General features: G+C 60.8%; 51 protein-coding genes and 1 pseudogene (1 of these 52 running past the window's edge). 26 read left to right on the top strand and 26 right to left on the bottom strand.

Annotated elements, in window-relative coordinates; genetic code table 11:
* Window positions 1–482 carry the 5' portion of a class I SAM-dependent methyltransferase gene (locus WCL10_RS11895; protein ID WP_336895860.1) on the bottom strand. 271 nt of this gene lie to the left of the window's left edge, so only the first 482 of its 753 coding nucleotides appear in the window; the start codon lies at window positions 480–482; the stop codon falls past the left edge of the window.
* 59 nt (window positions 483–541) lie between these two features.
* Here WCL10_RS11895 and mutM point away from each other — a divergent pair, with 59 nt between their 5' ends.
* A complete protein-coding gene (gene mutM, locus WCL10_RS11900) occupies window positions 542–1,354 on the top strand; it encodes a bifunctional DNA-formamidopyrimidine glycosylase/DNA-(apurinic or apyrimidinic site) lyase (RefSeq protein WP_336895861.1) in 813 nt (270 codons plus the stop codon).
* A 69-nt stretch (window positions 1,355–1,423) separates the two neighbouring features.
* The gene (locus tag WCL10_RS11905; RefSeq protein ID WP_336895862.1) at window positions 1,424–2,395 is read left to right on the top strand and encodes a nitronate monooxygenase family protein; all 972 of its coding nucleotides are present in this window, start codon (window positions 1,424–1,426) and stop codon (window positions 2,393–2,395) included.
* Window positions 2,396–2,547: 152 nt separating this feature from the next.
* Here the strand turns inward: WCL10_RS11905 and WCL10_RS11910 are convergent, their stop codons facing one another.
* Window positions 2,548–3,678, bottom strand: a complete 1,131-nt coding sequence (locus WCL10_RS11910) for an acyl-CoA dehydrogenase family protein (RefSeq protein WP_336895863.1) — start codon at window positions 3,676–3,678, stop codon at window positions 2,548–2,550.
* Window positions 3,679–3,739: 61 nt separating this feature from the next.
* Window positions 3,740–4,933: an acyl-CoA dehydrogenase family protein gene (locus tag WCL10_RS11915; RefSeq protein ID WP_336895864.1), complete on the bottom strand. Its 1,194-nt coding sequence runs from the start codon at window positions 4,931–4,933 to the stop codon at window positions 3,740–3,742.
* A gap of 311 nt (window positions 4,934–5,244) precedes the next feature.
* Between WCL10_RS11915 and WCL10_RS11920 the strand changes: the two genes are divergently transcribed.
* The 4 genes from WCL10_RS11920 to WCL10_RS11935 all read left to right on the top strand — a co-directional run bounded on the left by WCL10_RS11920 (window position 5,245) and on the right by WCL10_RS11935 (window position 11,854).
* Window positions 5,245–7,797 carry a TonB-dependent receptor gene (locus WCL10_RS11920; protein ID WP_336895865.1) on the top strand — a complete coding sequence of 851 codons (2,553 nt, stop codon included), beginning with the start codon at window positions 5,245–5,247 and terminating at the stop codon, window positions 7,795–7,797.
* 128 nt (window positions 7,798–7,925) lie between these two features.
* Entirely contained in the window at window positions 7,926–9,440 is a 1,515-nt protein-coding gene (locus tag WCL10_RS11925; protein WP_336895866.1) for a tryptophan halogenase family protein, read from the top strand.
* 5 nt (window positions 9,441–9,445) lie between these two features.
* Window positions 9,446–10,822: a putative 2OG-Fe(II) oxygenase gene (locus WCL10_RS11930; protein WP_336895867.1), complete on the top strand. Its 1,377-nt coding sequence runs from the start codon at window positions 9,446–9,448 to the stop codon at window positions 10,820–10,822.
* A gap of 27 nt (window positions 10,823–10,849) precedes the next feature.
* A complete protein-coding gene (locus WCL10_RS11935; protein ID WP_336895868.1) occupies window positions 10,850–11,854 on the top strand; it encodes a substrate-binding domain-containing protein in 1,005 nt (334 codons plus the stop codon).
* On the opposite strand, the gene WCL10_RS11940 is transcribed toward WCL10_RS11935, so the two are convergent.
* The 8 genes from WCL10_RS11940 to WCL10_RS11975 form a co-directional block, all read right to left on the bottom strand.
* The gene (locus WCL10_RS11940) at window positions 11,838–12,713 is read right to left on the bottom strand and encodes an ROK family protein (RefSeq protein ID WP_336895869.1); all 876 of its coding nucleotides are present in this window, start codon (window positions 12,711–12,713) and stop codon (window positions 11,838–11,840) included. The genes WCL10_RS11935 and WCL10_RS11940 overlap by 17 nt on opposite strands.
* On the bottom strand, window positions 12,710–13,849 hold the full coding sequence (locus tag WCL10_RS11945; RefSeq protein WP_336895870.1) for a glycoside hydrolase family 68 protein: 1,140 nt from the start codon (window positions 13,847–13,849) through the stop codon (window positions 12,710–12,712). Before WCL10_RS11945 ends, WCL10_RS11940 begins: the two co-directional genes overlap by 4 nt.
* Window positions 13,850–13,919: 70 nt before the next feature.
* Window positions 13,920–15,056 carry a galactokinase gene (galK, locus tag WCL10_RS11950; RefSeq protein WP_336895871.1) on the bottom strand — a complete coding sequence of 379 codons (1,137 nt, stop codon included), beginning with the start codon at window positions 15,054–15,056 and terminating at the stop codon, window positions 13,920–13,922.
* The gene (locus WCL10_RS11955) at window positions 15,053–16,087 is read right to left on the bottom strand and encodes a UDP-glucose--hexose-1-phosphate uridylyltransferase (RefSeq protein WP_336895872.1); all 1,035 of its coding nucleotides are present in this window, start codon (window positions 16,085–16,087) and stop codon (window positions 15,053–15,055) included. Before WCL10_RS11955 ends, galK begins: the two co-directional genes overlap by 4 nt.
* Entirely contained in the window at window positions 16,084–18,150 is a 2,067-nt protein-coding gene (locus WCL10_RS11960) for an alpha-galactosidase (protein ID WP_336895873.1), read from the bottom strand. The genes WCL10_RS11955 and WCL10_RS11960 overlap by 4 nt, the downstream gene beginning before the upstream one ends.
* Entirely contained in the window at window positions 18,143–19,483 is a 1,341-nt protein-coding gene (locus WCL10_RS11965; protein WP_336895911.1) for an MFS transporter, read from the bottom strand. Before WCL10_RS11965 ends, WCL10_RS11960 begins: the two co-directional genes overlap by 8 nt.
* A gap of 159 nt (window positions 19,484–19,642) precedes the next feature.
* The gene (locus tag WCL10_RS11970) at window positions 19,643–20,266 is read right to left on the bottom strand and encodes a flavin reductase family protein (protein ID WP_336895874.1); all 624 of its coding nucleotides are present in this window, start codon (window positions 20,264–20,266) and stop codon (window positions 19,643–19,645) included.
* Window positions 20,266–21,210, bottom strand: coding sequence for a carbon-nitrogen hydrolase family protein (locus tag WCL10_RS11975; RefSeq protein ID WP_336895875.1), 945 nt, complete (start codon window positions 21,208–21,210; stop codon window positions 20,266–20,268). Before WCL10_RS11975 ends, WCL10_RS11970 begins: the two co-directional genes overlap by 1 nt.
* A gap of 105 nt (window positions 21,211–21,315) precedes the next feature.
* Between WCL10_RS11975 and WCL10_RS11980 the strand changes: the two genes are divergently transcribed.
* The 11 genes and pseudogenes from WCL10_RS11980 to WCL10_RS12030 all read left to right on the top strand — a co-directional run bounded on the left by WCL10_RS11980 (window position 21,316) and on the right by WCL10_RS12030 (window position 29,841).
* Window positions 21,316–22,059, top strand: coding sequence for an SDR family NAD(P)-dependent oxidoreductase (locus tag WCL10_RS11980; protein ID WP_336895876.1), 744 nt, complete (start codon window positions 21,316–21,318; stop codon window positions 22,057–22,059).
* 1 nt (window position 22,060) lies between these two features.
* Window positions 22,061–22,660 (top strand): 2-hydroxychromene-2-carboxylate isomerase, encoded by a 600-nt coding sequence (locus WCL10_RS11985; protein ID WP_336895877.1) that lies wholly within the window; start codon window positions 22,061–22,063, stop codon window positions 22,658–22,660.
* A 349-nt stretch (window positions 22,661–23,009) separates the two neighbouring features.
* Window positions 23,010–24,245 (top strand): hypothetical protein, encoded by a 1,236-nt coding sequence (locus WCL10_RS11990; protein ID WP_336895878.1) that lies wholly within the window; start codon window positions 23,010–23,012, stop codon window positions 24,243–24,245.
* On the top strand, window positions 24,202–24,786 hold the full coding sequence (locus WCL10_RS11995) for a hypothetical protein (RefSeq protein ID WP_336895879.1): 585 nt from the start codon (window positions 24,202–24,204) through the stop codon (window positions 24,784–24,786). The genes WCL10_RS11990 and WCL10_RS11995 overlap by 44 nt, the downstream gene beginning before the upstream one ends.
* A 17-nt stretch (window positions 24,787–24,803) precedes the next feature.
* Entirely contained in the window at window positions 24,804–25,322 is a 519-nt protein-coding gene (locus WCL10_RS12000; RefSeq protein ID WP_336895880.1) for a hypothetical protein, read from the top strand.
* Window positions 25,323–25,539: 217 nt separating this feature from the next.
* Window positions 25,540–26,121, top strand: a pseudogene (istB, locus tag WCL10_RS12005) (IS21-like element helper ATPase IstB); the annotation flags it as partial.
* 266 nt (window positions 26,122–26,387) lie between these two features.
* The gene (locus tag WCL10_RS12010) at window positions 26,388–26,525 is read left to right on the top strand and encodes a hypothetical protein (protein ID WP_336895881.1); all 138 of its coding nucleotides are present in this window, start codon (window positions 26,388–26,390) and stop codon (window positions 26,523–26,525) included.
* A 190-nt stretch (window positions 26,526–26,715) separates the two neighbouring features.
* Complete coding sequence (locus WCL10_RS12015; protein WP_336895882.1) at window positions 26,716–26,943, top strand: hypothetical protein; 228 nt, start codon at window positions 26,716–26,718, stop codon at window positions 26,941–26,943.
* Between the two features lie 239 nt (window positions 26,944–27,182).
* Window positions 27,183–27,374: a hypothetical protein gene (locus WCL10_RS12020; RefSeq protein WP_336895883.1), complete on the top strand. Its 192-nt coding sequence runs from the start codon at window positions 27,183–27,185 to the stop codon at window positions 27,372–27,374.
* Window positions 27,375–27,973: 599 nt separating this feature from the next.
* Complete coding sequence (locus WCL10_RS12025) at window positions 27,974–28,861, top strand: GNAT family N-acetyltransferase (protein WP_336895884.1); 888 nt, start codon at window positions 27,974–27,976, stop codon at window positions 28,859–28,861.
* 29 nt (window positions 28,862–28,890) lie between these two features.
* On the top strand, window positions 28,891–29,841 hold the full coding sequence (locus WCL10_RS12030) for a cyclase family protein (RefSeq protein WP_336895885.1): 951 nt from the start codon (window positions 28,891–28,893) through the stop codon (window positions 29,839–29,841).
* Between the two features lie 23 nt (window positions 29,842–29,864).
* Here the strand turns inward: WCL10_RS12030 and def are convergent, their stop codons facing one another.
* Window positions 29,865–30,380: a peptide deformylase gene (def, locus tag WCL10_RS12035; protein ID WP_336895886.1), complete on the bottom strand. Its 516-nt coding sequence runs from the start codon at window positions 30,378–30,380 to the stop codon at window positions 29,865–29,867.
* A gap of 262 nt (window positions 30,381–30,642) precedes the next feature.
* On the opposite strand from def, the gene WCL10_RS12040 reads away from it, so the two are divergent.
* The 5 genes from WCL10_RS12040 (at window position 30,643) to WCL10_RS12060 (ending at window position 35,314) form a co-directional block, all read left to right on the top strand.
* Entirely contained in the window at window positions 30,643–31,413 is a 771-nt protein-coding gene (locus WCL10_RS12040; protein ID WP_336895887.1) for a sulfite exporter TauE/SafE family protein, read from the top strand.
* 16 nt (window positions 31,414–31,429) lie between these two features.
* On the top strand, window positions 31,430–32,764 hold the full coding sequence (locus WCL10_RS12045) for an MFS transporter (RefSeq protein ID WP_336895888.1): 1,335 nt from the start codon (window positions 31,430–31,432) through the stop codon (window positions 32,762–32,764).
* Window positions 32,761–34,086, top strand: coding sequence for an APC family permease (locus WCL10_RS12050; RefSeq protein ID WP_336895889.1), 1,326 nt, complete (start codon window positions 32,761–32,763; stop codon window positions 34,084–34,086). Before WCL10_RS12045 ends, WCL10_RS12050 begins: the two co-directional genes overlap by 4 nt.
* Window positions 34,087–34,313: 227 nt before the next feature.
* Window positions 34,314–34,976: a GPP34 family phosphoprotein gene (locus tag WCL10_RS12055; protein WP_336895890.1), complete on the top strand. Its 663-nt coding sequence runs from the start codon at window positions 34,314–34,316 to the stop codon at window positions 34,974–34,976.
* A gap of 14 nt (window positions 34,977–34,990) precedes the next feature.
* Complete coding sequence (locus tag WCL10_RS12060; RefSeq protein ID WP_336895891.1) at window positions 34,991–35,314, top strand: STAS domain-containing protein; 324 nt, start codon at window positions 34,991–34,993, stop codon at window positions 35,312–35,314.
* A gap of 23 nt (window positions 35,315–35,337) precedes the next feature.
* Here WCL10_RS12060 and WCL10_RS12065 read toward each other — a convergent pair whose 3' ends face one another.
* Window positions 35,338–35,766 carry an ATP-binding protein gene (locus WCL10_RS12065; protein WP_336895892.1) on the bottom strand — a complete coding sequence of 143 codons (429 nt, stop codon included), beginning with the start codon at window positions 35,764–35,766 and terminating at the stop codon, window positions 35,338–35,340.
* 13 nt (window positions 35,767–35,779) lie between these two features.
* The gene (locus WCL10_RS12070) at window positions 35,780–36,115 is read right to left on the bottom strand and encodes an STAS domain-containing protein (protein ID WP_336895893.1); all 336 of its coding nucleotides are present in this window, start codon (window positions 36,113–36,115) and stop codon (window positions 35,780–35,782) included.
* Window positions 36,116–36,365: 250 nt separating this feature from the next.
* On the opposite strand from WCL10_RS12070, the gene WCL10_RS12075 reads away from it, so the two are divergent.
* Genes WCL10_RS12075 through WCL10_RS12085 form a run of 3 tightly spaced genes read left to right on the top strand, consistent with a single transcriptional unit; the run spans window position 36,366 to window position 39,862 of the window.
* Complete coding sequence (locus tag WCL10_RS12075; protein ID WP_336895894.1) at window positions 36,366–37,616, top strand: SpoIIE family protein phosphatase; 1,251 nt, start codon at window positions 36,366–36,368, stop codon at window positions 37,614–37,616.
* A gap of 3 nt (window positions 37,617–37,619) precedes the next feature.
* Entirely contained in the window at window positions 37,620–39,500 is a 1,881-nt protein-coding gene (locus WCL10_RS12080) for an ATP-binding protein (RefSeq protein WP_336895895.1), read from the top strand.
* On the top strand, window positions 39,497–39,862 hold the full coding sequence (locus WCL10_RS12085) for a response regulator (RefSeq protein WP_336895896.1): 366 nt from the start codon (window positions 39,497–39,499) through the stop codon (window positions 39,860–39,862). The genes WCL10_RS12080 and WCL10_RS12085 overlap by 4 nt, the downstream gene beginning before the upstream one ends.
* Window positions 39,863–39,882: 20 nt before the next feature.
* On the opposite strand, the gene WCL10_RS12090 is transcribed toward WCL10_RS12085, so the two are convergent.
* The 12 genes from WCL10_RS12090 to WCL10_RS12145 are packed head-to-tail and all read right to left on the bottom strand — an operon-like array spanning window position 39,883 to window position 50,132.
* Complete coding sequence (locus tag WCL10_RS12090) at window positions 39,883–40,467, bottom strand: VOC family protein (RefSeq protein ID WP_336895897.1); 585 nt, start codon at window positions 40,465–40,467, stop codon at window positions 39,883–39,885.
* Window positions 40,467–40,643: a hypothetical protein gene (locus WCL10_RS12095; RefSeq protein ID WP_336895898.1), complete on the bottom strand. Its 177-nt coding sequence runs from the start codon at window positions 40,641–40,643 to the stop codon at window positions 40,467–40,469. Before WCL10_RS12095 ends, WCL10_RS12090 begins: the two co-directional genes overlap by 1 nt.
* A gap of 44 nt (window positions 40,644–40,687) precedes the next feature.
* Window positions 40,688–41,068 (bottom strand): ATP-binding protein, encoded by a 381-nt coding sequence (locus tag WCL10_RS12100; RefSeq protein WP_336895899.1) that lies wholly within the window; start codon window positions 41,066–41,068, stop codon window positions 40,688–40,690.
* A 41-nt stretch (window positions 41,069–41,109) separates the two neighbouring features.
* Window positions 41,110–41,460, bottom strand: coding sequence for an STAS domain-containing protein (locus tag WCL10_RS12105; protein ID WP_336895900.1), 351 nt, complete (start codon window positions 41,458–41,460; stop codon window positions 41,110–41,112).
* Between the two features lie 49 nt (window positions 41,461–41,509).
* Window positions 41,510–42,775: a response regulator gene (locus WCL10_RS12110; RefSeq protein ID WP_336895901.1), complete on the bottom strand. Its 1,266-nt coding sequence runs from the start codon at window positions 42,773–42,775 to the stop codon at window positions 41,510–41,512.
* Between the two features lie 32 nt (window positions 42,776–42,807).
* Entirely contained in the window at window positions 42,808–43,182 is a 375-nt protein-coding gene (locus tag WCL10_RS12115; RefSeq protein WP_336895902.1) for a response regulator, read from the bottom strand.
* Window positions 43,182–43,670 (bottom strand): chemotaxis protein CheX, encoded by a 489-nt coding sequence (locus tag WCL10_RS12120; RefSeq protein WP_336895903.1) that lies wholly within the window; start codon window positions 43,668–43,670, stop codon window positions 43,182–43,184. The genes WCL10_RS12115 and WCL10_RS12120 overlap by 1 nt, the downstream gene beginning before the upstream one ends.
* Window positions 43,667–44,716, bottom strand: coding sequence for a chemotaxis response regulator protein-glutamate methylesterase (locus WCL10_RS12125; protein ID WP_336895904.1), 1,050 nt, complete (start codon window positions 44,714–44,716; stop codon window positions 43,667–43,669). The genes WCL10_RS12120 and WCL10_RS12125 overlap by 4 nt, the downstream gene beginning before the upstream one ends.
* A gap of 20 nt (window positions 44,717–44,736) precedes the next feature.
* On the bottom strand, window positions 44,737–45,606 hold the full coding sequence (locus WCL10_RS12130) for a protein-glutamate O-methyltransferase (RefSeq protein WP_336895905.1): 870 nt from the start codon (window positions 45,604–45,606) through the stop codon (window positions 44,737–44,739).
* 18 nt (window positions 45,607–45,624) lie between these two features.
* The gene (locus WCL10_RS12135; RefSeq protein ID WP_336895906.1) at window positions 45,625–47,241 is read right to left on the bottom strand and encodes a methyl-accepting chemotaxis protein; all 1,617 of its coding nucleotides are present in this window, start codon (window positions 47,239–47,241) and stop codon (window positions 45,625–45,627) included.
* 18 nt (window positions 47,242–47,259) lie between these two features.
* Window positions 47,260–47,793, bottom strand: a complete 534-nt coding sequence (locus WCL10_RS12140; RefSeq protein ID WP_336895907.1) for a chemotaxis protein CheW — start codon at window positions 47,791–47,793, stop codon at window positions 47,260–47,262.
* A 38-nt stretch (window positions 47,794–47,831) separates the two neighbouring features.
* Window positions 47,832–50,132, bottom strand: a complete 2,301-nt coding sequence (locus WCL10_RS12145; protein WP_336895908.1) for a chemotaxis protein CheA — start codon at window positions 50,130–50,132, stop codon at window positions 47,832–47,834.
* Between the two features lie 395 nt (window positions 50,133–50,527).
* On the opposite strand from WCL10_RS12145, the gene WCL10_RS12150 reads away from it, so the two are divergent.
* Window positions 50,528–52,165, top strand: coding sequence for a hypothetical protein (locus WCL10_RS12150; RefSeq protein ID WP_336895909.1), 1,638 nt, complete (start codon window positions 50,528–50,530; stop codon window positions 52,163–52,165).
* Window positions 52,166–52,560 lie beyond the last annotated feature (395 nt).

The raw sequence follows: 52,560 nt of genomic DNA on the forward strand, positions 1-52,560 counted from the left end.
GGCTTCAGCACGCGGTGCGCCTCGGCCAGCGCCAGATCGATCCGTGTCACGTTGCGGATGCCGAAGGCGATCGTGTAGGCGTTGAATTCCTTGTCGCCGAAGGTCAGCTCCTCGGCGTTCTGGCGCGACCACGTCAGGCCCGCGATGCCGCGCTGCTCCGCGCGCTCGATACCCACGTCGAGCATGTCCTGGTTGATGTCCGAGACGGTGATCAATGCGCCGTGCCGCGCCATGCGGAAGGCGATGTCGCCCGTGCCGCCCGCCATGTCGAGGATGGTCTCGCCCTCGCGCGGCTTTACCCGGCGCACGAAGCGGTCTTTCCACAGCCGGTGCATGCCCGCCGACATGGCATCGTTCATCCGGTCGTAGTTCTTCGCGACGGAGGAAAACACTGCGCCCACGCGCTGGGTCTTTTCTTCCGGGGTCACCTCCTCATAGCCGAAGGAGACGGTTTCGGGCTCGGCAGCGGTTGCGTCAGTCATACCCTGCGCCTTTACGTGGGAATTGCCGCAACCGCAAAGCCTGTTAGGGGCAAAGCACGATGCCCGAATTGCCCGAAGTCGAAACCACCGTCCGCGGCCTTGCCCATGTCCTCGATGGACAGGTCATCGCGCGTATCGAGACCCGCCGCGCGGACCTGCGCCGCCCGTTTCCGGAGGGTCTCGTGCAGGTGCTCACCGGCGCGCGCATCACCGGCCTTGGCCGCCGCGCGAAGTACGGCCTCATCCACGTGGATCGCGGGCAGACAATGGTGTTCCACCTCGGCATGAGCGGGCGCTGGCGAATCGACCCTGAGGAAATCGGCAAGCACGATCATCTGGTGATCGAGACGGGGGCAGGGAGCACTCTCGCCCTCAACGATGCGCGCCGCTTCGGCTCGGTCGATCTGGTCGATACCGCCGCGCTGGAACAATGGCCCCAGTTCGCTGCGATGGGTCCCGAACCGCTCGGCCCCGGCCTCACACCGGCGCACCTCGCCAAGGCTTTCGACGGCCGGTTCGCTGCCGTAAAGCTGCTCCTGCTCGACCAGCAAATCGTCGCCGGTCTCGGCAATATCTACGTCTGCGAGGCACTCCACCGCGCGAAGATCCATCCGGAGCGCGAGGCGGGCAAGGTCAGCCGCGCCGCATTGGGCCGGCTGGTGCCCGAAATCCGCGCCGTGCTGGAGGAGGCGATTCGCGCCGGCGGCTCCACTTTGCGCGATTACGTGCGCCCCGATGGCGAGCTAGGCTATTTTGCCAAGGACTGGCGCGTGTATGGCCGCGAAGGCGAGCCCTGTGGTTGTGGCAAACCGGTCGAGCGGCTGGTGCAGGGCGGGCGCTCCACCTTCTTTTGCGGCTCCTGCCAGAAATAGCAGGCCACCGGGCTCTTGCGCAGAACCATTGTGCTGTCCAATCTCCCGGGCAAAAGGGAGAGACCACAGATGAAGACCCGTATCACCGAACTGTTCGGCATCGAGCACCCGATCATCCAGGGCGGCATGCACTATGTCGGCTTTGCCGAAATGGCCGCCGCGGTTTCCAACGCGGGCGGGCTCGGCATCATCACCGGCCTTACGCAGAAGTCTGCCGCCGATCTCGCCAACGAAATCGCGCGCTGCAAGGACATGACCGACAAGCCGTTCGGCGTGAACCTCACGTTCCTGCCCACCGTCAACGCGCCTGATTATCCAGGCTACATCCGGGCGATCATCGAAGGCGGGGTCAAGATCGTCGAGACTGCAGGCAACAACCCCGCGCCGTTCCTGCCCTATTTCAAGGACGCCGGGATCAAGGTGATCCACAAGTGCACCTCGGTGCGCCACAGCGTGAAGGCGCAGAACGTCGGCTGCGATGCGATCTCGGTCGATGGCTTCGAGTGCGGCGGCCATCCGGGCGAGGACGATATCCCGAATTTCATCCTGCTCCCCCGCGCGGCGGAAGAGCTCACCATCCCCTTCGTCGCCTCGGGCGGCATGGCCGATGGCCGCAGCCTCGTCGCCGCGCTCGCCTTGGGCGCGGAAGGCATCAACATGGGCACGCGCTTCATCGCCACCCAGGAAGCGCCAGTGCATGAAAAGGTGAAGCAGGCGCTGCTCGCCGCCTCCGAACTCGACACCCGCCTCGTCATGCGCCCGCTGCGCAACACCGAACGCGTGCTGACCAACGCCGCCGTCGAACGCCTGCTCGAAAAGGAACGCCGTTTGGGGGCCGACATCAAGTTCGAGGACATCATCGAGGAAGTCGCGGGCGTCTACCCGCGCATCATGATGGACGGCGATATGGAAGCCGGCGCGTGGAGCTGCGGCATGGTTGCCGGCCTCATCCACGATATCCCGACCTGCAAGGAGCTCGTCGACCGGATCATGGCGCAGGCCGAAGGCATCATCCGTGAACGGCTGGCGGGTATGGTGTAGCGTCCGCTTCCAGACAATCCGCCGAATCCTGACACCACTTCGTCATTGCGAGCGTAGCGAAGCAATCCAGAGCGTCATGCACGACCGCTCTGGATTGCTTCGTCGCTACGCTCCTCGCAATGACGAGGTTGGGGGAGGGACGTCCGGCAGCCTCAGGCCGCCAGCGTCAGATCCTCGAACCGGCCAAGGTGGAAATCCGCAGAGCCGAACTGGTTCTCGATCATCGTCCCACGCTTGAAATAGTGGCCGATGGCGAGTTCCACGGTGATCCCGATGCCGCCATGCGTCTGGATCGCGTTCTGCCCGACAAAGTTGATCGACCGCGAAACCTTGGCCTTGGCAAGACTTACCGCCGCCTTGCGCTCGGCTGCGGGCAGGTCGAGTTTCAGCGTGCCCATCAGCGCCATCGAAGCGATCTGCTCCACCTCGATGAAAATGTCGGCCATGCGGTGCTGCAGCACCTGGAACTTGCCGATCGGCTGGCCAAACTGCTTACGCTGCTTGATGTAGTCGAGCGTGCCTTCATGCAGCTGGCGGCTGATGCCGATGGCCTCGCCGCACACTGCCATGGTCGCTTCGTCGACCAGCTGCTCGATCAGGCCGAGGCCGCCGGGGATCAGCGCATCGGCGGGGATCGCCACGTTCTCGAAGTAGATCTCGCTCGCCTGGAAGCCGTCAACGGTCGGGTAGTCGCGCCGCACAACGCCCGGCAGGCCTGCCTCGATCAGGAACAACTCGACGCCCTCGCGCTCGCGCTGGCTGCCGCCGGTGCGCGCCGTGACGAGGAGGTGCGTGGCCCATGGCGCGGCATAGACCACGGCCTTGTGGCCCGAGAGGACATAGCCAGCCCCATCCGCCTTCGCAGTGGTGCGCAGGTTGGCAAGGTCGTAGCGGCCCTGCGGCTCGGCATAGGCGAAGGCGATCACGGCATTGCCGGCGATGATCTCGGGGATAACCGCATCGGCCTTGGCCCTGCCAGCCGCCTTGAGCGCGCCGCCGCCGATCACAACGGTCTGCAAGTAAGGCTCTATCGCGATGACCTTGCCCAGCTCTTCCATCATGATCATGTTCTCGAGCGCACCGCCGCCAAGGCCGCCGTGCTCTTCGGCGAAGGGTGCGCCCAGAATGCCGAGCTCGGTTGCCAGCGCTTTCCAGATGCCCGGATCGCGGCCTTCAGGGCGCAAAAGCATCTTCTTGCGCGTCTCGAAATCGTAAGTGTCGGCAAGGAAGCGCGCGAGCGTGTCACGCAGCATGTCCTGCGTTTCGGTATAGCTGAAATCCATTGTCCTCAAATCCCGCAAGAAACGGGCCGCCGCATGCATCGCGCGGCGGCCTCAGGAAAAATCAGAGCCCCAGCACCATCTTGGCGATGATGTTGCGCTGGATCTCGTTGGACCCGCCGTAGATCGTCGTCTTGCGGGTGTTGAAGTAGGTCGGCGCGGCGCGGTGTGCGTAGTCCGGCCCGATCGGGTGTGCGTTGTCGCCCTCTCCGAACCCGCGGAAATAGGGCGCGCCATAATGGCCCACCGCTTCCAGGGTCAGTTCGGTCAGGCGCTGCTGGATTTCCGAACCCTTGATCTTGAGCAGGCTCGATTCCGGTCCCGGACCCTTGCCGGCGCTTTCGCCCGCAAGGCTGCGCAGTTCGGTAAATTCGAGCGCGGTAAGGTCCATTTCCAGCTCGGCGATCTTGCGCTTGAAGAAGGCGTTGGCGATCAGCGGCTGGTCGCCGTCCAGCTCGGTGCGGGCGATGGTTTTCACCTTCTCGATCCCGCGCTTCGAAGCCGCGACCCCGGCAATCCCGGTGCGTTCGTGGGCGAGGAGGAACTTGGCGCAAGTCCAGCCCTTGTTCTCCTCGTAAATGCGGTTCTCCACCGGCACGCGAACGTCTTCGAGCCACACCTCGTTGACTTCGTGTTCGCCGCCCAGCGTGATGATCGGGCGCACGGTGATGCCGGGCGACTTCATGTCGATCAGCAGGAACGAAATGCCTTCCTGCTGCTTGGCATCGGGATCGGTGCGGACGAGGAAGAAGCCCCAGTCGGCATGCTGTGCCATCGTCGTCCAGGTCTTCTGGCCGTTGACGACGTAGTGGTCACCATCCCGCACAGCCTTGGTGCGCAGCGAGGCAAGGTCGGAGCCCGAACCTGGCTCCGAATACCCCTGGCACCACCACACATCACCCGAAAGGATGCCGGGGAGGTACTTCGCTTTCTGCTCGGGAGTGCCGAAGGTGTAGATCACCGGGCCGACCATCGAGAGGCCGAACGGCATCAGGCGGATGCAGTCCGCGCGTGCGGTCTCTTCAGACCAGATGTACTTCTGCGTCGCGGTCCAGCCGGTGCCGCCATACTCGACCGGCCATGCCGGGGCGATCCAGCCCTTCTTCGCCAACACCTTGTGCCAGGAGAGGAAATCTTCCTTCGAAAGCTCGTCGCCTTCGTCCTGCTTGCCGCGCAATTCGGCCGGATAGTTCTCGGCGATGAAGGTGCGCACTTCCTGCTGGAAGGCCAGATCCTCGGGGCTGAAATCAAGATGCATGGTGCTCTCCCTTTTCAAATCACGGCCTTTTCGGCGTCGATGCGGCGGGACTCGGGCCTCGCGAGCGAAACCGGTCTCCTGTCCCCCTCCATCCTGCCACTTTACGTAAACGTCAAGGGTCCGTTGGTCCAGGGTGGGCACGGGGTGGTGGCGCAAGGATGAAACCCCCAAGTGACGATTCCGATTCAATCGCTTGAATTCATGCTTGCGCTTCGCCGGACCTTTTGCCAGAGACGCCCTACGCGGCCGTCTCGAGCTTTCGATTCGCGGCGTTCGTACGCACAAAAGTGCTCGCAATCGGGGAGGAACCTGTGAAGCTCACTGCAATTCAATCGTGTGCATCCGTCATTGCGCTGGCCATCGCCGGCCTCTCGACGCCGGTGTTCGCGCAAGCCGCCGCGCCTGCGGCCGCCGATGCCGCCACTGCCGACAAGGCCGAGGGCGACACGCTCAGCGAAATCGTCGTTACCGCCTCGACCGGTACCAAGAGCAAGCTCGACAGCTCGGTCTCGATCTCCTCGGTTGATTCGGCGATCATCGCCAACTTCCGCCCGATGTCGGAAGGCGATCTGCTGCGCCTGCTGCCGGGGCTTCAGCCCAACGTTTCGGGCCCGGGCGGCAACGGCAACTTCGCCGTGCGCGGCCTGCCCGTCGCCACCGGCGGCGCCACTTTCGTCCAGCTGCAGGAAGATGGCCTGCCCACCGTGCTGTTCGGTGACATCCAGTTCGGCAACAACGACTACTGGACCAAGTCGAGCCCGATGGACGCGCGCGTCGATGCCATCCGTGGCGGCACCGCTGCCACGCTGGCCAGCCAGGCCCCCGGCGCCGTGATCAACTACATCAGCAAGACCGATCGCAGCGAAGGCGGCTACATCCAGGTCGAGCGCAACCTCACCTACGATTACACCCGCGCCAGCTTCCGCTTCTCGGGCGCGATCGACGACAAGACCCACTTCAACATCGGCGGTTACTATGGTGCCGGCGATGGCCCGTGGCACTCGGGCTACAACCTCAGCAAGTCGTACCTGATCAAGGGCAACATCACGCGTGAGTTCGACGAGAACCGCGGCTTCTTCCGCCTCTACTTCAAGGCGCAGGACACGCAGGAGCCCAACACCCAGGGCGGTATCGCCTGCGGCAGCCTGAGCGGCGGCAAGGTCTCCAACCTTCAGGCCTGCCCGGGCTTCGATCCGCGCCGTGCGTCGAACTTCTCGGGCTTCAACCCGGTCGTCAACTACGTCGATTTCGACAGCCGCGGCCTCGCCAGCACCCCGCTGAACGGCATCACCACCAACGCCCAGTCGCTCCAGGCGCAGCTGCACTACAAGTTCGACAACGGCATCACCGTCGACAACAACGCGCGCTACACCAACATGAGCGGCGGCTTCTCGTCGAACTTCCTCAGCGTCTCGCCGCTCTCGGGCCTGATCGGCTCGACCAAGAACGGCGGCACCGTTGCCCGCGCGGTCTATTCGGCGGGTCCGGATCGCGGCAAGGACGTGAAGGAAGCGTTCTACAACAACAACGTCTCGGTCTACACGCGGATCCGCGACGTCGGCAGCTTCGTGAACGATGCAAAGCTCAACTGGCAGGGTGATCTCGGCGCGGTGAAGGCCAACCTCACCGCCGGCTGGTTCTACATGAACCAGAAGATCGCGATGGATTGGCACCCCAACCAGTTCAACGGTTCGCTGACCCCGGCCGCTTCGCCGATCGACCTGCTCGATGCGGCCGGCAATCTGCTCAGCGCCAATGGCTTCACCGGTTACAACAACAACTGGGGTGGTTGCTGCGCCCGCACCTACGACTACACCTTCACCGACAACGCGCCTTACGCCGACTTCATCTTCGACGTGGGCAAGTTCGAGCTCGACGCCTCGGTCCGCCACGACATCAACAAGGGAACGGGCTCGGGCATCAACGCCAATCCGCTGACGGGTGATGCGGTAACGCACTTCATCTCCACCAACGCGGTGAATCCGGTCACGGGCGCGTCGCAGGCGGTCTCGCTGCCTTACTACCTGCCCGATGGCGCGCGTGAGACCATCAACTACACCAAGCAGACCACCTCGTGGTCGGTGGGTGCCAGCTTCAAGCCGATGGACAATCTCAACCTGTTCGTCCGTGCTTCGAAGGGCGTACGCGCCAACGCGGATCGCCTGACCTTCAGCGGCTACTTCAACGCCAATGGCACGCTCAACGCCAAGGGCAACACGGCGGTTTCGAACAACGTCTACCAGTACGAAATCGGCCTGAAGAACCGCGGCAGCATCGGCGGCGCGCGCTACACGGTCGAGCTGACCGGCTATCACAGCCACTTCAACATCACGACCTTCGAGCTCAGTCAGACGATCTGCCCGATTGTCACCGGCAGCCCGACGACGTTCACCTGCATCATCTCCGACAAGTACAAGACGACGGGTGCGGAGTTCTACGGCACGCTCAGCGCGGGCGGTTTCAGCCTCCTCGCCAACATGACCTACAACAAGTCGAAGAAGCAGCCCTCGGCGCCGGGTTCGGTGTTCAAGCGGTCGAACAACATCCCCGACCTCTCGTACACCTTCGCCGCCAACTACGACTTCAACGCCATGGTCTCGCTCGGCGCTAACATCACCGGCGTGACCTCCACGCTCGATGGTGCGGGCAACGAATGGCCGGGTGGCAGCGTGGTCGGTGCGAACGTCAAGTTCCGCCCGATCGACAATCTCGAGATCGGCCTCAATGCCTACAACCTGTTCGACAAGCTGACCCCGCTCGGGCCGGCCGGAACGGACTACAACGCGGGTGGCGGCAAGTTCATCGGCGGCATCTCGCCGGTGCTCGGCCGCAACGTGAACGCTTCGGTTCGCTTCAGCTTCTGACGGGCTGGCGTCCGCACCTGCGGGCGAGGTAACTCAAAAGGGGTGGGTGCGGCCAGGCGGCTGTGCACCCACCCTTTTTTGCGTAAGGAATGCCGGAACAACACGGCGGTGGGGAAAGGGCTTTCGAAGTGAACGAGGGTGATCGGCGGATTCGCTCCGTGCTCGTCGTTGGTGGCGGTTCGGCCGGCTGGATGTCGGCGGCGATGCTCGCCACGATGCTCCAGCGCGATTGCACGATCACGCTCGTCGAATCCGACGAGATCGGCATTGTCGGCGTGGGCGAGGCGACGATCCCGCCGATCCGCCTGTTCAACGAAACGCTCGGTATCAGCGAGGCTGATTTCATCCGCGAGACGCGCGGCACCTTCAAGCTCGGCATCGAATTCGTCGACTGGGGCAGCCTCGGCAGCCGCTACTTCCACCCCTTCGGCCCCCATGGGCGCAATTTCGACATGGTGCCGCTCCACCAATACTGGCTGCGCATGCGCGAAGAGCCCGGCGCCTTCCCACTCGAAGACCTCTCGATGGCCTGGCACATCGCGCGCGCGGGCCGCATGGCGCGCCCGGTCCCGGATCCGCGCTCGCTGCTATCCACTTTCGACTATGCCTACCATTTCGACGCATCGCTCTATGCCGCCTACTTGCGCCGCCATGCCGAGGCGCGCGGGGTCACGCGGGTCGAGGGCAAGATCAGCGATGTTTCGCTGAACGGAGAGACGGGCTTCGTCGAAAGCGTCACACTGGAAGGTGGTCGCAAGCTCGAGGCCGACCTTTTCATCGATTGCTCGGGACTGCGCGCGCTGCTGATCGAAGGCGCGCTGCAGACGGGCTTTGAAGACTGGAGCCACTGGCTGCCCTGCGACCGCGCGGTTGCCATGCCTTGCGCCAGTGCCGGGCCGCCCACGCCCTATACCCGCTCCACCGCGCGCGAGGCCGGCTGGCAGTGGCGCATCCCGCTGCAGCACCGCATCGGCAATGGCTATGTCTACTCCAGCCAGTTCCTCGAGGATGACAAGGCCGCCAGCCTGCTAGCCTCGCGCCTCGATGGCGAGGCGCTCGGCGATCCACGCTTCGTGCGCTTCCGCACCGGCCGCCGCAAGCAGCACTGGAACCGCAATGTCATCGCGGTCGGTCTTTCCAGCGGCTTCCTCGAACCGCTCGAGTCAACTTCGATCCACCTCATCCAGGCCAATATCTCCAAGCTGATCGGCCTGTTCCCGGACCGCGATTTCGATCCTGCAACAATCGCCGAATTCAATCGCATCGCTCATGCCGAAACCGACCGCATCCGCGACTTCATCATCCTCCACTACAAGCTAACGCAGCGGCAGGATCACCCGCTCTGGCGCTACGTGTCCGCGATGGACGTGCCCGAAACCCTCGCACTGAAACTCGATCATTTCCGCCGCCACGGCCGCCTGATCGCGCGCGAGATGGACTTGTTCGCTCCCGCCTCCTGGGTCGCGGTGCATATCGGGCAGCACAACTATCCCGAAGGGCTCGATCCGCTCCTCGCCCACCGCAGCACCGACGCGCGCGAGTATCTCGGCCGCCTGCGCGCGGCGATGGCTGCCGAGGCCGGTAAGCTCCCGCCACACGACGCCTATATCGCCGGCCTCACCGGCGCGGCTGCGCCGGCCTGAGGCGCATGTCCGATCCGGTCGAGGCCGAGGTCTGGCGCGAGCGGGCGAGGGGCCTTCGCGCTGTGCAGGATATGGCGGGCGCCGACCGCGCGATTGCCGAAGCCGCACGTCTTGCGCCCGGCGATCCGTTGACCGCCTTCCTGCGGGCGCAATCGGCCTACGAGCTTGGTCACCCCGCCGCAGCGCTGTTTGCCAAGGCGGTGCAGCTCTGGCCGGAAAATCCCGATGTCCTGAGGAACCACGCGCTTGCGCTCGCGTCGGAGGGAGACCCGGTCAGCGCCGAGCAGGTCCTGCTGAAGGCCCTTGCCGCCAGGCCCGACTGGCTCGAGGGCCAGCGCGTCCTCGCAAGCCTGCGCTACAGTCACGGCGATGCGGACACCTATGACAAGGGATTGGCCGATGCGGTGAAGGCCATGCCTCGCCATCAGGGGCTCTGGCTCGGCTGGTTCACGCTGCGTGCGCAACAGCGCGATTGGCGAGCGGCGGGGCGTATTCTGGACGAAGCCGCCGCGCACATGGGCGAAACCCGCGCTATTGCCTCGGCGCGCGCTTTCCTCGCCAGCGAATCCGGCGATCTCGCCGAGGCGCGTACGCGCCTTGCCGCGCTCGCCGGGGTGGAGGACGAGTTCCTTGAACTCTGCCGCATCCGCACAGCGCTGCGCGGCGGCGATGCGGCGGCGGCACGCGACCTTGCCCTGCCGCTGACGCGAACCCGTCTCGCCGGGCAGGTCTGGCCCTATCTCTCCACTGCCTGGCGCCTGCTCGGCGATCCGCGCGCCGCCTGGCTCGATGGCGATCCGGTGCTCCACGGCGTGGTCGACGTGGGTTTTTCACCCGCCGAGCTGGCCGAACTGGCCGCGCTGCTGCGCCGTCTTCACACTGCCGCGCTGCCCTATGCCGAACAGTCGGTGCGTGGCGGCACGCAGACCGACCGTTCGATCCTGCTCCGCGAAGAGCCGCTCCTCGCCGAGGCGCGCTTGCGGCTCATGGAAGGCGTGCGGAGCGTGATCGCTTCGCTTCCGCCCCTTGATCCCGCGCATCCGGTTCTGGGCCGCCCGCGCCATGACCTCAGGATCTCGGGCAGCTGGTCGGTGCGGCTGGGGGCAGGAGGCTTCAATGTCACGCACAGCCATCCCGTCGGCTGGCTCTCGGCCACGTTCTATGCCGCGCTGCCTGATGATCCGGGCCCCGCTCCGGCGGGCGCGCTCCACCTCGGCGCGCCGCCGGCCGAGTTGGGGCTCGATCTCGCGCCTTATGCCGTGATCCCGCCGCGCGCCGGGCATATGGTGGTCTTCCCGTCGATCCTGTGGCATGGCACGGTCCCCATCGCGGCGGGCGAGCGGCTCAACATCGCGTTCGACGTGGTTCCCGCTGCGGGCTGAGGCGATCTGGCACGAGCGCATGACGGCATGAAACAGCCCAAGACACTCAAGGAACTGGCCGAACTGGCCGGCGTCACCAGCGGCACAGTTTCGCGCGCGCTTTCGGGCTCAAGCCTTGTCACCCCGGCCACGCGAGACATGATCGTGGCGCTGGCGCGCGAGCACGGCTTCACGCCCAATGCAACCGCGCGCAATCTGCGCATGCGCAAGACCAATACCATTGGCGTCGTGATTCCGCTCGGCCACGAAGTGCGGCAGAACATTTCCGATCCGTTCTTCATCACGATGCTCGGCCTCCTTGCCGACAAGCTTACCGGGCGCGGCTACAGTCTCCTCCTGTCGCGCATCGTGCCCACCGACGAGGACTGGTTGCTCAAGCTCGCGCGGTCGGGCCAGTCGGACGGGATCATCGTGATCGGTCAGTCCGACCAGTCCGCCGTACTTGATCGGGTGGCGGAGCTTTACCGCCCGCTGGTCGTCTGGGGCTCGCATATCGCAGGCCAGGCGCATTGCTCGGTGGGCTCGGACAATTTTCGCGGCGGCGCCCTTGCCGCGCAGCATCTGATCGAGCGCGGTTGCCGCAACATCGTGTTCTTTGGCGATCCGCGCGCGATCGAAATCGGCCAGCGGCTGGAGGGCTGCCGCTCGGTGGTCGCGAAGACCGGTGGCAGCGTGCAGTTCAACGTGGTGCCGACGCACCTCGTCGCCGAAGCGGCCTTGGGCGAGATCGGCAAATACCTGCGCTCGAAAACGCACCGGCCGGACGGCGTGGTCGCGGCCTCCGACGTGATCGCCGTCACCGCGATGCGCGTGCTGGCAGAGCAAGGCCTCGCGGTCCCCGGTGAGGTCAAGGTAATCGGCTACGATGGCCTGCCGCTTGGCGAGCATACCATGCCCCCGCTCACCACGATTGCGCAGGATCTGGAGCAAGGCGCGGAAAACCTGGTCAACATCGTGGTCCAGCGCATCGCGGGGGAGGAGATCCACTCGGTCATCCTCCAGCCGCGCCTGCTGGTCAGGGAATCGACATAAGCGCCAGAGCCAGGGCGCCGAGTAGCCCGGCGTTGTCGCCAAGGCCCGGCGGCACAATCAGTTCGTCGATCTTGCCCACAGTATAGCCGCCATTGGCCGCCAGCGCTTCCGCACGGACCTGTTCAAGCAGCCCCTCGGTTGCCGTGACCCCGCCGCCCAGCACGATCCGGGCGGGCTCCATGATCGTCTGGAACGTCGCCAGAGCGCGGCCGATGTACCAGGCGATGATCCGCTTTCCGGGATGCCCCTCAGGCAGCTCCGAAAGCGATTTGCCCCAGCGCGCGATCACCGCCGGCCCGCAGGCAAGGCCTTCGAGGCAATCGCCATGGAACGGGCAGATGCCGGCGAAATCCAGATCCTCCGGATGGCGCGGCATGCGGATATGGCCCATTTCCGGATGCGAAAGCCCCTGCAGCAATTGGCCATGGCTGCAAAACCCGCCGCCGATCCCGGTGCCGATGGTGAGATATAGCACCGATCCCAGACCCGCGCCCGCACCCCAGCGTGCTTCGGAAAGCGCCGCGCCGTTCACGTCGGTATCGAGGGCCACCGGCACACCGAAATGCTCGGCAAAGGGGGCAATCAAGCTCGCGCCGCTCCAGTGCGGCTTTGGCGTTGCCCGCACGCAGCCAAAGCCGGGCGAGGCGGGATCAAGGTCGAGCGGCCCGAACGAGGCGATGCCGATCGCGGCATAGTCACACCCTTGCGCCGCGAACCAGTCCACCGCCGCGCCGAGCGTCTCTTCTGGCGTCGTCGTCGGGATGCGTTCGCGCGCGAAAATGGTGCGCGTCGCATCGGCCACGCCAAGCACGAACTTGGTGCCGCCCGCCTCGATCAGGCCGAAGCGCGCGCCCGTCACGCCGCAACTCCTGCCCGCGTGCCATCGAGCACCAACTGGAATGGCTCCGCTGGCACGCCGCCGAAATGCGCGCGCCGCCACGCCGCATCGCCGAAATCGTTGCCCCTGAGCGAGTTCGGATAATCGACAAAGCCGTGGACAGTGAGCTCGCGCGTCACCCACCAGCTGTAAGTCTGCACCGGCGCCTCGGGCGGATTGCCCGCCACAAGCCCGCTGCCGTTGAGCGGCAACCATGGCCCGGCCATGCTTTCGGCCACCATGCCGTAAAGCCCGTTGGGCCCGTTGGGCGCGTCCGGCGCAAAGACCTTCCGCTGGGTCGACCAGAACAAGTAATAGCGCCCGCCATGGAACACGATATGCGGCCGCTCCTGCTCGTTGTTGAGCCCGTCGGCGCTCAGCAGCGGCGGCAGCACGGCCCAGGCATCGCCCTCGCGGCGCAGCAGTCCGATGCAGCCGTTCCAGTCGCTCGCCGCATCCTTCAGGGAGCCGGTAAACAGCAGATACTCCGCGCCGTCGGCCGGATCGCGGAAATGTGCCGGATCGCGGAAGCCCTTGATGAACCCCGGCACGCCTTCCGCTGCCGTCACCAGTATGTAGTGCGGGATCGGCCCGCCCGCGATCTCGCGCGGCTCGCTCCAGCCGGTGATGGCAAAGCTATCCGCTCCCCCGGCCAGTGTGCCTGTCGTTTCGAACATGCGCTGGATGAAGGTCCGTGGCTCCTCGCCGCGGAGCCCCGATGCCGTCCAGTAGAGCGTCACCGCGCCGCTTGCCGGATCATAGAGCGCCGATCCAGCCCATTCCCGGCTTCCCGGATTGAGATCGTCGGGCAGAGCGTTGCCGTGATCGCGCCATTTCCCGCGCTGCTCCGCCATCAGGCGAATGCGGACAATGTCGTGCCGTGCCTCGGGATCCTCACCAGCGGGCGCGGAGAGCACGAACCACAGCGTCCAGCCTTCCAGCTCGACTGTGCTGCCGTCCGCCATTTGCAGCGGCCAGAGGTCCCACAAGTCCGTGCCAGGCAGCGGGTGGTGCAGGGACTTGCCATCGACCAGCGGAATCTGGTGGCAGGGCTCGATCTGCAGCGCGCGAAGATGCTCGCCGGTCCATAGCGTTGTCGGAGAAGGCAGTACGGGCATGGGAATTCGGTCCTGAAACAAGCAGTCTATGGCAGCCTTGGCCGCGCGGACGATGAAGCGAACGGCGGGATCAACTCATGACGAGGCCGGCCCCGTCGCAGGCGGTTTCACGCAGCACCAGCGGCGGCGAGCCATCGGGTTTGCGGTAAGTGAGGCCTGCGAGCACCGCGTCGGCGCTGTCCGCCGGGCACAGCGCCACGACCGCTCCGCCAAATCCGCCGCCGGTCATGCGGGCGCCGCCTTCGAGGCCGATCAGCGCCTGCAGTTCGGTCACCAGCGCGTCGATTGCGGGCACGGTGATCCGGAAATCGTCGCGCATCGAAGCATGCGAGGCGGCCATCAGCGCGCCCATCGCCACCAGATCGCCCGCCGCCAGCGCTTCTGCAGCGGCCAGCACCCGCGCGTTTTCAGTCACCACATGACGCGCCCGCGCCAGAGTCACGGCATCGAGCCTCGCGCCTTCCAGCATGGCCATATCCGCATCGCGCAAGGCAGAAACGCCCACAGCTGCCGCCGCTGCCTCGCACTGTGCGCGCCGATCATTGTAGGCGCCCTCAACCAGCCCGCGCGCCACGCCCGAATGGACGATCAGTATCTCGACGCCCTTCGGCAGCGCCACCGGGCGCACCGCGCGTGAGCGGCAGTCGATCATCAGCGCATGGTCCCGAACGCCGCAGGCCGAAGCGAGCTGGTCCATGATCCCGCAGCGCACGCCGACATGATCGCACTCGCCCGCCTGCGCCATGAGCGCGATGTCCGCAGGCGCAATCGCCAGACCCGAAAGTGCCGCCAGCGCGGTGCCGATGCCGACCATGAGCGAGGCCGAGGAAGACAGCCCCGCGCCCTGCGGCACTGTCCCGCTGACGGCCAGATCCGCGCCGGTCAGGGCATGGCCGCGCGCGCTCATCGCGGCGGTCATGGCGCGGATGTAGTCGGCCCAGCCGTGGGCGGGATCGGCCGCATAGGTCGCATCAAGCGGCCATTGCGCCGTGGCCCCGCCGAAATCGCAGGCCATCACGCGGATCACGCCATCTCCGCGCGGCGCGGCGACGACACGCGATTCCACGCTGATGGCGGCGGGCAGCACGAAGCCATCGTTGTAGTCGGTGTGCTCGCCGATCAGGTTCACCCGCCCCGGCGCGCGGACGACGAGGGCAGGGGACATGCCGAAGCCATCCGCAAACTGTCGGGCCAGCGGCGCTGTCATGCGCGGCTCCGGTAATGTGGCCCGCCGCAGGCGCGCAGCCGCTCTGCGGCCTGTTCGGCGGTCAGGTCGCGCTGCGCCTCGGCCAGAATCTCGAACCCCGCCATGAACTTGCGCACCGAGGCGGAGCGCAGCAGCGGCGGATAGAAATGCGCATGGAGCCGCCAGTGCGCGCTCGCATCTTGGCCGAATGGCGCGGCGTGCCAGCCCATCGAATAGGGGAAGGAGCACTGGAACAGGTTGTCATAACGCGTGGTGAGATCGCCAAGGATCAACGCCAGATCAGCCCGCTCGGCGTCCGAAAGATCGGGCAGGCGCGCCACATCCCCGCGCGGCAGCAACAGCGTCTCGAACGGCCAGACTGCCCACCATGGCACGATCGCCAGCCAATGCTCGCTCGCGCAGACCACGCGCGGGCCGTCCGCCTCGGCCTCGACCAGTTCGGCCAGCATCGGCCTGCCCTTCTCGGCAAGCCAGGCGGCTTGGGTGCGGTCCTCGGTCGCAATCAGCTGCGGCAGATGGCTCGTCGCCCAGACCTGCCCGTGCGGATGCGGGTTGGAGCAACCCATCATCGCGCCCTTGTTCTCGAAAATCGAAACCACGCTGTAGCGCTGGCCAAGCTCCGCCGCCTCGGCGCACCAGCAATCGATCACCGCGCGCCGTTCCTCCAGCGAAAGCTCGGGCAGAGTGCGGCCATGGTCGGGCGAGAAGCAGATCACCCGTGCCTCGCCGGTCGCTTGCTCGGCCCGAAACAGCCCTGCACCGGATTCCGGCGCCGGCGTGTCGGGCAGAAGCGCGGCAAAGTCGTTCCGGAACACATAAGGCCAGGTGTAGTCCGGGTTGCGCTCCCCGCTTACCCGCGTGTTCCCCGCGCAAAGATAGCAATCCGGATCATGCGCGGGCGGGCGCGTCACGTCGGGCACTTCTTCGGCCCCCTGCCACGGCCGCTTGGCGCGGTGCGGCGAAACCAGCAGCCAGGTGTCGCTCAGCGGATCATGGCGGCGATGCGGGTGCTCGGCGGGATCGAAGCTCATGACCGCACCTCGAGCACCAGCACCGCCTCACCGGGCAATGGCGGCAGGGCAAAGCCCACGCGCGAAAGCCATCCGCCGTCCATGGTCATGGGTTCGCCCTTGTCCGAGGAAATCGTATATCGCCGCCCGGGCAGCGCCATCGGCAGCCTGAGGTTGGGCTGGTGGCGCATCGTGGTCGGCAAGGTGCGCGTCACCAGCACGACCATGTCCTCGGCCGAGCCATGCGCCTGCCACACCACGCCGTCGCCCACTTCGCCCATCCAGACGCGGCCCGCATGGAGCCGCTCGCGCAGCGCCTTGTAGCGGGCGATTCCGGCCATCAGCTCGCGGCGCTCGGTCTCACCCAGCTTGCGCGCATCAAGCTCCACGCCAAAGTGCCCCGGCAGCGCCACGCCGCAGCGAAACGCCATCGATTGCGAGCGCCCTGTCGAATGCGCCGGGCTCGCGCCGACGTGGCTGCCCATCACTTCGGGCGGCATGAACTGCAAGAACCCCCGCTGCATCCCTGCGCGCGAGACCGCATCGATGCAGTCGCTCGTCCAGAAACGGTGCGTGCGCTTTATGATCCCCGCATCGATCCGCCCGCCGCCGCCAGCGCAGGCCTCGATCTCCACCGCAGGAAACGCGGCGCGCAGCCGGTCCATCAAGGCATAAGTCGCCAGCACTTGCGCGCGGTAGTGCGGGTGGTTCCCCGCATGGACCAGATCGCGGTTGTGATCCCACTTGAGGTAGCCGATCGGCAATTCGCGCAGCAGCGCCGCGATCGCATCGAACAAGTAGGTGCTGACTTCCGGCTTCGCGAGATCGAGCACCAGCTGGTTGCGCGCCTCGAGCAGCGGCCGCCCGTCCAGATGCAGCGCCCAGTCGGGATGGCGGCGATAGAGCTCGCTGCTGCGGTTGACCATTTCGGGCTCGACCCACAGGCCGAATTCCATGCCGAGGTCGGTCACCCGCTGTGCCAATGGACCCAGCCCGCGCGGATACTTGCGCTTGTCGACAGTCCAGTCGCCGAGCGAGGAGGTGTCGTCGTCGCGCTTGCCGAACCAGCCGTCATCCAGCACGAAACGCTCGATCCCGATGTCCGCCGCCGCCTTGGCAAGGTCCATCAACGCCGCCTCGTCGTGCGCGAAATAGAAGCCTTCCCAGGTGTTGATATGCACCGGCCGCTTCGCCGCCCGGTCTGCGCCGCCCGGCCAAGTCATCCGCGCGCGAATGCCGCGGTGGAAGGCGTGTGCCACTCCGTTCGGCCCTTCGGCGGAAGCTGTCGCCAGCACTTCGGGGCTCTGGAGCACGGCGCCTGGCGCCAGGATCGCTTCGCCCGGCGCCAGCCATTCGCCCAGCTGCCACTGCCGCCGCCCGTCGTCGATCCACTCGATCGTTTGCGCATGGTTGCCCGACCAGGCGATCTGCGCGCCATAGGCACTGCCATCGCCGCAAGTCACCACCGCGCCGGGGAAGCAATCGTGCGAGGTCAGCCCGCGCCGGTTCTCGCGCCGCCACAGGCTGCGGGTGAGGGGATCGCGCACGGGCACGAATTCGGAATTGTGGCGCCCGGCCAGCGAATGAACTTCCGCCGCGTCCTCGGGGAGCGGCAGCGCGGCGGCGGCCAGCCACTGCACATGAAGCGGCGCATCGCCCTCGTTGGAAATCGCAGTGCGCACCGTCATCACATCGGTTGCGGGATCGAGCGAATAGCTTGTGGTCACCGCGATCCGCGCCACCGCATCGTGCAGCACGAAGCGCACCGTCTGCGCATCGGGCCGCTCGACCTTGCACTCGCCCGCCTGGAACGACCAGTCGCGCCCGCTCCGGTCCGCAAGCAGCGCGCTCTGCCCGAACCAGCCCATCCCGAAGCCGGGAAACACTGTCAGCGGCTGGTCGAAGTGCAGCGAGAAACTGGGCTCGGGCCGCTCGCTGCGCAGCATTGCCGAAGGGCGCGCGCCATCGGGCAGGCGCGGACCCCAGTACCGCCACAGCGGCGCCTCGCCGGGTGGGAGCTCCCACACCGCGCTGCACCCGGGGCTTTCGAGCGCGATGAGTTGGGGCGCGGCGACGTCAGGCATGGGCCAGTCCGCCCGCGCGGCGCGGATCGCGCACTCGCAGCATGGTAAGTGCGGCCATGAGCATGAGCGCCCCGGCAAAGCTCAGCGCGTTGCGGGGATCGGCGGCCAGCAGGTGGTTGTAGATCCATCCAAAGGTCAGGCCGTTGAGCAGCATGGGGATCACGATCATCATGTTGAAGATGCCCATGTAAACCCCGGTCCGCTCGGGCGGGATGGAGCCCGCGAGAATGATGTAGGGGTTGCCCATGATGCTTGCCCAGGCGAGGCCCAAAGTCACCGCGATCAGCAGCAGCGGGGTGTGGCTGCCAAGGTCGGGCATCGCCAGCGCCGAAAACACCGCGCCCGGTGCGGATGGCGTGCTCGCCACTTGCGCCAGCGCCACCATGCCGATCCCGCCCGCCGCGAGGCAGGCCATATGCACACGCGAAGCGCCGAGCGCGCGCGAGATCGGCACCATCGCGAGAGCCGCGGCAAAGCCGATCAGATTGTAGAATGCGCCCAATTGCTGCGTCGTCAGTACCGCCGCGCGAAACGCCTCGCTGCTCTTGTCGGCGGTGTCATAGATCGACCGCCCGATCGAAAGCGCACTGTAGGACCAGTAGATCGAGAAGCCGTACCACTGGAACAGGCTCATCCAAGCCATCGATCGCATGGCCTGCGGCATGTCCAGAATGGCTTGCCAGATCTCGCCCAGCGTCGCGCCTATTGAGCGGGGTGCGGCGGCAATGCGGGCGCGCTCCTCCTCGCTCAGCGGCAGTTCCGGCACGCGCCAGATCGACCACAGGATCGTGGTGATCGAAAGCACCGCGCCCGCCATGAACGAGATGTGCGTGATCGTCGGGATATTGTGCGCGTCAACCGCATTGCGGTCGATGCCAACCCAGTAGACCAGGATCGACGGCGACAGGAACGCCAAGCATTGCGCAAGGCCGGTGAACGCGCTCTGGCTGAGGTAGCCGATCTCGTGCTGGCTCTCGTCCAGCCGGTCGCTCACATAGGCGCGGTAGGGCTCCATCGTGATGTTGTTGCCCGCATCGAGCAGCCAAAGAAGGCTCGCCGCCATCAGGATGCTCGCGGAAAACGGCATGAACAGGAGGCCGAGGCTGCACATGATCGCACCGATCAGGAAATACGGCGTGCGCCGGCCGAGGCGCGAATTGGTGCGGTCGGACAACGCGCCAACGAGCGGCTGGATGAGCAGGCCGGTGACGGGCCCTGCAAGCTGGAGGATCGGCAGGTTCGCCTCGTCCGCGCCGAGCCACGAATAGATCGGCACCATGTTGCCCTGCTGCAGGCCGAAGCTGAACTGCAGCCCGAGGAACCCCAGGTTCATCTCGATCACCCGGACGAGCGGCAGGATCGGCTTGTGCTTGGCCGCTGTCCGCTCGATTCCTTGGGGCTTGGTCACGTCCAACGGTTCTCTCCCGCACGACTCTCGTTGGAGCCTTTGTGACCGTCTACCCCAGCGAGCAGAATGATTCAATCGAGTGAATCAAATTGTTCCGGGCTGATAGACCGGCCTCTCCAATGCCCGGTCGGTCTGGATCCGGGTATAGCCACCCGCCCCGTGGACCCGGCCCATCAATTGCATAGCCACCGGATCGGGACGCAGGCTTGTCGCATCGACGAAGCGGTCGTCGATGGTCATCGCCACAACTTCGCCCAGGATCACCGTGCTGCCCGGCGGCGCGTCGATCGCCTGGTAGAGCCGGCATTCGAGGCTGACCGGCGCGCCGGCGATGCGCGGCGGCGTCACCAATTGGCTCGGAAGCATTTCGAGCCCGGCCAGTGCCGCCTCATCCACTTCCGGCGGCGCGTCGACGCATGTCACGTTCATAGCCTCGAGCATCGGCTCGCTCACCAGATTGACGACGAATTCCTTCGTTTCCAGAATGTTGGTGGCAGTGTCTTTCAGCCCGCCGCCGGGCCCACGCATCGCGCCCAGCACGACGAGCGGCGGCGCGGCGGCGATCATGTTGAAGAAGCTGTAGGGTGCGACATTGCCCACGCCGTCCGCCGACCGCGTCGAAACCCAGGCAATCGGGCGCGGCACGATTGTCCCGGCCAAAAGCTTGTAACGCTCGGCCGCACGCAGGTCCGCCATCAGGAGCTGCATCAGCCTTCGTCCTCGATCCACGCGACGGGAGGTTTGGCCCGGCGGTCCACGGTCAGGCGGAACACGTCGGGCCGCGAATAATGCCCCACTGCGTCGAAATCATAGCGCCCGCGCGCGATCTCGGCGGGGTCGATCTCGGCATAGAGGATCGTCTCGCCGCTGTAGTCTGGCCCCGCCAGCACTTCACCCAGCGGGCCCACGATCAGGCTGCCGCCGCGCATCAGCACGGTGTCCGCGTCCTCGGCCAGCATGCATTCCTGACCCTCGGGCAGATCGCACCGCCGCAGGAACTGGCAGGCGGAGAGCACATGGCAGCGCCCCTCCAGCGCGATATGCCGCATTGTCGAAACCCAGCCGTCGCGGTCATCGGCGGTCGGTGCGCAGTAGAGCGTGACGCCCTGACCATACATCGCCATGCGCAGCATCGGCATATAGTTTTCCCAGCAGATCACAGCGCCCACCGTGCCCAGATCGGTCTCGACCGCCGGCAGGGTCGAGCCGTCGCCGAAGCCCCAGATCAGCCGCTCGGCAGCGGTGGGCATGAGCTTGCGGTGATGCGCCATGGTGCCTGCCGCGCCGTCGATGATGAGAGCCGTGCAGTAAAGCGTCGAACCCAGCCGTTCGATCACTCCGATCACCACGACCATCCCGGTGGCCCCTGCCGCCTCGCGCACTGCCCCGATCTCCGGCCCATCCAGCGCCACCGATGCCGCAAAATAGCGCGCATAAGCCTCGCGCCCCTCGGGCAGGCGCAGTCCCACCGGCGCACCAAAGCGCGCGCCCTTGGGGTAGCCTCCGATAAATGCTTCGGGGAACACCGCGAGCCGCGCGCCCGCCGCGGCGGCTTCGGCAATAAGTCTTGCCGCCTTGGCCGCCGATGCCGCGCTGCCTGCCGGGTCCGGTGCCGCCTGCACAACCGCGGCGCGAAAGGGAGAAATGCTCATGAGGTGCGAGACTAGCAGCGCCTTCTCGCTCCGGCGATTGCTATCTGCACTCCGCGCACGCTACGTAACGCGCACAAGGACACCGCCGCAGGGCAGGGGAGAGGCATGGACGAACCATCAGCGCAAGGCGTGTGCCTAGTGATCGGCGCGGGCGACGGGCTCGGCGGCGCCATCGCGCGGGCCTTCGCACGCGACGGCCTCATCGTCTGCGTTACCCGCCGGGCCCGTCACCTCGATCAGCTTGAAGCGCTGTGCGCCGCAATCCGTGCCGAGGGCGGCGCAGCCCATGCCTTCGGCGTCGATGCCCGGTCCGAAGAGGAAACGGCCGCGCTGTTCGACCGGGTCGAGCGCGAGATCGGCCCGATCGAGGTGGCGGTGTTCAACATCGGCGCCAACGTGCGCTTCGGCATCCGCGAGACGACCGCACGCGTCTTCCACAAGGTGTGGGAAATGGCGTGCTTCGGGGGCTTCCTAGCGGGGCGCGAGGCCGCGCGGGTCATGGCCCCGCGCCGACGCGGCACGATCCTGTTCACCGGCGCCACCGGTTCGCTGCGTGGCGGCGCCGGCTTTGCCGCCTTCGCCGCCGCCAAGCACGGCCTGCGCGCACTCGCCCAGTCGATGGCGCGCGAACTGGGACCCGAAGGCATCCACGTCGCGCACCTGGTCTGCGACGGAGCGATCGACGGCACCTTCCTGCGCTCGCGCGTGGAGGACGTCGCCCCGCTGCTGGAGGACGATGCGGTGCTCAAACCCGAAGATGCGGCGCAGGCTTACGTCTGGCTGCACAAGCAACCCCGCTCGTCATGGACGCACGAGCTTGACCTTCGCCCCTGGCAGGAGCGCTTCTGACATGCCCAAGTCGATCGAGTTCATTTTCGATTTCGTCAGCCCCAACGGCTATCTCGCCTGGGGGCCGCTGAAAGAGATCGCCGCGCGCAAGGGTGCTGCAATCACGCTCACGCCCGTGCTGCTTGGCGGCATGCACAAGCTTACCGGCAATGCCCCGCCCTTTGTCCGCGATGCCGACGTGAAGGGCAAGAATGCCTATGCCATGCTCGAAATGCAGCGCTTCATCGCCAGCCACGGGCTGACGCGGTTCCGCATGAACCCGCATTTCCCGTTCCGCACGGTCGAACTCCAGCGCCTCCTGCTCGCTGCGATCGACCTTGGTTGCGGCGAGGCCTTTGCCGAGGCCTTTCTCCGCGCACTCTGGGAAGAGGGCCTCGATCCCTCCGATGCCGCCGCAGTGGATGCGGTCATCGCCGCAAACGGCTTCCCGGCTGACGCGCTTGCCGAGGGGAGCCAGTCAGCCCCGGTGCGCGAACGCCTTGCGGCCAATACCCAACAGGCGGTCGATCGCGGCACCTTCGGCATCCCCACCTTCTTCGTGGGCGAGGACATGTTTTTCGGCAAGGAACGCCTCGGCCAGATCGAGGCGCTGCTGGGCTGAGGGCCGGGTCTGGATGTTTGGTCCCGAACTTGCACTGCCACCCATAAATGCGCCGCGTCATGATCCGGTGCCGTCCAAGCTTTTACTATGGTGCTATGGGGATTTTAGGAGTCGGCCCTGAGACTCCTCTGATTTGGAAAATCGTCCAATGCCAGAATTGACGATGGCGTGACGAAGTCTTGCTTCATGTCGAAAGATGGCGCCGAGGGACAATGCTTGACTCGTTCCGGCGCTGTCATCAGGCTGAGAAAAATTGGGTCGCTAAACATCAGAACATATCAATCACGCTTCGAACTGGTGGGAGATATCTGCGGTGTATAGAAAGCCAATTTTTGATGCCGTTCGCACCATGCTCGGGCGTGGTTTCACTCCGGCGGAAGTGCAGGCGCTGGATGAAGCCTGTGATCTGGCCGAAGCTGCGGTAAAGCCTGTCGAGGTCAAGCCGGCAAAGCCTGCGGCGGTGGCGGCATCAAGTCCCGCGTCGCCCGTTCCGACCCCGGCGCCCGCCGCCCATGCAGCGCCGGAGCTCGGCTCGCTCTCGGAAGAATACGAAAGCGGCGGCCGCGGGCCGGGGACGGTCTCGGGCGGGGTCAACGATCCGGGCGGTGTGTCCTATGGCACGTACCAGCTTTCGAGCACGGCGGGCACTTGTGCGGCCTTCGTCAAGACCGAAGGCCAGCCCTGGGCGGCAGAGTTTGCTGTCGGAAAGCCCGGCAGCGCGGCGTTCTCGACTGCCTGGAAGGCAATTGCGGCGAAGGACCCCGTTACCTTCGGCAAGGCGCAGCATGCCTTCATCGAGCGGACCCACTACCGCCCGGTGGTGACTGCGGTGGAGGACCGCAAGGCGATCAATCTCGATGCGCGCAGCGAGGCGGTGCGCAACATGGTCTGGTCGTGCGCCGTGCAGCATCACGGCGCGCCCAATATCCTGATCAAGGCGGTCGATACGGTCGATCAGTCGACCGATCGCGATGCGGCCGATTACGATCGCAAGTTGATCGAGGCCGGTTATGACGCGCGCACGGCCTATGTGCTCGAGGTCGCCAAGAACCCGAAGCTTTCGCAGGGCGAACGCAACCAGCTGATATCGATCACGAAGAACCGGTTCGTGAAGGAGCGGGCCAAGGCATTGGCTATGCTGGACGAGGCGGCACCCGCAGCACCCGCTGCGCCTGCTGCGCCGGAAGTGGCAACGCCCGAGATCGTCGTGACCGCGCCCGCCACCACCATCGATGGCAACGTCGTCGCCGCGGCAAACGGTGTCGATGTCAAGAACGCGGGGGTCAAGATTTCCAAGCTTCATCCGAAGATGGAAGCGGCGATCATTGCCGTGGCGGGTGCGGCCAAGGCGCTGAATCTGCCCAAGCCGGTCATCACCTCGGGCAACGATTCCGGCCATATGGAAGGGTCGCTGCACTACAAGGGCCGGGCACTCGATTTTCGCGGCAACAATATCACCACCTCGGTTGGCGAGAAGTATCGCGTCGAAGTGGCGGCCCGCCTTGGTAGCGAATACGATGTGCTGTTTGAGGTGTTCATGAATGCTGCGAACAATCATCTGCACGTGGAATATGATCCGAAGTAAGCGCCCGGCCGCTTTGGCCGCGCTGCTGCTGACTCTGGCCGGTTGCAACGGACCTGCGCCATCGCCGCAGCCCGGCGCAGCCGCGTCGGTGTCTTCGGATCAGGCCTCCGGGCAAAAGGCGGCTGAAGAAAGCGCGGCTCGGGCAGAGATATCATCAGCACCATCGTCCAGCCTGGCCGATGCGGGGCAGGACCGCCAGATCGATATCGAGCCTGGTCCGCACACCGAATCGCGCATTGTCGCGAGCGAGGATATCAAGGTCGCGAGCGAGGATGCTTGCGCCCTAACCGTGCAGTATGCGGGCGATATCGAACAGCCGGTGACCTGGCGGAACGCACGCTGTGAAGATCTGACGATGCGGTTTGTGGACCTGAATGAACTCACCGCAATCAGGCAGGGTGGCAAACTGAATGCCAGCATGCGCGAAACGATTGCCGGATTGCCGGGCCGTAAGGTCCTCTACATCGAAAGCGCAAAAGCCTCCGCCATCTTCGCGCCGAACGAGGCGGGGCTGATTGTGAGGCAAGATCTGGCGGACTGACAGGGGAGGGAACGGATATGGGGTGGCTGAAAAACCTGATTGATTCGATCAAGGGCAAAGGGGCTACGGACTATCTGTTCATCCCCGCGCTGGCCTCGCCCGGGGCGGCCGCCACTCCGATCGTGCCGGACGAATGCTATATTGAACTGGTCGTCGATTCGCTGCGGATCGACAAGGAACGGGCTTTCGCCACGACGTTCCACGGGGTTGTCTATACTTTTACCTCACTTGCGAAATTCGGAGTCGAGACCGCCTCGTTTGCAGCCGTGACCAAGCCCGACAAGCTTGCCGAGCTCGACAAGGAATCGGTCGGGAAGGTGCTGGTCCTTTCCAAGCGAATGATGGGGCCGGTGCCCTGGCGCGGTGGGCGGCTGGAACTCCAGCTCGGCCTGTTTTCGATCAAATCGGGCAACCTGCTCACGCCGGTGCTCAACTTCGTCACCAAGGTTTCCGATGCTGCAGGGATCGGGATCGGCGGCGTGGTCAAGCCGTTCGTTCCGCTGATCGCCGAAGGCATGGACATGATTGCGGCGTGAAGGGAACCGCGAAATGGCCTGAAAAGCACGCTAATCAGAGATTTGGTGACGGACAATTTTGTAAGACACCCCCAATCATACCCCCAAATGCGCTTGCTAGGGGTAGTAGAGGGCGGCTTGATCGCAGCCGGGTTAGCGAATCACACGGTGACGGAACCCAAGCAGCAAGTCGATCTCGGGCACCTCGACCGGCCAGTGCTAATATGAAAAGACCCCACACCGTCATGCTGCCTTGATCCGCTATCGGATGAGCGCCGCCAAGCTGCCGGTCGTGAAGGACCTCGACACGTTCGTGTTCGATAATACCCCGATCAACGAAGGGCTCGTGCGCTCGCTTTACGCAGCCTCGTTTCTACCGGGGCGCCGCAACGTCGTGCTGGTCGGAGGCACGGGCACAGGCAAGACCCATCTCGCCAGCGCGGTCGCCGCCAGCGTCATCCGTGCCGGTGCACGCGGCCGCTACTTCAATACCGTCGATCTGGTGACGCAGCTTGAGGAGGAGACGTGCATCGGCAAGGCTGGTGCGCTCACGGCCCACCTGCGCCGCCACGAGCTCGTGGTGCTCGACGAGCTTCGCTACCGACGGTTCGCCCGATCAGGCGACCAGTTGCTGTTCCACCTGATCAGCAAGCTCTACGAGCAAACCTCAGTAATCATCGCCACCAACCGGACGTTCGGCTAGTGGCCCAGCGTGTTCGGTGGCTCCAAGATGACGACGGCGCTGCTCGATCGTATCACCCATCACTGCGACATCGTTGAAACCGGCAACGACAGCTGGTTCTTCAAAAATCGCAGCTGACGCCAGATAGAGGATCGTTCGCGCTGCTTGCGCCGCCGGTCGGGCTGCGCCCTCCCAACGCCGCAAGCAGCGCGAAAGGTGCGCCCCGCATCGACGCTTGCCAGCGCCCTAAGGGGGTCCCGGTTCGACGCCTAGGTGTTGGGTCCCGGGGTTTGATGGTACGGATCTGATGTGAAGCGGTTGCCGATCCAGTCCCTCATTTTCAGCGGACACGGGGACTGGAAGGTACGTTCTACGAGGCGGAATTTGCGGGGGATGATTTCGTCTTGGACAAGCTGTCGGTCGGCATGGCCTACTTTGACGGCGCATACATGATCGATCTGGTAGAGTATGAAGGCGAGGCGCTGGAGATCGAGTTGCCAGAGGTGGTCGAGGATCGGGTCGTGGTCAAAGCGGCGGTCTGATTGCTGCCGAACTTGAACCAATTTTTCCACTCCGGTCGCACGGCAGCCTTTATGATGATCGAAGGTGGGTTGAGCAACGTGAGGCCGCGTGAGAGTTCGACTATCTAAAAGGCAAGATGGATTGGGGTAAATGGGATTCTCGATTATCGTAAAAGTTTGTCAAAATCCCGGTTTGCGTTAGAGGGTGATAATGGAAATAGGAACTAGAGGCGAAAAAATTGCGTTCTATGAAGGTAGTATAGATGAATTTAATCGCCAGATTAATGAATCTCTTATTGCACTAGAAGTTCTAATTGAGGATGCAGAAGCATTACTTGGTCGAGGATCTGCAGATTTTGAGGCTATTAAAGGTAGATTGATTGGGGTTTGCAGAATTAAAGCCTTGGACATCCTGCAATTTATTGCAGTGATAGTATAAACAATAAATAAATTTTTTATGTAATTGGAAATATGTACCCATCCTTTTAAGTAAGATATCATGCTGACCGAGATCGAGGTGCCCGTTGCGGATGGCGCTTAGATCGAAGCCAAATGCGGGGATCTTATCACTGCCAATCTGGTCCCATTTAAACCGCTCCTTGCCTTCCTGCTGCAATCTTATCGGTTACAATCACGGGCGATCAAAGCCTGGAAACCGAACCAGATCAGAGAAAAACTGTGGACACTCAAACCATAGGCAACATACTGCCTCACATCGATGAGGTGCAAAAAATTTATGAAGAAATGTCTACGCTGAAGGGTAAGATTTTTCGCGTCATAGTTCGGGTTGAGGGAGAGTTTGGCTCAAGTTCACTTGAGGCAAAAACAGTAAGAAGCCTGCTATTGGGCGATAAAGTCACTGAAGATTGATGAAATTCGGTGTACTACGACTGCGTGAAAATACCCCTCTCTGAATTGGGTTTGCTGCCTTTCCGGCGTTCAATTGGCCAAAGCCGTAGCCTTCGTCAGATTTACGCGCGCTCAGTAAACGATAGGGAAAATCCCTATAGCAACGTTCGCGGCAACCGGTTGAACCCACCAAAGAAAGAGGTCGTTCAGGGTTGGTCGATCTATGCCGTTCTTCTAGCGAATGCGGCCGCTCTGGTTGCGACGAAAACAGACGTAGAATGACCGCGATTTCTCACCTCGACTACGCGCCTTTAAAAAGTTTTTGACATAAGTAAATGTAAATAGAAGCAGATTTTTCTTATGCGATGTAATATAAATGAGATCGCTATCAATTGTTATGAATTTAATATTCAGAGATTTGCAAAAAAGCCTCAGAAGATACATAAATAATTTTTGACAGCACATTTTTCTGTTGTCACGATATTTAATAGTAAATTGATAATTATTAACTTTAAGCCAATTTTGCCATTGACGCCGTTTTGACACTGTTTTTTCTTTGGTGCATTCAATCAGGCTTTTAGTGCAACCGTTTGTGTAGCCCTTGCTTGAGCCAGTGTGTCATGGAATTCGAAACGGCGGACATTCTGAACTCCACTGAAATCGGCCCGATGACCTATGCGGAAGCACTGCAGATCTTCGCGTTGGCACGTGCAGAAGACTGGAATCCGGGCACATTCGACCTCGCCTGCGCCTGGGCATCTGATCCCGAGGCTTTCATCGCGCTGCGCCATCAGGAGGCGATGATCGCAGGTGGCAGCATTTTCCGCCACAGCGCAGACTTCGGCTTCATGGGTCTATTCATAGTCGAACCGCGCTACCGTGGCCTTGGCCTCGGCCGCCGGCTCTGGCACGACCGGCTTGCCCGCCTTCGCGCCCGGCTAGCCCCCGATGCGGTGATCGCAATGGACGGCGTGTTCGAGATGGAGCGCTTCTACGCCGCCGGCGGGTTCGTGCCGGCCTACGCCACAACCCGCTATGAGGGCATGGCGAGGCCAGTCCCGGCGACCGCAGTAGACTTCGCGCTTCAGATCGATTGGGCCCCCCGTCACGACGCAATCCTCGCGCTCGACCGCAAGACAGTGCCCTATGATCGCACAGGCTTGCTCAGCTGTTGGCTGGCCCTGCCGGAAACAATCCAGGCAATGGCCATCCGCGATGGCGAACTTGTCGGCTTCGGCCTCGCCCGACCTGCCTCCGCAGGTTTCAAGATCGGTCCGCTGATTGCCGGGGAACCGCAGGTCGCGCGGGCACTGCTTGCGGATATGGTTGCCCGGATAGAAGGCCATCAGATCCAGATCGATGTGCCCGCACCCAACAATGAGGGTGCGGCGCTGGCGCTGTCTTACGGCCTTGCCCCGGTGTTCGGCTGCCGCCGCATGTATTTTGGCCGCAAACCGGCGGAGGGTTTGTCGTCGGTCTATGCTGGCATGTCGCTCGAGTTCGGCTGAGCGGGCGATCAACCATCACAGGGTGCTGCATGAAATCGATCGTTCCCCTGTCGCTCGTCCTGCTCGGCGCGGCCCTTGCGCTTGTCCTTAAGCCGCTGATCTGGCTTCATCCGCCAGTAGCGCCAGGGCTCTGGCCGGTCTACGATGCGGCTTTCCGCGCGGCAAAGTATGTTGATCTCACCCACACGATCACGCCGCAGATTCCGGTGTGGGAAGGCTTTGGTCCGCCCACCTTCAGCCCTGCCGTAGCCGGGCGCGACATTCCCGGCTTCGTCAGGAAGGGCGAGCGCTTCACCTATGAGAAGCATGGCTTCGAAGCGATACGCTATGCGCTCAGCACCGACCAGCTCGGCACGCAGCTCGATCCGCCCGCGCACTGGGCGCCCGAATATCCCGCGATCGACGAACTGCCGGCGACCTATGCCATCCGACCACTGGTGGTGATCGACATCTCCGCACAGGTCAAAACAGACTACGGCTATGCGCTGCAGGTGTCCGACATTGCCCGGTTCGAGCAGCGCTATGGCCGCATTCCGTCAGGATCGGTAGTGTTTGTCCGCAGCGACTGGTCGAAGGACTGGCCCGATCCCGCGCTGGCGACGCGCAAGCCCTTTCCCGGAGTCAGCCTCGCAGCGCTGAAGTTCCTGCATCTCGAACGCAAGATCCTGTTCCACGGGCATGAGCCGCTCGATACCGACGCGACCCCGACTCTTGAGGGCGAATCCTGGCTGATGCACCACGGGTATGCTCAGGCCGAAGGCGTCGCCAATCTGGACAAGCTGCCCCCGGTTGGCGCTCTCGTCGCGATCGGCTTCCCCAAGCTGGGGGGCGGCACCGGCGGCTATGCCCGCTACATCGCGATCTGCCCGCCCGACTGGAAGTATGGCGTCTCCTCCAGCCAGATTGCCGAAGCGCCGCTGCCGCGTTCGGACAAGCCGCTGGTGTTCGATGCCACGCAGGGGATGCGGGTGCGCAAGTAGATCGGCGCTTGAAGCAGCGCCGGTCAGCCGGCCGAAAGTTCCTCCCGGAACCCGAAATGCGTGAGGTCGCGAATGCGGGTAGGATAAAGCACGCCGGACAGATGATCGCATTCGTGCTGGACTACCCGTGCGTGAAACCCTTCTGCTACCCGCTCGAACGGCGTCCCATCGGCGGTGCAGCCGCGATAGCGGATGGCACGAAAGCGCGGGACTTCGCCGCGCAGCCCGGGGACCGACAGGCACCCTTCCCAGCCATCCTCGAGCCGCTCGTCGAGCACCTCAATCACCGGGTTGATCAGCACTGTTTCCGGAACAGGCTGCGCATCGGGATAGCGCGGGTTGCGCTCGAATCCGAAGATCACGAGCTGCAGCGGCACGGCGATCTGAGGTGCCGCAAGGCCTGCGCCGTCCAGCAAGCGCATCGTGTCGAACAAGTCTTCGATCAGTGCATGGAGCGCTTCAGTGCCAAATCGCTCGACCGGCAGACTTGGCTGCAGCAGGCGGGGATCACCCATTCTCAGAACATGCCGGACTGCCATAACACCTCATCCCAATTAGCCGTGGTGCCTTAGGACAGCGCGCCTGTCTGTTTAGGCCTGACCTAAAGCCCTCTCAGCCAGAATCGCCAAGCGATTGTGCTTGGTTACGACCTTCGCCCACCGGATCAAGCAACCCAACCTGAAACAACGGTGCCACTTTGGCGCTATTGCAGCTTTGCATAAAACTGCAACCATGCAACGCGGCTTGGCGTTGCGGTGGAGACAACCGGGCTACCACCGGTGAGGGGGATTTCTGCTCGATATGGGGTCAGGCGGGGTTGGTCTCGTCTTCATTGCCGGCTTTCTCTGCGGCCTGATCACTACGGTAGCTTCGTCCGGCGCTGCGGTCTCGTTGCCGCTACTTCTGGCGGTTGGGCTCGATCCAGTCATGGCCAATGCCACGAACAGGCTACCAATCCTTGCTGCGAGCCTGTCCGCGGTCATAAGCTATCACCGTCAGAAAGCGATCGACTGGCAGGTGGTGTGGAAGGCCGGGCTACCGACCAGTCTGGGTTCGGCGGTCGGCGCGCTGATTTCGCTGCAGATATCCAGCCGTGAGTTCAAGCTCGCTATTGCTGCGGCCGTGGCTGTTGCACTGTTCATGCTGTTCTTTCGGCTACGCAAGACATTGGATTCCGAGCAGAAACCGAGCCTGGTATTCGGTTTGCGCCAGTTCCTCGTCTTCCTTGCTATCGGCGTGTGGATCGGGTTCATCGTGCTGGACGGAGCGACGTTCCTCTTGCTTGCCCTAACCGGTTCGGTCGGTTTGGGGCTGGTTGCGGCCAATTCGGTGAAGAGCGCACTGATCCTGCCCAGTGTTATGGTATCGGTACTAGTGTTTGAATATCAGGCGGTTATCGATTGGCAGATCGGCGCACTGCTGTCGTTGGGCAGCGTGTTCGGTGGATATGTCGGTGCTCGCGTCGCAACATCGGCGGTTGCCAAGCAGATCATCTTCTGGACGCTCGTGGTGGTTCTGATTGGCGAAGCGGCCAACCTGCTTTGGCAGTTCCTGTCCCTCATGGCCCGCTGATCGCACAGGACCTAAAATGAACACTCACTCTGGCCAACCCGTCTATCGCAAGCTGCGTCTCCGGCTCATACCGCTCCTATTCCTTGGCTATGTGGTGGCCTTTCTTGACAGGGTGAACATCGGTTTCGCCAAGCTGCAGATGGCGGGCGATCTCGGTTTCAGCGACGCGGTCTTCGGGCTAGGTGCGGGGCTGTTCTTCATCGGGTACTGCCTGTTCGAAGTGCCGAGCAACATGGTCCTGGCGCGGGTCGGCGCGCGGCGCTGGATGGCACGCATCATGCTCAGCTGGGGCCTGCTCTCCGCGCTCTTCATGTTCGTTGGAACCTTCCGGTCGGGCGGCGCAGCGCAGGCACTCGGCCTCACCGATGCCGCGTTCGGCTTCTATCTGCTGCGGTTCCTGCTCGGGGCTGCAGAAGCGGGTTTCTATCCGGGCATCATTCTCTACCTCACCTACTGGTTCCCACGCGGCCAGCAGGCCCGGGTCATCGCCCTGTTCATGATGGCGGTTGGCGCCTCGAACGTGCTGGGCGGTCCGCTCTCCGGCTCGATCCTGCAGTTCGCCGATGGGCTGGGCGGCTGGCGCGGCTGGCAATGGCTGTTCTTGATCGAGGCGGTGCCCTCGATTATCGTCGGAATCGCCTTTCTCCTGTTCCTTACGGACAATCTGGCCACGGCACGCTGGCTGAATGACACAGAGCGCGGCGCGATACTGCAGGACATGGCCCGCGACGAAGCGGAGCCAGGCGCCAACGTCCCCCTTGGCACAGCTTTCTCTGTCTTCTCCAGCCTGCGCATATGGTGTCTGGGCCTCGCCTACATGAGCGGGACGATCGCGCTCTACGCGGTGACGTTCTGGATGCCGACGCTGATCCAGCAGTTCGGTATCGACAAGGGCGCCTATCTCTGGATCGGTCTGCTGACGATGATCCCTTGGGGTGTGATGGCTATCTGCCAGGTTCTCTGGGCGTGGCATTCAGACTGGACCGGCGAGCGCCGCTGGCATAGCTTTCTGGGCTACATGCTGGCGGCGACAGGCCTGCTCTGCCTTGCCCTGTTCTCCTGGCACGAGGTGGCCAGCATCGTCGCGCTGACGATGATCACAACGGGCCTAGGCTTCTCGATCGTAACATTCTGGCCCCTCGCCCACCGCTATCTCGCAGGACCGGCCGCGGTGTCAGGGATTGCCTTCATCAACAGCTTTGGCGGCCTCGGCGGCTATTGTGGGCCGGCACTGATCGGCTGGATCGGCGTGGGCCACATGCATGGCGGCATGTCATTCCTGCCGCTTGCCGCGATTGCGTTGGTCGGGGGCCTCATACAGTTAGCGGTTACGGCAGACGACAGGTCATGAAGCCGCGCCGGCAATTGGGTTTGGCGGAGGCAACCGGCCTGTCGCTGTCGATCGTTGCGCCAACCATGGCGATGGCGTTCAATGTCACACTGGTGGTTGCCGTTGCAGGCAGAGCGGCTCCGCTGGCATTTGCCATTGGAACGGCGCTGCTAGCTCTGGTCGGGTTCTCGTTCGTGACATTTGCCCAGCGGGAAACATCGGCCGGTTCTGCACAGGCCTACGTGTGCACGCAGTTTGGCCCTCGAGCAGGATTTCTTGCCGGCTGGATGCTGTTACTCAGCTACCTGTGTTTCGGCGCGGGAACGGCGGTGCTGGTCGGCCATTTCGCGTCAGCTGCCATCGGGGACGCCGGCATTCGGACGGGCGACCTATGGATACCAGTCAGCGTGACATCGGTCGCCATCGGCCTTGGATTTTCATGGCGCGACATGCAGAGCGTTGCGCGCTTGATTTTGGTCCTTGAGCTTGTTTCCGTCGCAGCCATCGCGGTTTTGAGCCTCCATATCCTCTGGGTCGTTGCGCAAAGCGGACCCTTGCCGGCAGCACCATTTTTTCCCGATCCGGACAGGGGTTGGGTGGGTATTGGGTTAGCGCTCGTATTTACCGTACTGTCGTTTGCGGGCTTCGAAGGCGCGGCAACCGTCGCGGAGGAGACGAAAACTCCGCAGCGCGCCATACCCCTCGCAATCCTCGGTACGATTGTGCTCAGCGGCGTATTCTATGTCTTCGCCGCCTATGCTCAAGTAGTGGGCTACGCGGGAGATGGATTGGGCGACATGGCGCAGGACAGCGCCCCGCTAGATACTTTGGCCCGCCGATACGGGACGGCCAGTCTGGCTGCCTGCTTGAACATTGCGGCGGCGCTGTCGGCATTTTCCTGTGTGCTTGGTAGCCTCAATGCCGCTGCACGCATGATAATGGTGCTCGCCCGAGATGGTCAACATGCGCTAGCCAGGCTCCATCACTGTCATGGCACTCCGACCAATGCCTTGGCTCTCTGCGCAACAGTTATAACGGCGTTCATACTCATCTGGGCGGCCAGGGTCGGAGTTGGAGACTTCTACGGCTACATAGGCACAATCGGAAGTCTAGCACTCATACTAGTTTATATTGGTGTGTGCATGGCGCACGCCGCCTTTGGGAGATCGAGAGGAGGTTGGGCCGGATTCATTGCTGGCGGTGCTGGCACAGCCATGTTGATTTGGCCGCTATACAACTCGCTTGATCCCGTACCGGTTTGGCCCGGCAACCTGTGGCCATATGTTGTGCTGGCATGGCTCGCCGCTGGAGCCATGCTCTCGCGGACTATGGCAAGATATTGATTTTCTTCTTGTCCGATCGAATTTGCTCTAAATATGAATCAATATTGGCCCAATATTAGTCTAGGAAATATTCAGATTCGTAGTATCGCAGGATAAGAATTTGTGCTGCGTCTATCATCCAAAATCGGACCTTTGCGTATTAAAAATTTCATGCTAGATAAGACGTAACCGAGGCTGGTATACTTAAGAATTTTTACTGTTATTTCGATGCGAAAAGGCAATCGTTGATGTCCGACATGTTGACGCTCTGCGAAGAAATCATTCTGCTGACGATAAGCGATGAGGGAAAGCTCCTGCGAGACCCCACCACGCTAGCGACAAAATCTGCTGTTGCCGGCGCTTGCCTCATTGACTTGGCCTTGCAGAACCGAATCGACAACGACCTCCAAAACCTATTCGTCGTTGACCTTGCGCCGACCAACGAGCGCCATCTCGATAGGGCATTGGCGAGCCTTGCGCAGAACGGTCAAAAACTTACTCTGGACAGTGCCGTGTCCTGTGTCCTCCAGATCGCGGAGGATCTTTACGAGTTGGCCTTCAAGCGCTTGATTGAGCGTGGGATCGTTGAGCCCAAAGACCAGATCTTGCTTTGGGTCATCAAGTCACGTCGCTACCTGCAAGCCGACGACGCTGCTCAAAATGCAGCCAAACAAAAGATACTGGACGTTCTACTTAGCAAGAACATTCCGACGCCCGCCGATGTGGCACTGATCGCCCTCGCTTACGATTATAACATCCTCAAACTGTTCATGGCCGATAGGGAAATCGAGCGATTGATGGACCGCATTATTGACGTTGCGCGGCTCGATATCAGTTTGCACGCAATGCGCCGAATGAGCTTGGCCATTCAAGCCCAATTGGCGGCCGTCTATATCAGCCCAATAATGTAAGAGGTAAATTTTCAATGATCCTCAGAATTGAAGTGGCTGAACAGGCCAACATTGCCTTTCCCGAGTCACGCATTGATAGCGTATCTGCCACGTCATTTCAGGACCAATTGGTCGAACTCATTGGCAGGTCTGACAATGTTGTCGTTGATTGCGCAGATGTAGAGTACGTTTCAAGCGCTGGGCTGCGCGCCCTTTTGGTCGCTGCAAAATCGGCACAGACGAAGGGCGTCAAATTCGCCGTCTGCAGCCTCAAGTCCCATGTTAAAGAAATCTTCACCGTTAGCGGCTTCGACAACATGGTGCAGATCCATCCTGATCGCGAAACTGCACTGGCGTAATGCAGAAGCGCACAGCCCTGCCCCTATGGGGGGGCAGGGGCTGCAAATTCGATAGTCAGAACATTTCTACCACCGATGCGATCATATCGCACCGTTTCAGCCAATTCACGAACGAGATGGATGCCGAGCCCGCCGATTGGTGCGGATTCGAGGGATGTCGGCGGCGCGTTCTGCACGTGTTCCAGAGGATTGAAGGGCAGCGCATTGTCAGCAATGCACAATTTAAGCCCCCCTCCAGAGGCTAAAAGTCCGATTTCAACCCAGCCGTCTTTGGCGGTATCACCGACAAAACCATATTTGATCGCATTCGTTACGATCTCCTCGACACACAACTCCATTTTGAACGCCACAGCCGTCCACATTGCAAAACCCTCGCCCTGCGCACGCAGCCATTCGTTGATGGCGGTGAGCACCCCGGGATCTGCTGGAAAAAGGCGTTTGGCAGCGGTCATAAGCGTCGCGCGGCTAAACCAGCAAAGCCCTGGCAGCGGCAGCATCGCTTGCGATCGATATGAGCTTATCAAAGCCGGAAACCTGTAGCACGTTGGCTACCGCAAGCTGCGGCGCGGCAAGCACCAATCGACCGCCCTTGGCAGCGACAGCACGGGCGGTTGTAATAATTAAGCGCAATCCGAGCGAAGATATAAAATCAACATCAATCATTTCGATAATCAATTTCTTATACTTACCCGAAGCGACACTGATAGGCAAGTCAATCTCTTGAACTCCAGCCAGATCTAGCCGACCAGCCATTTTAACCACTGCCCCATCAACCTCAAATTCTTCAACAAATAGCTCCATAATCCTGCCTTCCCAGCGTGGAGATCAAACGCAGAACAAGCCAGAGACCTCCAATAAGATTAGATACAATAGCATAAATTTGTATGCCACTGAGCACAACAACAACTCGAAGCCCCTGAGTTCCATTTTGACTCTAGACCACCGGGTGGGGAACTTCCAGCGCCATCCGATTCTCAGTCGACCCATAACTAAAGGTATACGTATATACGACAATGGCGTTGTGGTAGATATCTGCTAAGTAACACCATTGATGAACAGCCAGCAAGAGAAACGAATGGGGAATTTTTATGACCCTACCTGGTCGAGCGCCCGCCCGCAGCCCAATGATCAGCGGCTTTCACAGATCTGTGCCACCTCCCGAATACTGATTGTTGATGACATAGAGGCAAATCGGGCAATCCTGCGTCGCCGCCTTACCCGCCTAGGGATCGAGCACATTCTCGAAGCAGACGATGGCGCATCAGGTCTCAAGTTGATCCGCACAGGCAACATCGACCTGGTGCTTCTAGATATCATGATGCCAGTCATGAATGGATTTGACGTTCTAGAAACCATTTCTCGCGAGGGGATACTCGACCAGGTCCCAGTCATCATAATCTCGGCGCTTGACGAGATGGATGCCATCGTCAGGGCCATACAACTTGGAGCAGAAGACTTCCTTTTGAAGCCGTTCGAGCCCACGCTCTTGAAAGCTCGTGTTCTTGCCACTCTCGAAAAGCAACACCTGAGGTCACGGCAGCGCCAGACCCTCGCTCGGGCCCAGATGGAATTGGCCGAAGCGCGCAGCCTTCAAATGGCCTTGGTGCCCTGCGGATATAGGGACGCCCAGATCGTGGTGGAGGTAGTCCTCGAACCGGCGCGAGAGATCGGAGGGGATCTTGTCGATCACATAACCCTGGCAGACGGAGCACATTTGCTGGTGTTGGGAGACGTTTCCGGCAAGGGTGCTGGGGCTGCACTAGTCATGGCAAGAACGCATGCTCTCATCCGCAGTTACGCGGCTCTTGGCCAGGCCGATGGCCACAAATTGTGGCTCGAGAACATCGCGACTGTGGTCAACGCAGCATTATCTCAGGACAATGAGAGCTGCACGTTCGTCACGATGTTCTTTGCACTTTTTGAGGCAACCTCTGGCGAGCTTTCCTATCTTCGCTGCGGCCATGTCCCGCCTTTTATTCGGAGAAATACTGGGGAGGTGGAGCGACTTGAGCTTTCTGGCGGACTGCCATTGGGTCTAGTTGCTGACGCCAGTTACCAGGCCGGCGCCACTCGACTGAACGCAGACGAAACCCTCTTGCTGATCAGTGACGGAATCACTGAGGCATTGTCAGCTTGCGGCGAGTTGTTCGGCGAAGAGGACATCTACTGCTGGTTGGGTGACTGCCAGCATGACCTCGGCAATCTCGTCGAACGCGTCCGGTTGTTTGAACACGGCCTGCCTCCGACGGACGATCTGTCGGCGCTGACCCTCACCAGACATTGCTACAGAACTGGGAATTGATTCATGACTGACGAGAGCGCTCCAATTTCTCCCAATGTTGGACGCCCGGACCGAGCCCGATTGCTCCTCGACAGCAGCCCAATTGCAGCTGTGATTACCAGTCTGAGGGGCCAGTTCCTCTTTGCAAATCGCCGTACGTACGAGCTCATGGGTGTGCCTCACGGAAGTGCATTGGTGTCCGGGGCTGCGCTCTATGCCGAACCAGGTCGCTTTGATGAGCTGGTAAAAAAATTCTCTCGACAAGGCAGTCTTCGAGAAGAAGAAGTTCAGTATCTTCTGCCTGATGGAAATAAAATATGGTGTCTCGTTAACTGGCAAAATATCGAATATGATGGTCAGCGTGCATTGGTTGTTTGGAGTTACGATATAACCCACCAAAAAACCGTTGAAGCGGCGCTTGGGCATGCACGAGATCTTGCGGAGGAAGCGAGTAAAACGAAGGCTGATTTTCTGGCAAATATGAGCCATGAGTTGCGTACGCCACTCAACGCAATCATTGGCTATTCACAGATTCTTCAGGAGGATTTCGAAGACGGAGGTCACGCCGATTACATTGAGGATCTGAAGCGCATTGAATTGGCCGGTAAGCATCTCTTGAGCCTGATCAATGACGTTTTAGACCTGAGCAAGATCGACGCCGGCCGCATGGATCTCTATCTGGAAGCCGTCGACGTATCTCGGCTGATGGACGAGGTCTTCTCACTGACAAAACCGCTGGCCACTGCCCGATCGAACCTATTGACCTTCTCGGTCCCGGACGATCTCCCGATACTCCAGACTGATTTTGTGAAGTTGAAGCAGTGCTTGCTTAACCTAGTTAGTAATGCGTGCAAGTTTACGTATGGGGGAGAAATTGCGGTCCGGACCTGGGCTATTGATGGTGAGATCTTTTTTGACGTCACCGACACCGGGATCGGCATGACACCGGCCCAGACAGAAAAGCTGTTCCAACCCTTCACGCAAGCGGATCCTAGCACAACACGGCAATTTGGCGGAACGGGCCTCGGCCTTGCGATCACCCAGCGACTTTGTCGGCATATGGGAGGGGATATTTCGCTTGAAAGCTCACCGGGTGCTGGCAGCACATTCACAATCAGGCTTCCAATAAAAAACGATGGCGCTAGCTCACTGGGCCAATTTCAGATGCCTTCGAGCAAGAGTTCGAAGACAGGCGCGCGAATTCTCCTCGTCGACGATGATCCACAGATCCATCATCTGATCGGCACGATGCTGGAGCGGGAGGGTTATCAGGTCGAGCATGCGCACAGTGGAGAAGCAGCACTTCTGAAAGCAGAAGAATCGCGGCCTGCAGTGATACTTCTCGACATTATGATGCCGAAGATGGACGGTTGGACGGTCCTCGGCAAACTCAAAGAAAACGAAAGCCTAAAATCGATCCCTGTGGTCGTCGTGAGCCTGCTGGATGAGCGCCCCCTGAGCCTATCTCTTGGCGCCGATGAGGTGATGTCGAAACCAGTCGATCGTTCGCAACTGATCGCTGTTGTAAGAAACTACGCAGGAAGTTCGTCCTCACGGATCCTGATCGTACATGAAAACGAGGACGACCAGTTTCTCCTGTCGTCAACACTAAGTGATCATGGCTATGATGTCATCGAAGCGACAGGTAACATGGAAGCCCTCACTGCCCTTGCCACACCTCCGACACCGTCAGTCATGCTTGTCAGCCATCGTGACGCGTTCGACATCTTCGATCGGGTTCGCGATCATCCGGCGTTTGCTGATCTAACGATCATCATCCGCGCGTCGGGAGAATTGAGCCTGGCGGAAGCCGCATTTCTAAGAGAACGAGGTGCGGTCGTGCTACCGCCCGAAATCAACCCGCAAGCTTCCCTGCTCAAAGCATTGGAAACCCTGAAGCTATGAGCAACCAGATTTTGCTTGTCGAGGACAATGCTGAAAACCGCGACATGCTGAGCCGCAGGCTGATCCGCCGGGGGTTCGAGGTCGCGTTTGCGACAGATGGGCAAATGGCGGTGGATCTGAGCAAGTCCCAAATGCCGGACATCATCCTGATGGACTTGAGTCTGCCGGTTCTGGATGGCTGGCAGGCTATTAGCATCATCAAGCAGGACCCCGCTACGCAATCAATTCCGATCATTGCATTGACGGCGCACGCAATGAACGGAGATCGAGAAAAAGCATTAGCCGCCGGGGCGGATGAATACGATACCAAGCCGGTCGAAATTGATCGGCTACTGGACAAAATCAGATTAATAATTTATTGAAATGATCTCAATCGGAACGTCTATTCTCGCGAATTTTTGACGACCATCCCGACTGCCTTGGTGCCATCGGCTTGCATAGGATCGTGCTGAACATGGGTATCGCCTCCCAGTTCAGTGGTCCAGGCGGCGAATTCGAGGCAGATGCCATCGGGATCGAAAAAATACACCGAGCGCACAAAAACGCCGTCCTGCATCTGTGGAGCGACCTGCCATTCGGAATCGTCGTGATTCAGCACCGGCGAGGTCTCGACACCGAGGTCATGCAGCCGTACCACATAGTCGTCAAATCGGTCCGCAGGTACGTTGAAGGCGATATGGTTCATCGAACCGTGGGCCGTCCTGATATCGCCGAGCGCTGGAAGCGCAGCGGGTGCGGCTGTGCCGGGGGCTGCAGCGGGAGCATCGGGGAACCAGAAAAAGGCCAGACTGTCGCCATTGCCGATGTCGAAAAAGAAGTGCTGACCCATTCCGTCGGGCAGGTCGATCGTCTTTGTCAGCGGCATGCCAAGGACATCGCGATAGAACGTGACCGTCTTAGACATGTCACGGCAGACCAGTGCCAGATGGTTGACCCCGCGAATATCGAATACCGCATTGCCGCTCATTATTCCCCTCCCTCCTGCTTGCGGCGTCCCCAGAGAATATTCGCCGCATCGAAGCTGAACGCCTCTAACAATCGATTTGAGGCCGCCCCCGGCACACGAGTGTCGAAGCGTTTCGCCTCAGCTTCAACCAGCCGCTTGAAATTCGTTTCATTCCAGATCAGCCGGACCGACCCCATGCAGCTGACATGCACAAACCTACTCTGAAGCAATCAGTTGCACCCTATTTTTCGCATAGATTGCTCTTGACCAAGGTCACCACATTTCGGTCCGAAACACGATCATAGGTTATCTGATCCATCATCTCCTTCAACAAGAAGATGCCAAGGCCACCGAGTTCTCGCTCATCAAGGGACAAATCAAGATTGGGCGCATCTTCGGCAACGGGATCGAACGGCGGACCGGGATCCGAGATCACCATGCGCACAACTCCATCTAGTCGCTCCAGCGAAACCCGCACGTCGGATGGCCCATCCGCGATGAGGCCATACTTGAAAATATTGGTGAACAGTTCTTCCAACGAAAATTCAAACGCCATGGCTCCGCTTTCCGGCAGATTTGTCTCCTGCCAGAAGCGGGTGATAAAGCTCATGAGCGTCTGCAAGGCAGACGCGTCACGCGCATCGACGAAGATTTCAGACGCTTTCAGGCGACACCTAGCTCTTGAAGGGCCGCGGCACGATCAGGACGAATGACGATAATCCGATGGAAACCGGACATTTCAAACACGTCCTGCACGCCGGCGCTCAGGCCGCAAACGGCAAGCGCAACTGTTTTGGCCTTTGCCGTACGGGCGGCGACAAGGAACGAGCGCAAGCCTGCGCTGGAGACGTAAGCCAATTCCGTGCAGTCAATCACCAATGCACCGCCGCTCGCGGCCACGTCGGCAATAGCATCGACAAGTTTGGCCTGAAAGTCATTCGCGGAATCGAAATCGAGGCGGCCAGCAGCCACAGCGTAGGTGACGCCAGCAAACTTTTCAATTGTGCAATCCATAAATTATTATCCTTCTGAAATATAATAAAAACAATAACCTATTGAAAACCTACAATCGCACGCGAACAATGGTGAAATCATCATCAAGTGGTCCTGGGCCATGACGAGCCTTAGCCCAACTAAACAGGCCGTCGAGTGCATCAGGCTGATCGCCAGTGCAGCGCATCACCTCTTCGAAATCTTCGTAGGTTACTTCAACGCCTGCCGTATCCTCGATTTCGAAGCAGCCATCGCAGGGCACGAGCAAAATGGCCCCTTCAGGCACCGCCTCGGTCTCATATTCATAGATTTCATCTTCAAACGCCCCAATCATGAACGAGCTCTTGATGAGACGCCGGACGGAAAATTCTCCGCTGCCATCTGGGCAAAGCAGCAACGCGGGCGGATGACCTCCGCTGGCATGCCGAATTGTTCGAGATGATTTATTGTAAACGCCATACCACAATGTAAAATAGAGATCGTTTTGCTTCGTCATGAGAAAAATGTTATTCATGGCGCTCAAAACAGCGCCGGGATCGCGCATATCCACATTCGGCAGGCCATCCGTGCGGATCTGGTTGATAGCTGTCACTGAAAGCAGGGCTGGGCCCACGCCATGTCCGCAGACATCCAGCAGATAGACGGCAAAGTTATCGTCATCGATCCAGTGGTATCCGAAGGCGTCGCCGCCCAGTTCGGTTGAGGATTGCTGGAACCAATCGACAGCGAGTGGCAGGTCGCACGGGGGCGGAAAAATCGATCGGACGAAATTCGCGGCGTCATCGAGTTCCCCCCGCAGGCGGCGCTGGGTCTGCTCCAGACGCTCATGCTCTGCGATCAAGGCGCGATGACTTTCCGCCTCCTGATCCCGCAAGCGCTTGCGTTCGAGCGAAGCCGTGATGCGGGCCCGCAAAACGGTTGGATTGAAAGCCTTGGAGAGGTAATCTTCAGCGCCCGCCTCGATGCAGGCAACCGCTGTTTCAATCTGATCGTCGCCTGATACCACGATCACTGGCGGCGCGAAGCCGCGCGGCTTCTGCTTCAAGACTGTAAGCATCTCCAGCCCGCCCATGACCGGCATTTCAATATCGAGCAGCACCACATCAAAACTTTCTTGCGTCAGTTTCTCGAGGGCTTCGGCGCCGTTTGCCGCCTGCTCGGTGTTCGAAATCCCCAGGTCCTTCAGTGCGCGGATCAACGCCATTCGCATCATGCGACTATCATCGACGACAAGGAGTTTAGCGGTTGGGAGCATATCCATTGGATCGGATTGCGCTTCGGTCAAAAGCCTGTCGCTCGATGTCAAAACGCCATCATTATAGTCGATAGTCGTCATAGAGTTATCCATTGTGCAGATTTTAATATCGGTCAGAGCGGAATGAGGGAAACCTGCCTCGAAATTTTGCTTATGAGATCGTCATCGTTAAATGGCTTCAATATATAGTCTCTGACACCCAGCGAAACGGCCATGCGCATGATTTCCGGACCGGAGTTTGCGGTAAGGAATATGACCTTGGTAGACTTGATGGCGGGGTCGTTTCGGAGGTGTTTCAGCATCTCAACCCCGTCCATGACAGGCATGTTGTAATCGAGAATGATCAAGTCGGGCTTTTCAACCACCGTCTGGGCAAGGCCAACCGCGCCGTCTTCCGCCTCAACAATGCGGCATTGGAACTTTTGCAGAACGCGTGTCACTGCCTTTCGGATCATGCGACTATCGTCCACAGTCAGGATCGTGGGCATCATTTACTCCGGTGCTCGAATGCAATGTTCAGGACTATCAGCCGCTCGCTGGTTACCCATTGCCATGCTTCGCCGGGCGTCGATGAAGGCCCGGCTGGTGCACTGCTTGGTACCGGAAGGCCCGTCGGGTGGCTTATCGCCATGGCAAATCCTTCTGCACGCAACGCCGCTGCGAGACGGCCGGCCAGCATGTTGGCAATTTCCGCCACGGCATCGCGCCGGTCTTCGTCATCGAAAGTCGAACCTTCGTTTGCGCCAACCAGTGCGAGCAGGATCCGGTCCGCAACGGGCGGTTCCACTAGTACGCCAAGGCGCAACGTGACGAGACCTTCGACCAGCAGCACTTCGCTGCGGGTATGTGGGCCCAGCGGCCATGGTTGTGGCGCAAGGCATTCGGACACAGTGCCCTGAAGGCCGAGGCCATCGCTCAGGATCCCGGCGAGCACGGCAGGAACCGCGTTTGCCACGGCTGCATTTAGGTGGGTCATACTTCCGCCAATTTCTTGGTAGTTGCCGCCCGGACAAGCGCGCGAGGCATGTCACTCAAGGCTACGACCAATTCGGCCGCGCCCATGGAAATTGCAGCCTTGGGCATTCCGAACACCACGGAGCTTTCCTCATCCTGGGCAAGCGTGCGCGCGCCGCGCGCCCGCATTGCCGACAGGCCGCGTGCACCATCGACGCCCATCCCGGTCAAAAGCGCGCCGACCGCCTTTTTTCCGAGGGTCTCCGCTGCAGAGCGAAACAGGACATCCACTGCGGGCCGGCAATGGTGCACCGGCGGTGACTGTGACAAACGTACTCTCCGATCGCGCGCGACACCGGTCAGCGTGAGATGGTATCCACCCGGTGCGATCAGGCAGAGGTTGGAAGTCAGTTCCTCCTGATCTTCGGCCTCGTGCACGGGGAATGCGCAGAGTTTGTTGAGATTGTTAGCCATTCCCCGCGAGAATCCGGCCGGAATGTGTTGCACGATAACAATGGGCGGCAATCCTTCGGGCAGCCGGGGAAGGATATGGCGCAGGGCTTCAACACCCCCTGTCGAGGCGCCGATAACAATGGCCTCGACAACGACGGAATGGACCCGGCTTTCACGCAAAGCCGGGGCCGGAACCGGGGCAGAAGCCGGGGTTTGGGTGGCGCGAGAGCCAAGTCGGGATTGCGCTGCAGCCTTGACCTGCTGCGCCAGATGCTTTGCCACTTGCCGTATCGACTTGGTTCCATTGGCTTTGGCGATCACGTCCACAGCGCCGGCAGCCAGTGCCGCGAGTGCGAGTTCCGATCCGCGCGGGGTCAAGGCGCTTACGACGACGACCGGCATGGGGTGATGCTGGTTCAGGATCTTGAGAAAACTGAGGCCGTCCATGCGCGGCATCTCGAGATCGAGCGTGATAACATCTGGATTTAGAGCAAGAATTTGGTCGCGGGCTTCGTAAGGATCCGAAGCGACTCCGACCACTTCGATTTCGTGGTCATGCGACAGAGCTTCAATGATCCAGCGGCGCGCGATCTTGGAATCATCGACGACCAGCACGCGAATCGTTTTGGAGAGCGTTAGCCCCATTGCGAAACCACCACGTCTGTTTCGGACTTCTGGAACACGCTTTGGCCCACCGGTCGCAGCCCGTGCGCGATGCCCAACAGGTTCTCCGTGTGCCCGATCATCAGATAGCCGCCAGGCGCAAGGTGGCGAAGCAAACGCTTGACGACCTTCTCCCGCGAAGGCTGGTCGAAATAGATCATTACATTACGGCAGAGAATGATATCCTGTAAGTTTGCGATTGGGTAGTCTGCATCAAATAAATTCACTCGACCAAATTGAACGTTGGCGCGCAGTTTCGCCGTAACGCGATAGCGCCCTGCAAATGACCCCACGCCCTGTTCGAAATATTTTACCTTCAGATGAGCAGGCACGCCCGACATTTTTGATTCGCTATAGATTCCCTGCTTCGCCTCATCGAGAATGGGCCGGGAGATGTCGGTTGCAATGATATTCCACGATCGGCGGAACCCTGCGGATTCCCATTGTGCCAGCACCATCGCCAAACTGTAGGGCTCCTCGCCGGAGGAAGCGGCGGCAGACCATGCACGGATTGGTCTTGCCTGGCCGGCCGCCATGGCCTCCAGTTTGGGTAAGGCCACTTGCGTCAGAAACTCGAAATGGCCGTTTTCCCGAAAGAAGCTGGTATGGTGGGTTGTGGCCATATCGATCAGTTCGGCCACCGCATCCGGGTCAGGACGGCTCAACAGTTTATCGAGGTACTCCTTAATTGAACCATATTCGCCGGAATTGACACGACGCCTCAGACGGTTGGCCAGCATGAGGCGCTTGCTCGGCCCCAGACAAATGCCGCTCGTCTCGTAAATCAACCCAGAGAGCACCTTAAATTCCGGCTCATTGAGTTCAACATCACTGTAAGGCATCGTGTTAATTTTCAGCGATCAGGCAGAAAAACTGCGGAAACCGTCGGTCATTTCATCAGCCGGCATGGGAATGGCATCTGACGCTGCAGCCGGGCGTGCAGCGTGCGGCTTGCGCAGGATAGCCATCTGGGGAGCCCGGATGACTGCACGCGACGCGACCTTGCCTGATCGTTGGGCGGAGTGCCCATACCGTTCGCTGGCCTCGTCCGAATTGCGCCCAAGGAGCGCATCCAGTCTGCGAACCAGCTCGTGCATGACACCGGCCTGGGCATCGAGTTGCTCTGCCGCTGCGGCACTCTGCTGCGCCGTTGCAGAGTTGGCTTGCGAGATGCTGTCCATCTGGTTGATCGCTATGCTGATCTGCGAGATGCCGAGGGCCTGCTCGGACGCTGCAGCAGCGATGTCACCAACCAGCTGGTCCGTTGCAGCGATGCGTGCGCTGATTTTGTTCAGCGATTCACCGACCATTGCGGTGCAGGCTGAGCCGCGACGGCTGTTGGAGATGGCCGCGTCGATTTTTTCAGCCGTTTCCTTTGCAGCGGCAGCGCTGCGCTGGGCGAGCGAACGCACTTCGTCCGCCACAACGGCAAAACCAGCACCAGCTTGCCCAGCCCGCGCGGCTTCGACTGCTGCGTTCAGGGCGAGAATGTTGGTCTGGAAGGCAATTTCGTCGATGTTCTTGACGATCTTGGCGACTTCTGCGGAAGAGGCGTCGATCGCCGACATTGCCTCATTCATGTCCGACATCGTCTGCGTACCTTCGTCGGCCACAGCGCGTGCCTCGCCTGCCAAATCCTTGGCCTTACGCGCGTTGTCTGCAGTGGAGCGGATCATAGTGGAGATCTCTTCGAGCGATGCGCTGGTTTCTTCGACCGCCGATGCCTGATCGGCTGCGCCTTGCGACAAGGCATGACTCGACGAAGCCACCTGCCCAGCGGCAGAGGCCGTCTGGCGCGCGCCTTCGCCCAGATTTGTCGAAATCATCCCAAGCGCGCCGTTGGTGGAGCGGATCAGCCAGACTGCCATGCCGATGACGACAAGGATCGTCAGCGCTACGCCGAACGGAAGATAGAAATTAGCGCTGTCGGCGGACGCCTTGGCCTCTGCGCTGGACTTGGTGGAGAGCTTGATATTGTGGGCAATATCTGCCTCTGTTGCCGCAACAAGCGATTCCGAGATCGGTACGATTTCCTGCGTGATGGCTCTCAGATAGTCACCGGATTGATCACTGGCGATTGTGGCCTGTGATTTGGAGACACTTGCGACCAGGGCCTTATTCAAGCGCTCGATTTCAGAGAAGAGCCGGCGGTCCTCTTCATCGCTGACTAGCGCGTCATACTTCTTTAGATTGACTTCAATATCCGCCGAAGCACTGGCATTTTCTGTGAGAAGTTTTTGCCGTGCTTCTGGCGAGATGCCTGTGGCGCTCAGTGCCAGGCTGCCGATCTCGGCCTGTGCGTCACTCTTGATATCGTAAAGAACTTTCAGGCTTGGCACAGTATTTTCGGCAACGTCGGCGACTGATTTGTTGAGGACAAATACAGAGCGAAGTGCATATGCCGAGATCGAAATAGTCAAGATGACGACGAGCGACATCGTCAAAATGATCCGATTTTGAATCGTGAGTTTGTTCATTGCAGTTCTCGATCCTGATTACGTAAGATTGGCGATGTTTGGATCAGCGGCGATGAGCTCAACCACGCCTTCCTCCCGGAATATTCTTTCAATATCTAGCAAGGTCTTGACGCTGCCGTTCACCGTGGAAACGCCGAGCATATACTGCGTATCGTGGGGTACGCCGAAGTCCGGGGTCGGGCCGATGTCGCCATCCGACAGCATCACGACCTCCTCCACGGTATCGACGATCGCACCCATGAGTGTGTCTCGCTCACCGCCTGCACCGCGCACGTGCACCACAATGATGCAGGTGCGCTCGTTATAGTCCGTTGGCGACATGGCGAATTTCAGCCGCAGGTCGATGACCACAATCACGGATCCGCGCAGATTGATCACACCCTTGACGTAATCTGGCATGCGGCGGACCGGCGTGATCGGGCACATATGAATGATCTCGCGAACATTCATTACGGGAATGGCGTAGTTGTCACCGCCCAGCGTAAATGTCAGGTAGCGCCCTTCTAAATCAGATGATGCTACGACCGGAGATGCAGTCAAGGAATGGTTCATAAGCGACTTTTCAAAATTAGGGGTTTGCAGGTGGATCTTTAGAAGTTCATCTTGATCAATTTTTCGACATCAAGCAAAAGTCCAACGCGTCCATCAGCCAAGATTGCTCCACCGGAAACAAGAACTTGCCGCTCGAATATCTTGCCGATATTCTTAATCACGACTTCTTGCTTGCCGAACAAGTGGTCGACCTGAAGGGCGCGTATGGCATCACCGGCCTCCAGGACGAGGACTATGCCATCGGCCGCCGAAGTGGCTTCGCTTTCGGTTCCAAGGCATCGGTTAAGCCGAATCAGCGGCACTTGCTGCCCGCGGACCCGGATCATTTCGCTGCGACCATGTACCGAACTCAGCATGTCCGGCGTGGGCTTGAAGGATTCGCGGACCGAAAGGGTCGGAATAATGTAGCGATCCTCACCAGCGCCAACCAGCAAGCCATCGATGATGGCGAGGGTCAGCGGCAGCAGGATCGTGAAAACGGTTCCGACGCCCCGCTTGGATTCGATCTCGATCTGGCCGCGCAGGGTTTGAATGTTCTCGCGGACGACGTCCATGCCCACGCCGCGTCCCGAAACATCCGTGACCACGGCCGCGGTGGACATGCCGGGCAGAAAGATCAAATTGAATATCTCGGTTTCGGTCAGGCTGGCGGCGGCGGGAATAATGCCCAGATCAACCGCCTTGGCATAGATCCGATCCGCATTGAGCCCTCGGCCGTCATCCTCGATACGGATGCAAATGCCGCCGCGTCGATGAATAGCGGACAAGCGGACCGTCCCGTTTTCGCGTTTGCCCAGTGCGCTCCGCTCTTCGGGCGGCTCGATGCCATGGTCCACTGCGTTGCGGACGAGGTGGACGAGCGGATCGCCGATCTTGTCGACAATGTTCCGGTCGAGTTCGACATCCTCCCCTTCCAGAAGCAACTGCACCGACTTGTGTTGCGACATGCTGAGATCGCGAACCAAGCGGCCCATTTTCTGGAACACACCGCCGATCGGGACCATGCGCAGGGACATGGCGTTGCGCTGCAGTTCTCCTGTTACGCGCCCAAGTTCGCGCAAGCTGCGTGACAAGCCGAGGCTGGACAGGCCAACCACGGCCGGATCTTCCACCACCATGGATTGGGCGATGATGAGCTCGCCGACAAGATTGACCAGACTATCAAGTTTCTCTGTATCGACCTTGACCGAGCCGACAACGTTCTTGACCTGGAAATCCTGGCGCTCGGCGGCATCTGTCCGTTCTGGTTTTGGCGCTGTGACGGCGCTTGCGCGAGGTTTTGGCTCCGGGGTCAAGGCGATGACCGGGCTCGACACCGGACTGGGCGGTGCAACGATCACCGAGGGTAAAATGCTGCCGATGTCATTTTGGCCCAGATCAACCAGCGCCGTTCCGACCATCGCCACACTGGGCAGAGAGGTTGCCTGCCCCTCTGGCAACATGGCCGATGGCTCGGGCAATTCGCCTGCGACGGCATTTCGCGCCAGATCGATGATGGCATCAGTCTCAACCGCAAAGGTCGGCGCTATGCTTCGATCCTGCAAGCGCGCCCCGATCGCCGTGGAAAAGCCGGCGAGAAAGTCGGCGCCTTCGAGAATGACGTCGATAATGCTGCGGTTGATCACCAGTTGTTTTTTGCGGATCGCATCCAGCAGCGTTTCCAACTCATGCGCAACCGCGGCAACGGGCTCCATACGCAAGATGCTCGCGCCGCCCTTGAAGGTGTGGAAGGCCCGGAAAATCGTGTCGATGGTGCCTGCCTCCGACGGATTTTCCTCCAGCTTCAAAACGCCCTGTTCGATATCGGCCAGGAGATCGAGTGATTCGGAATAAAATTCCGCAAGCAGCTCTTCGTCCGCCCCCATGTCGAGCGTTATTTCGGAGCCCTCGGAAGCGGGCGTGTGTTCACTCTCGGGATCATGGTCGCGGGCTATCAATCGATCAGAGTCTGCCGAACTAGGGTGCTCATAGGTCGGTTCGCCGCCTGCCTCCCAATCGAGCGGCAGAGCGGGCAACGGCTCCCCATCCTCAAGCGCCTCTATGAGATCGGTGACCCAAGTGTGCCAGTGCCCCAGTTGGTTGATGAGAGGAGCGGTGAAAACGGCATCACCCTGGACAACGTCGTTGATCCATCCACGCAAAACGGCGACGCCGTCGGCCCATGGACCCGGCGCGAGAGTGATAATCAGATCTTCAAGGTCTGTGGCGACCGCATTGAGGTCAAGAAGCCCGGCGTCCAGACCGGGGGACACAAAGGCCAATCCCTCAGCCAGGAGGTTGATCAGTGCAGGCGCTTCGCGCGCGAAGGCGGCACCAGACTGGATTTCAGCTTCTGACATCATATTCTGATTCGCTCGACCTGATTCACTTCGCGTGCTTTTCGTAAAATGCTGGGTATATAGTTTTTAAAATATTCCAAAAGTCGCCAGAGTTAAGTGGAGGGATAGATTTCACCCGAGCCCTGAACTAAATTTTTACATAATATCTAATCTATATATATCTATGGTATCGGTTTTATTTGGGCAGTGGTTTTTTAGAGAGCCCATAACACAATGTATTTTTGAGACAGAAATTTTCGTCACAAAAATGAAATATGAGCTGTCACCAAAATTACCAAATTGATCTGCAGAAACGTTTTGCGGCGGCTTAGGGCTATTGTAAATAGGTTTGTTGTGAGTGGCCATATTTGGCATATGGCAAGCTGGAAATGCCGAAATATCTAAGTACTACTTAAGTGGATTTACTGGAAATGACTGTTTTAACGCCGGTGCTGACCGGTCTGGGGCTGTTCTTTGTTGGCGCACGCTTCATGGCCACCAATCTCGCCGCTATGGCGAGTGGCTCAGCGCGGAACTTAATCAGAAAGGCCCTAGGCTCACGCGTGTCTGCAGCGGTCAGCGGGGTCCTGGCCGGTTTGCTCACCCAAAGTACGAATTCAGTCGCCTTGATCATGGTTAGCTTTGCGCGGACGGGTGTGGTTGGAGGGCTTCGCGCAGCGCTTGTTCCTGTCTGGTCGAACGTCGGTGCATCAGCTTTGGTGATTCTGGTGGCACTGGACACCAATCTTGCGGCCGCCGTGCTGGTCATGGTGGCCGGTATATCGCTCTACTTTGATCTGCGGATGTCGGACCAGACGCGCCATGGTATACTGGCTGGGCTTGGGGCAGCGCTTCTTCTGTTCGGACTGGACGCCTTGAAGCTCTCCAGTGGTCCATTGCGCGACTTGATGATGGCGAACGGTTTCCTGCAGGCTGGGAGCGGCGTAGGAACGGTGCTTTTTGTTGGCATGGCGATGGCGCTTGGTACCCAGTCTTCGACGGTTGCATGCGCCATGGCGGTCGCACTTGTCGGTGCGGGGGTTTTTGACGTCAAGACGACTCTCATCCTGATCGCGGGCGCAAACGGCGGTTCAGGCCTGAACTACGCATTCTTGGCCAGGCTCGGAGAATCCAACGGTCGGCATATCATGATGTTTCAGGCGGCCCAGAAAGCCTTTGGAATGATTGTTCTACTCGTGCCACTTCTGATCGCGCCCGATTTCGTGAATGAAGAACTCTTGCAGATCAAAATGAAGAGCGCCGGCCTGCTGGCATGGGTGTTTCTCACAATGCAGCTCGCAGGCTCGCTCTGCTGCACCATTTTCGACGTGCCATTGTACAATGCGTTCCTCAAATTTGCGCCTGCCTCGATGGAAGAGGGCCTAGCAAAGCCTGCTTTCCTTATCGAGGAAGCGCTTGGCGATGCCGCGCTGGCTATTGACCTTGCCGAACGGGAGGTTGCACGACTGGCCGCACGTTTGCCGTACATGCTCGAACATCTGCGCTACGGCGGAGACATGGCTGCCCCGTCATCTGATGTGCTGTTGTCCGCCAGCAACCTGGTCTGTGCCGAGATCCGGCGTTATCTGGCGGACATGATGAACCACCAGCCCGATCGGGCCACGATCGTACTGTCGATGCGCCAACAGCAAACCCTGACGAATGTGATGTTCATGCATGAAGCCTTGGGTGAATTTGCCCAAGCCTACAAAATCGTACTGTCTTCCGATCACGAGCACGGTGCCGTCGCGCGCATGGTCGAATCGCTGCACATGCTCCTCGAAACGATGATCGATGCTGCCAAGAGTGGCGACCATGATGAGCTCGAAATGGCCCTAATGCTGTTTGGTCAACGCGGTGAACTGATGGAAGACATCAGAAAAAGCATCACCGGAGATAGTGCAGATATTCCCGCGCTGATCCTTGAGGCGCAATTCCAGACTACAATTCTGTTTGAACGAATACTGTGGCTTGGCGGTGAATCACTTCAGGCTCTTGCTCGGCAAAGCGCAACAGCACAAGATCAAGGGGATGGCTTAAAAGTCGCAGCGTGATAAGTGCCACGTGCCTGTGTCCATTCAATGCTCTCAAGGTGCGTGATATGGGGCCGGGGGTGATGCAATCAAACCGGAGATCGACGGTTTTCCGGGCCGCTTATGCGACATATGCGCTGAAATTGATCGCCAAATCAATTTGGCTTTTTGCGTGACGGAACGGGAGAACCCGACACTCCATGTTTGGCCCAATGATCACGCAGTCCGATCAACAGCTTTTGCGCCCGCCCCATAGGGTCTGCGCGCATTGCTTCCGTCAGACGATTGGTTCTCTTGGTATCGTCGCCCAACCCGCTTCCCTCGCGGCTCCCAAGTTGAAGCCGGGAAGCACGTGGGATGCGCGTAACCGTCCGGCGAGGCGCGCTTGCTGCTGCCGTCGGGTGTGTCAGGACGTC

Source organism: Novosphingobium sp. (assembly GCF_037133355.1).
Classification (GTDB): Bacteria; Pseudomonadota; Alphaproteobacteria; order Sphingomonadales; family Sphingomonadaceae; genus Novosphingobium.

Coding starts and splice junctions, on each gene's coding strand:
- mutM (WP_336895861.1), top strand. CDS start 542: ATGCCCGAATTGCCCGAAGTCGAAACCACCGTCCGCGGCCTTGCCCAT.
- WCL10_RS11905 (WP_336895862.1), top strand. CDS start 1,424: ATGAAGACCCGTATCACCGAACTGTTCGGCATCGAGCACCCGATCATC.
- WCL10_RS11910 (WP_336895863.1), bottom strand. CDS start 3,678: ATGGATTTCAGCTATACCGAAACGCAGGACATGCTGCGTGACACGCTC.
- WCL10_RS11915 (WP_336895864.1), bottom strand. CDS start 4,933: ATGCATCTTGATTTCAGCCCCGAGGATCTGGCCTTCCAGCAGGAAGTG.
- WCL10_RS11930 (WP_336895867.1), top strand. CDS start 9,446: ATGTCCGATCCGGTCGAGGCCGAGGTCTGGCGCGAGCGGGCGAGGGGC.
- WCL10_RS11935 (WP_336895868.1), top strand. CDS start 10,850: ATGAAACAGCCCAAGACACTCAAGGAACTGGCCGAACTGGCCGGCGTC.
- WCL10_RS11945 (WP_336895870.1), bottom strand. CDS start 13,849: ATGCCCGTACTGCCTTCTCCGACAACGCTATGGACCGGCGAGCATCTT.
- galK (WP_336895871.1), bottom strand. CDS start 15,056: ATGACAGCGCCGCTGGCCCGACAGTTTGCGGATGGCTTCGGCATGTCC.
- WCL10_RS11955 (WP_336895872.1), bottom strand. CDS start 16,087: ATGAGCTTCGATCCCGCCGAGCACCCGCATCGCCGCCATGATCCGCTG.
- WCL10_RS11960 (WP_336895873.1), bottom strand. CDS start 18,150: ATGCCTGACGTCGCCGCGCCCCAACTCATCGCGCTCGAAAGCCCCGGG.
- WCL10_RS11965 (WP_336895911.1), bottom strand. CDS start 19,483: ATGAACCTGGGGTTCCTCGGGCTGCAGTTCAGCTTCGGCCTGCAGCAG.
- WCL10_RS11970 (WP_336895874.1), bottom strand. CDS start 20,266: ATGCAGCTCCTGATGGCGGACCTGCGTGCGGCCGAGCGTTACAAGCTT.
- WCL10_RS11975 (WP_336895875.1), bottom strand. CDS start 21,210: ATGAGCATTTCTCCCTTTCGCGCCGCGGTTGTGCAGGCGGCACCGGAC.
- WCL10_RS11980 (WP_336895876.1), top strand. CDS start 21,316: ATGGACGAACCATCAGCGCAAGGCGTGTGCCTAGTGATCGGCGCGGGC.
- WCL10_RS11985 (WP_336895877.1), top strand. CDS start 22,061: ATGCCCAAGTCGATCGAGTTCATTTTCGATTTCGTCAGCCCCAACGGC.
- WCL10_RS11990 (WP_336895878.1), top strand. CDS start 23,010: ATGCTCGGGCGTGGTTTCACTCCGGCGGAAGTGCAGGCGCTGGATGAA.
- WCL10_RS11995 (WP_336895879.1), top strand. CDS start 24,202: ATGCTGCGAACAATCATCTGCACGTGGAATATGATCCGAAGTAAGCGC.
- WCL10_RS12000 (WP_336895880.1), top strand. CDS start 24,804: ATGGGGTGGCTGAAAAACCTGATTGATTCGATCAAGGGCAAAGGGGCT.
- WCL10_RS12015 (WP_336895882.1), top strand. CDS start 26,716: ATGGAAATAGGAACTAGAGGCGAAAAAATTGCGTTCTATGAAGGTAGT.
- WCL10_RS12025 (WP_336895884.1), top strand. CDS start 27,974: ATGGAATTCGAAACGGCGGACATTCTGAACTCCACTGAAATCGGCCCG.
- WCL10_RS12030 (WP_336895885.1), top strand. CDS start 28,891: ATGAAATCGATCGTTCCCCTGTCGCTCGTCCTGCTCGGCGCGGCCCTT.
- def (WP_336895886.1), bottom strand. CDS start 30,380: ATGGCAGTCCGGCATGTTCTGAGAATGGGTGATCCCCGCCTGCTGCAG.
- WCL10_RS12040 (WP_336895887.1), top strand. CDS start 30,643: ATGGGGTCAGGCGGGGTTGGTCTCGTCTTCATTGCCGGCTTTCTCTGC.
- WCL10_RS12045 (WP_336895888.1), top strand. CDS start 31,430: ATGAACACTCACTCTGGCCAACCCGTCTATCGCAAGCTGCGTCTCCGG.
- WCL10_RS12050 (WP_336895889.1), top strand. CDS start 32,761: ATGAAGCCGCGCCGGCAATTGGGTTTGGCGGAGGCAACCGGCCTGTCG.
- WCL10_RS12055 (WP_336895890.1), top strand. CDS start 34,314: ATGTCCGACATGTTGACGCTCTGCGAAGAAATCATTCTGCTGACGATA.
- WCL10_RS12060 (WP_336895891.1), top strand. CDS start 34,991: ATGATCCTCAGAATTGAAGTGGCTGAACAGGCCAACATTGCCTTTCCC.
- WCL10_RS12065 (WP_336895892.1), bottom strand. CDS start 35,766: ATGACCGCTGCCAAACGCCTTTTTCCAGCAGATCCCGGGGTGCTCACC.
- WCL10_RS12070 (WP_336895893.1), bottom strand. CDS start 36,115: ATGGAGCTATTTGTTGAAGAATTTGAGGTTGATGGGGCAGTGGTTAAA.
- WCL10_RS12075 (WP_336895894.1), top strand. CDS start 36,366: ATGAACAGCCAGCAAGAGAAACGAATGGGGAATTTTTATGACCCTACC.
- WCL10_RS12080 (WP_336895895.1), top strand. CDS start 37,620: ATGACTGACGAGAGCGCTCCAATTTCTCCCAATGTTGGACGCCCGGAC.
- WCL10_RS12085 (WP_336895896.1), top strand. CDS start 39,497: ATGAGCAACCAGATTTTGCTTGTCGAGGACAATGCTGAAAACCGCGAC.
- WCL10_RS12090 (WP_336895897.1), bottom strand. CDS start 40,467: ATGAGCGGCAATGCGGTATTCGATATTCGCGGGGTCAACCATCTGGCA.
- WCL10_RS12095 (WP_336895898.1), bottom strand. CDS start 40,643: ATGGGGTCGGTCCGGCTGATCTGGAATGAAACGAATTTCAAGCGGCTG.
- WCL10_RS12105 (WP_336895900.1), bottom strand. CDS start 41,460: ATGGATTGCACAATTGAAAAGTTTGCTGGCGTCACCTACGCTGTGGCT.
- WCL10_RS12110 (WP_336895901.1), bottom strand. CDS start 42,775: ATGACGACTATCGACTATAATGATGGCGTTTTGACATCGAGCGACAGG.
- WCL10_RS12115 (WP_336895902.1), bottom strand. CDS start 43,182: ATGCCCACGATCCTGACTGTGGACGATAGTCGCATGATCCGAAAGGCA.
- WCL10_RS12120 (WP_336895903.1), bottom strand. CDS start 43,670: ATGACCCACCTAAATGCAGCCGTGGCAAACGCGGTTCCTGCCGTGCTC.
- WCL10_RS12130 (WP_336895905.1), bottom strand. CDS start 45,606: ATGCCTTACAGTGATGTTGAACTCAATGAGCCGGAATTTAAGGTGCTC.
- WCL10_RS12135 (WP_336895906.1), bottom strand. CDS start 47,241: ATGAACAAACTCACGATTCAAAATCGGATCATTTTGACGATGTCGCTC.
- WCL10_RS12140 (WP_336895907.1), bottom strand. CDS start 47,793: ATGAACCATTCCTTGACTGCATCTCCGGTCGTAGCATCATCTGATTTA.
- WCL10_RS12145 (WP_336895908.1), bottom strand. CDS start 50,132: ATGTCAGAAGCTGAAATCCAGTCTGGTGCCGCCTTCGCGCGCGAAGCG.